Annotated in this window: 51 protein-coding genes (1 of these 51 cut by a window edge); 30 read left to right on the forward strand and 21 right to left on the reverse strand. The window is 72.4% G+C overall.

The features are described 5' to 3' along the window. The 3 genes in view from TU31_RS20060 to TU31_RS20070 are tightly spaced (each overlapping or abutting the next) and all read right to left on the reverse strand, a layout consistent with a single transcriptional unit that may run on beyond the window. On the reverse strand, positions 1-22 hold the beginning of the coding sequence (locus TU31_RS20060; RefSeq protein WP_078885874.1) for an ABC transporter ATP-binding protein. 968 nt of this gene lie to the left of the window's left edge; the window shows 22 of its 990 coding nt (coding positions 1-22); its start codon is at positions 20-22; its stop codon lies off the left edge, out of view. Then, the gene (locus TU31_RS20065; protein ID WP_042156468.1) at positions 19-405 is read right to left on the reverse strand and encodes a transcriptional regulator; all 387 of its coding nucleotides are present in this window, start codon (positions 403-405) and stop codon (positions 19-21) included. The genes TU31_RS20060 and TU31_RS20065 overlap by 4 nt, the downstream gene beginning before the upstream one ends. After that, on the reverse strand, positions 402-908 hold the full coding sequence (locus TU31_RS20070) for a hypothetical protein (protein WP_245698612.1): 507 nt from the start codon (positions 906-908) through the stop codon (positions 402-404). The genes TU31_RS20065 and TU31_RS20070 overlap by 4 nt, the downstream gene beginning before the upstream one ends. Before the next feature lie 219 nt (positions 909-1127). Here TU31_RS20070 and hutU point away from each other — a divergent pair, with 219 nt between their 5' ends. From hutU to hutI, 4 genes are read left to right on the forward strand one after another with little or no spacing between them, the layout of a single operon-like run. After that, a complete protein-coding gene (hutU, locus tag TU31_RS20075) occupies positions 1128-2798 on the forward strand; it encodes a urocanate hydratase (protein WP_042156469.1) in 1671 nt (556 codons plus the stop codon). Positions 2799-2815: 17 nt separating this feature from the next. Continuing rightward, positions 2816-4033 carry an allantoate amidohydrolase gene (locus tag TU31_RS20080; protein WP_245698620.1) on the forward strand — a complete coding sequence of 406 codons (1218 nt, stop codon included), beginning with the start codon at positions 2816-2818 and terminating at the stop codon, positions 4031-4033. Continuing rightward, entirely contained in the window at positions 4024-5376 is a 1353-nt protein-coding gene (locus tag TU31_RS20085; RefSeq protein ID WP_042156473.1) for a formimidoylglutamate deiminase, read from the forward strand. Before TU31_RS20080 ends, TU31_RS20085 begins: the two co-directional genes overlap by 10 nt. A 17-nt stretch (positions 5377-5393) precedes the next feature. Continuing rightward, positions 5394-6575: an imidazolonepropionase gene (gene hutI / locus TU31_RS20090; protein WP_042156475.1), complete on the forward strand. Its 1182-nt coding sequence runs from the start codon at positions 5394-5396 to the stop codon at positions 6573-6575. Positions 6576-6741: 166 nt separating this feature from the next. Here hutI and TU31_RS20095 read toward each other — a convergent pair whose 3' ends face one another. After that, entirely contained in the window at positions 6742-7677 is a 936-nt protein-coding gene (locus TU31_RS20095; RefSeq protein WP_042156478.1) for an RNA polymerase sigma factor SigF, read from the reverse strand. A gap of 260 nt (positions 7678-7937) precedes the next feature. Here TU31_RS20095 and TU31_RS20100 point away from each other — a divergent pair, with 260 nt between their 5' ends. The 6 genes from TU31_RS20100 to TU31_RS20125 all read left to right on the forward strand — a co-directional run bounded on the left by TU31_RS20100 (position 7938) and on the right by TU31_RS20125 (position 13718). After that, positions 7938-8306 (forward strand): STAS domain-containing protein, encoded by a 369-nt coding sequence (locus TU31_RS20100; RefSeq protein ID WP_042156480.1) that lies wholly within the window; start codon positions 7938-7940, stop codon positions 8304-8306. 170 nt (positions 8307-8476) lie between these two features. Beyond that, positions 8477-8977: an ATP-binding protein gene (locus TU31_RS20105; RefSeq protein WP_042156482.1), complete on the forward strand. Its 501-nt coding sequence runs from the start codon at positions 8477-8479 to the stop codon at positions 8975-8977. A gap of 249 nt (positions 8978-9226) precedes the next feature. Continuing rightward, positions 9227-9940, forward strand: a complete 714-nt coding sequence (locus TU31_RS20110; protein ID WP_042156485.1) for an LPXTG cell wall anchor domain-containing protein — start codon at positions 9227-9229, stop codon at positions 9938-9940. 105 nt (positions 9941-10045) lie between these two features. Further along, complete coding sequence (locus tag TU31_RS20115) at positions 10046-11038, forward strand: COG1470 family protein (RefSeq protein WP_042156488.1); 993 nt, start codon at positions 10046-10048, stop codon at positions 11036-11038. Positions 11039-11103: 65 nt separating this feature from the next. Next, positions 11104-12297 (forward strand): hypothetical protein, encoded by a 1194-nt coding sequence (locus TU31_RS20120; protein ID WP_042156708.1) that lies wholly within the window; start codon positions 11104-11106, stop codon positions 12295-12297. Beyond that, complete coding sequence (locus tag TU31_RS20125; protein ID WP_042156490.1) at positions 12297-13718, forward strand: hypothetical protein; 1422 nt, start codon at positions 12297-12299, stop codon at positions 13716-13718. Before TU31_RS20120 ends, TU31_RS20125 begins: the two co-directional genes overlap by 1 nt. Before the next feature lie 82 nt (positions 13719-13800). On the opposite strand, the gene TU31_RS20130 is transcribed toward TU31_RS20125, so the two are convergent. After that, the gene (locus TU31_RS20130) at positions 13801-15306 is read right to left on the reverse strand and encodes a peptide MFS transporter (RefSeq protein WP_042156491.1); all 1506 of its coding nucleotides are present in this window, start codon (positions 15304-15306) and stop codon (positions 13801-13803) included. A 507-nt stretch (positions 15307-15813) separates the two neighbouring features. Here TU31_RS20130 and TU31_RS20135 point away from each other — a divergent pair. Next, positions 15814-16494, forward strand: a complete 681-nt coding sequence (locus TU31_RS20135; RefSeq protein ID WP_033266590.1) for a response regulator transcription factor — start codon at positions 15814-15816, stop codon at positions 16492-16494. A 16-nt stretch (positions 16495-16510) separates the two neighbouring features. After that, on the forward strand, positions 16511-17758 hold the full coding sequence (locus tag TU31_RS20140) for a sensor histidine kinase (protein ID WP_042156495.1): 1248 nt from the start codon (positions 16511-16513) through the stop codon (positions 17756-17758). Positions 17759-17795: 37 nt separating this feature from the next. On the opposite strand, the gene TU31_RS20145 is transcribed toward TU31_RS20140, so the two are convergent. Continuing rightward, positions 17796-18305 (reverse strand): GtrA family protein, encoded by a 510-nt coding sequence (locus TU31_RS20145; protein WP_042156497.1) that lies wholly within the window; start codon positions 18303-18305, stop codon positions 17796-17798. 136 nt (positions 18306-18441) lie between these two features. After that, entirely contained in the window at positions 18442-18867 is a 426-nt protein-coding gene (locus TU31_RS20150; protein ID WP_245698614.1) for a hypothetical protein, read from the reverse strand. Positions 18868-19053: 186 nt separating this feature from the next. Between TU31_RS20150 and TU31_RS20155 the strand changes: the two genes are divergently transcribed. From TU31_RS20155 to TU31_RS20165, 3 genes are all read left to right on the forward strand, one after another. Then, entirely contained in the window at positions 19054-20172 is a 1119-nt protein-coding gene (locus TU31_RS20155) for a 5-(carboxyamino)imidazole ribonucleotide synthase (protein ID WP_042156502.1), read from the forward strand. Between the two features lie 86 nt (positions 20173-20258). Then, positions 20259-20762 (forward strand): 5-(carboxyamino)imidazole ribonucleotide mutase, encoded by a 504-nt coding sequence (purE, locus tag TU31_RS20160; protein WP_042156712.1) that lies wholly within the window; start codon positions 20259-20261, stop codon positions 20760-20762. Continuing rightward, entirely contained in the window at positions 20759-21892 is a 1134-nt protein-coding gene (locus TU31_RS20165) for a dipeptidase (protein WP_042156504.1), read from the forward strand. The genes purE and TU31_RS20165 overlap by 4 nt, the downstream gene beginning before the upstream one ends. 513 nt (positions 21893-22405) lie before the next feature. Here TU31_RS20165 and TU31_RS20170 read toward each other — a convergent pair. Continuing rightward, positions 22406-22780, reverse strand: a complete 375-nt coding sequence (locus tag TU31_RS20170) for a VOC family protein (protein ID WP_042156505.1) — start codon at positions 22778-22780, stop codon at positions 22406-22408. 74 nt (positions 22781-22854) lie between these two features. On the opposite strand from TU31_RS20170, the gene TU31_RS20175 reads away from it, so the two are divergent. Then, positions 22855-23409 carry a CGNR zinc finger domain-containing protein gene (locus TU31_RS20175; protein ID WP_042156507.1) on the forward strand — a complete coding sequence of 185 codons (555 nt, stop codon included), beginning with the start codon at positions 22855-22857 and terminating at the stop codon, positions 23407-23409. An 8-nt stretch (positions 23410-23417) separates the two neighbouring features. On the opposite strand, the gene TU31_RS20180 is transcribed toward TU31_RS20175, so the two are convergent. Continuing rightward, entirely contained in the window at positions 23418-24758 is a 1341-nt protein-coding gene (locus TU31_RS20180; protein ID WP_042156510.1) for a UDP-glucose dehydrogenase family protein, read from the reverse strand. A 211-nt stretch (positions 24759-24969) separates the two neighbouring features. Here TU31_RS20180 and TU31_RS20185 point away from each other — a divergent pair, with 211 nt between their 5' ends. Then, positions 24970-26145: an acyl-CoA dehydrogenase family protein gene (locus tag TU31_RS20185; RefSeq protein WP_018087089.1), complete on the forward strand. Its 1176-nt coding sequence runs from the start codon at positions 24970-24972 to the stop codon at positions 26143-26145. Positions 26146-26208: 63 nt separating this feature from the next. Here TU31_RS20185 and TU31_RS20190 read toward each other — a convergent pair whose 3' ends face one another. Next, on the reverse strand, positions 26209-27510 hold the full coding sequence (locus TU31_RS20190; RefSeq protein WP_042156512.1) for an LCP family protein: 1302 nt from the start codon (positions 27508-27510) through the stop codon (positions 26209-26211). Positions 27511-27784: 274 nt separating this feature from the next. On the opposite strand from TU31_RS20190, the gene TU31_RS20195 reads away from it, so the two are divergent. Continuing rightward, positions 27785-28339, forward strand: a complete 555-nt coding sequence (locus TU31_RS20195; protein WP_042156514.1) for an acyl-CoA thioesterase — start codon at positions 27785-27787, stop codon at positions 28337-28339. Here the strand turns inward: TU31_RS20195 and TU31_RS20200 are convergent. From TU31_RS20200 to TU31_RS20210, 3 genes are all read right to left on the reverse strand, one after another. After that, positions 28290-28871, reverse strand: coding sequence for a VanZ family protein (locus TU31_RS20200; protein WP_042156517.1), 582 nt, complete (start codon positions 28869-28871; stop codon positions 28290-28292). The genes TU31_RS20195 and TU31_RS20200 overlap by 50 nt on opposite strands. Positions 28872-28927: 56 nt before the next feature. After that, entirely contained in the window at positions 28928-29386 is a 459-nt protein-coding gene (locus TU31_RS20205) for a hypothetical protein (protein ID WP_042156519.1), read from the reverse strand. A gap of 82 nt (positions 29387-29468) precedes the next feature. After that, positions 29469-30932, reverse strand: a complete 1464-nt coding sequence (locus tag TU31_RS20210) for an LCP family protein (protein ID WP_042156521.1) — start codon at positions 30930-30932, stop codon at positions 29469-29471. A gap of 209 nt (positions 30933-31141) precedes the next feature. Here TU31_RS20210 and TU31_RS20215 point away from each other — a divergent pair, with 209 nt between their 5' ends. Then, positions 31142-32251 (forward strand): glycosyltransferase family 2 protein, encoded by a 1110-nt coding sequence (locus TU31_RS20215; protein WP_502693976.1) that lies wholly within the window; start codon positions 31142-31144, stop codon positions 32249-32251. 192 nt (positions 32252-32443) lie between these two features. Here the strand turns inward: TU31_RS20215 and TU31_RS20220 are convergent, their stop codons facing one another. The 4 genes from TU31_RS20220 to TU31_RS20235 form a co-directional block, all read right to left on the reverse strand. Then, positions 32444-34141, reverse strand: a complete 1698-nt coding sequence (locus TU31_RS20220) for an LCP family protein (protein WP_042156525.1) — start codon at positions 34139-34141, stop codon at positions 32444-32446. A gap of 66 nt (positions 34142-34207) precedes the next feature. Next, the gene (locus TU31_RS20225; protein WP_042156527.1) at positions 34208-35977 is read right to left on the reverse strand and encodes an LCP family protein; all 1770 of its coding nucleotides are present in this window, start codon (positions 35975-35977) and stop codon (positions 34208-34210) included. A 222-nt stretch (positions 35978-36199) separates the two neighbouring features. Continuing rightward, entirely contained in the window at positions 36200-37438 is a 1239-nt protein-coding gene (locus TU31_RS20230; protein ID WP_042156529.1) for an LCP family protein, read from the reverse strand. Positions 37439-37598: 160 nt separating this feature from the next. Then, positions 37599-38360: a TIGR03089 family protein gene (locus TU31_RS20235; protein ID WP_042156532.1), complete on the reverse strand. Its 762-nt coding sequence runs from the start codon at positions 38358-38360 to the stop codon at positions 37599-37601. 129 nt (positions 38361-38489) lie between these two features. On the opposite strand from TU31_RS20235, the gene TU31_RS20240 reads away from it, so the two are divergent. From TU31_RS20240 to TU31_RS20250, 3 genes are all read left to right on the forward strand, one after another. Then, the gene (locus tag TU31_RS20240) at positions 38490-39836 is read left to right on the forward strand and encodes a peptidoglycan recognition protein family protein (RefSeq protein ID WP_042156534.1); all 1347 of its coding nucleotides are present in this window, start codon (positions 38490-38492) and stop codon (positions 39834-39836) included. A gap of 248 nt (positions 39837-40084) precedes the next feature. Then, a complete protein-coding gene (gene manB, locus TU31_RS20245; protein ID WP_042156535.1) occupies positions 40085-41167 on the forward strand; it encodes a mannose-1-phosphate guanylyltransferase in 1083 nt (360 codons plus the stop codon). Between the two features lie 378 nt (positions 41168-41545). After that, on the forward strand, positions 41546-42451 hold the full coding sequence (locus TU31_RS20250; protein WP_042156537.1) for a DNA-3-methyladenine glycosylase family protein: 906 nt from the start codon (positions 41546-41548) through the stop codon (positions 42449-42451). A 66-nt stretch (positions 42452-42517) separates the two neighbouring features. Here the strand turns inward: TU31_RS20250 and TU31_RS20255 are convergent, their stop codons facing one another. The 3 genes from TU31_RS20255 to TU31_RS20265 form a co-directional block, all read right to left on the reverse strand. Further along, positions 42518-43849, reverse strand: coding sequence for a coenzyme F420-0:L-glutamate ligase (locus tag TU31_RS20255; RefSeq protein ID WP_042156539.1), 1332 nt, complete (start codon positions 43847-43849; stop codon positions 42518-42520). After that, positions 43846-44802 carry a 2-phospho-L-lactate transferase gene (gene cofD, locus TU31_RS20260; RefSeq protein WP_042156542.1) on the reverse strand — a complete coding sequence of 319 codons (957 nt, stop codon included), beginning with the start codon at positions 44800-44802 and terminating at the stop codon, positions 43846-43848. The genes TU31_RS20255 and cofD overlap by 4 nt, the downstream gene beginning before the upstream one ends. 87 nt (positions 44803-44889) lie before the next feature. Next, entirely contained in the window at positions 44890-45399 is a 510-nt protein-coding gene (locus tag TU31_RS20265) for a cysteine dioxygenase (protein WP_042156544.1), read from the reverse strand. A 692-nt stretch (positions 45400-46091) separates the two neighbouring features. On the opposite strand from TU31_RS20265, the gene TU31_RS20270 reads away from it, so the two are divergent. The 3 genes from TU31_RS20270 to TU31_RS20280 all read left to right on the forward strand — a co-directional run bounded on the left by TU31_RS20270 (position 46092) and on the right by TU31_RS20280 (position 52054). Beyond that, complete coding sequence (locus TU31_RS20270; protein ID WP_003983763.1) at positions 46092-46355, forward strand: WhiB family transcriptional regulator; 264 nt, start codon at positions 46092-46094, stop codon at positions 46353-46355. A gap of 315 nt (positions 46356-46670) precedes the next feature. After that, a complete protein-coding gene (locus TU31_RS20275) occupies positions 46671-50480 on the forward strand; it encodes a glycosyltransferase family 2 protein (RefSeq protein ID WP_042156547.1) in 3810 nt (1269 codons plus the stop codon). After that, on the forward strand, positions 50477-52054 hold the full coding sequence (locus TU31_RS20280) for a DUF5719 family protein (protein ID WP_042156548.1): 1578 nt from the start codon (positions 50477-50479) through the stop codon (positions 52052-52054). Before TU31_RS20275 ends, TU31_RS20280 begins: the two co-directional genes overlap by 4 nt. A gap of 34 nt (positions 52055-52088) precedes the next feature. On the opposite strand, the gene TU31_RS20285 is transcribed toward TU31_RS20280, so the two are convergent. Next, the gene (locus TU31_RS20285) at positions 52089-52478 is read right to left on the reverse strand and encodes a metallopeptidase family protein (RefSeq protein WP_042156714.1); all 390 of its coding nucleotides are present in this window, start codon (positions 52476-52478) and stop codon (positions 52089-52091) included. Positions 52479-52806: 328 nt separating this feature from the next. Between TU31_RS20285 and TU31_RS20290 the strand changes: the two genes are divergently transcribed. From TU31_RS20290 to manA, 5 genes are all read left to right on the forward strand, one after another. Then, entirely contained in the window at positions 52807-53247 is a 441-nt protein-coding gene (locus TU31_RS20290; protein WP_078885876.1) for a DUF3499 domain-containing protein, read from the forward strand. A gap of 141 nt (positions 53248-53388) precedes the next feature. Next, on the forward strand, positions 53389-54747 hold the full coding sequence (locus TU31_RS20295) for a phosphomannomutase/phosphoglucomutase (RefSeq protein ID WP_042156552.1): 1359 nt from the start codon (positions 53389-53391) through the stop codon (positions 54745-54747). Between the two features lie 186 nt (positions 54748-54933). Then, positions 54934-55122: a Trm112 family protein gene (locus tag TU31_RS20300; RefSeq protein WP_042156554.1), complete on the forward strand. Its 189-nt coding sequence runs from the start codon at positions 54934-54936 to the stop codon at positions 55120-55122. Between the two features lie 77 nt (positions 55123-55199). Next, positions 55200-56336 (forward strand): SIS domain-containing protein, encoded by a 1137-nt coding sequence (locus TU31_RS20305; protein WP_042156556.1) that lies wholly within the window; start codon positions 55200-55202, stop codon positions 56334-56336. Positions 56337-56413: 77 nt separating this feature from the next. Further along, a complete protein-coding gene (manA, locus tag TU31_RS20310) occupies positions 56414-57637 on the forward strand; it encodes a mannose-6-phosphate isomerase, class I (RefSeq protein ID WP_042156558.1) in 1224 nt (407 codons plus the stop codon). The last annotated feature ends 34 nt before the right edge of the window (positions 57638-57671 follow it).

Raw genomic sequence — 57671 nt, forward strand, 5'->3', positions numbered from 1 at the left:
GCTGGTGGTCGGTCGTCGTCATCGGCCCGCCTTCGCGTGGTGTTGCCGTTGCTGGGTGACTGGAGCCGTCGCGCCGGCGGCCTCCGGCGCCGGTCCGGCCGCCGCGGCGGGCCCCGCGCCCTCGACGATGGCCCGGAGCGCGGCCACATGCCCCTCGAAGGCGGTCCGGCCGCGGCTCGTCAGCCGTACCTTGGTGCGGCGTTTGCGGCCGCCGCCTTCCTTGCGGATCTCCAGATATCCGGCCTCTTCCAGGGTGTGCAGCTGCTTGGAGAGCGCGGAGTCGCTGAGCGAGAGGCTGTCGCGGATGAAGGGAAAGTCGGCCCATTCCGTGGCGGCGAGCAGCGCCACCACGGACAGCCGGGTGGAGGGGTGGATCAGTTCGTCGAAGCCGCTCGGGGTGCTCATCGGACCGCCTTCTCGTGGGTGGCTCTGCCGGCCCGGTCGCGGAGCGTGCTGACCGCCCAGCGGTTCGCCGGGCCGACGAAGAGCAGGAAGGTGGCCGCCGAGAGGGTGGCCTGGATCAGGCTGCCGAACGGCAGCGCCAGCCACTCGACCAGACGGCCGGAGAGCAGGATGGCCACGAGGGTCACCACCATGCCCGCGAAGAAGGTCGCGAACGACCGCCAGCTGTGGCGCGAGCGGTGCAGCCGGATCCGTGTGCGGCGGTTGTAGACCACCGCCAGGGTGCCCAGCACGGCGATATAGGCGGTCAGCGCCAGCCAGAACGCCCACCTGGGCAGATCCAGGCCGGAGACGGCGAGGAACATCCACATGATGGCGGCGGTGGTGTACGTCGCCCCGGTGTCGCCCTGGGCGGTTCTCTCGATTTCGTCGTACACCCGCTCCTGCGGCACCCGGATCCGCTGTAGATCCTGCCAGGCCTTTTCGGCATCCACGGTCGTGGTCATGGTCATCGCCTCCCCAAGGCGGTCGCGCTTTCCCCGTTGACTTGCCCACTAGGAAAGTTAGCGCAGACTTTCCCGGTGGGCAAGTCAAAAATTGCCGCAGGGGTCGGCCGGTTCGCGCGGCTCGCCGCGAGTGGCTCACCGTGCCCTGTTGACTAGCGCTATTCATCAACCTCAATATGTGAATAGCTCAATCCATTCGACGTCAGGGAGGCACGGCCCATGTCGGGACCGCGACCCGTGCGGGCACCGCGCGGTACGGAGCTGAGTGCTCGGGGATGGCAGCAGGAAGCCGCGCTGCGCATGCTTCAGAACAACCTCGATCCGGAGGTGGCCGAACACCCGGACAAGCTCGTCGTCTACGGCGGCACCGGCAAGGCCGCACGTGACTGGCGCTCCTTCGACGCGATGGTGCGCACGCTCACCACGCTCAAGCAGGACGAGACGATGCTCGTCCAGTCCGGCCGGCCGGTCGGCGTGATGCAGACGCACGAATGGGCCCCGCGGGTGCTCATCGCCAACTCCAACCTCGTCGGCGACTGGGCCAACTGGGAGGAGTTCCGCCGCCTGGAGGCCCTCGGCCTGACCATGTACGGGCAGATGACCGCCGGTTCGTGGATCTACATCGGCACCCAGGGCATCCTCCAGGGCACCTACGAGACCTTCGCCGCCGTCGCCGCCAAGAAGTTCCACGGCACGCTGGCCGGGACCATCACCCTCACCGCCGGGCTCGGCGGCATGGGCGGCGCCCAGCCGCTCGCCGTCACCATGAACGACGGCGTCGCCATCTGCATCGACGTCGACCCGCGCGCGATCGAGCGCCGGATCGAGCACCGCTACCTGGACGTGAAGGCGAACAGCCTCAAGCACGCCCTCGAACTCGCCGTCGAGGCCCGTGACCAGCGCAAACCGCTCTCCATCGGTCTGCTCGGCAACGCCGCCGAGCTGCTGCCGCAGATGCTCGCCGAGGGCGCCCCGATCGACATCGTCACCGACCAGACCAGCGCCCACGACCCGCTGGCCTACCTTCCGGTCGGCATCGACTTCGATGACATGGCCGCCTACGCGGCGGAGAAGCCCGCCGACTTCACCCAGCGGGCGCGCGAGTCGATGGCCCGGCACGTCGAGGCCATGGTCGGCTTCATGGACGCCGGCGCCGAGGTCTTCGACTACGGCAACTCGATCCGCGGCGAGGCCCAACTCGCCGGATACGAGCGGGCCTTCGCCTTCCCCGGCTTCGTCCCCGCCTACATCCGGCCACTGTTCGCCGAGGGCAAGGGCCCGTTCCGCTGGGCCGCGCTGTCCGGCGACGCCCGTGACATCGCCGCCACCGACAAGGCGATCCTGGACCTCTTCCCGGAGAACGAGTCGCTGGCCCGCTGGATCAAGATGGCCGGTGAGCGGGTCCACTTCCAGGGCCTGCCCGCCCGGATCTGCTGGCTCGGCTACGGCGAGCGCGACAAGGCCGGTGAGCGCTTCAACGAGATGGTCGCCGACGGCACCCTGCGCGCCCCGCTGGCCATCGGCCGCGATCACCTCGACTGCGGCTCCGTCGCCTCGCCCTACCGCGAGACCGAGGCCATGAAGGACGGCTCGGACGCGATCGCCGACTGGCCGCTCCTCAACGCCATGGTCAACGTCGCCTCCGGCGCCTCCTGGGTCTCGCTGCACCACGGCGGCGGCGTCGGCATGGGCCGCTCGATCCACGCCGGGCAGGTCACCGTCGCCGACGGCACCCCGCTGGCCGGCGAGAAGATCCGCCGGGTGCTCACCAACGACCCCGGCATGGGCGTCATCCGGCATGTCGACGCGGGCTACGAGCGCGCCGACGAGGTGGCCGCCGAGCGCGGTGTCCGCATCCCGATGCGCGAGGGCGAAGGCGAGGGCGCGTGACCTCCTCGTTCCACGAGATGTGGGAGGAGCTGCGGCCCCTGGGCCGCGACTCCTCCTCCGGGGGCTACCGCCGCTACGCCTGGACCGGCGCCGACGCCGACTGCCGCGCGTGGTTCCGGGCCCAGGCCGAGGCCCGTGGCCTCAGCTACGAACTGGACCGCAACGGCAACCAGTGGGCCTGGCTCGGCGCCACCGGCTACCAGGACGTGGCCCCCGGCGACGCCGTCGTCACCGGCTCCCACCTGGACTCCGTACCGGACGGCGGCGCCTACGACGGCCCGCTGGGTGTCGTCTCCTCCTTCGCCGCGCTGGACGAACTGCGCCGGAGGGGAGCGGAGTTCGGCAAGCCGCTGGCGATCGTCAACTTCGGCGACGAGGAAGGCGCCCGCTTCGGCCTGGCCTGCGTCGGCTCCCGGCTCGCCGCCGGTGCGCTGACCGCCGAGGCCGCGCGCCGGCTGCGCGACGGCGACGGCATCACCCTCCCGCAGGCCATGGAGCGCGCCGGATACGACCCCGAGGCCATCGGCCCGGACCCCGAACGGCTCGCCCGGATCGGCGCGTTCGTCGAACTCCACGTCGAGCAGGGCCGCGCCCTGGACCTGTCCGGTGACCCGGTCGGCATCGCGTCCGCCATCTGGCCGCACGGCCGCTGGCGGTTCGACTTCCACGGCGAGGCCAACCACGCCGGCACCACCCGTCTCGACGACCGCCGCGACCCGATGCTCAGCTATGCCGCGACCGTGCTCGCCGCCCGCGAACAGGCCCGGCTGGCCGGGGCCCTGGCCACCTTCGGGAAGATCAGCGTGGAGCCGAACGGCGTCAACGCCATCCCCTCGCTGGTCCGCGGCTGGCTGGACTCCCGCGCCGCCGACCAGGAGACCCTCGACACGGTGATCACCGGGATCGAGCGGGCCGCCGCCGAGCGCGCCGCCCGCGACGGGGTGGACCTGACCGTCGTCCGGGAATCCTTCACCCCCGTCGTGGAGTTCCAGCACGCCCTGCGGGACGAGCTGAGCGCGATCCTCGGCAAGACGGGGGAGCGGGCCGTGCCCGTGCTGGGCACCGGCGCCGGGCACGACGCCGGTATTTTGTCCGGAACCGTCCCCACCGCGATGCTGTTCGTCCGCAACCCCACCGGCGTCTCGCACTCACCCGCCGAGGCGGCCGACGAGGACGACTGCGTCGCCGGGGTCACCGCACTCGCCGACGTACTGGAGGGGCTGGCGTGCCACTGACGCCGCAGGCAACGACTACGTACTGGCTCGAACACGCCTGGCTCGGCACCCATGTCGAGCCGGGCGTGGCCGTGGACACCGCGGACGGGCGGATCACCGCCGTCCGTACCGGGGCGGACACCCCGCCGCCCGGCGCCACCGCGCTGCGCGGCCTGACCCTCCCCGGACTCGCCAACGCCCACTCGCACGCCTTCCACCGCGCCTTGCGCGGCACCGTCCAGGTCGGCACCGGCACCTTCTGGACCTGGCGCGAGATCATGTACAGCGTCGCCGACCGGCTGACCCCCGACACCTATTACGCCCTCGCCTGCGCCGTCTACGCCGAGATGGCGCTGGCGGGTATCACCTGCGTCGGCGAATTCCACTACCTGCACCACGCGCCCGGCGGCACCCGCTACAGCGACCCCAACGCCATGGGCGAGGCGCTGCTCGCCGCCGCAGCCGATGCCGGTATCCGCATCACCCTCCTCGACACCGCCTACCTCTCGGCCGGCTTCGGCGCCGCGCCCAACCACCACCAGCTGCGCTTCTCCGACGGCACCGCCGACCGCTGGGCCCAGCGCGCCGACGCACTCAAGGAGCGCCCGCACGCCCGCATCGGCGCCGCCATCCACTCCGTACGCGCCGTCCCCGCCGGGCAGCTCGGCACCGTCGCGGACTGGGCCCGCGAACGGCAGGCCCCCCTGCACGTCCACCTCTCGGAGCAGACCGCCGAGAACGACGCCTGCCGCGACGCGCACGGCGTCACCCCCACCCAACTGCTGGCCGACCACGGTGCGTTGGGCCCCCGCACCACCGCAGTGCACGCCACCCACCTCACCGACGAGGACATCGCGCTCCTCGGCGGTTCCCACACGGGCGTGTGCATGTGCCCCACCACCGAACGCGACCTCGCCGACGGCATCGGCCCGGCCGCCCGGCTCCAGGGCCGCGGCAGCCCGCTCTCCCTCGGCAGCGACAGCCATGCCGTCATCGACCTGCTCGAAGAGGCCCGCGCCATGGAGCTCGACGAGCGGCTGCGCACCCGCACCCGCGGGCACTGGACGGCCGCCGCCCTGCTGCGCGCCGCGACCGCCGACGGTCACGCCGCCCTGGGCTGGGACGACGCCGGAACCCTCGAAGCCGGGTCGCTCGCCGACCTCACCACGATCGCACTGGACTCCGTACGCACCGCCGGACCACTGCCCCGGCTGGCCGCCGAGACGGCCGTATTCGCCGCCTCCGCGGCGGACGTACGACACACCATCGTCGGCGGGCGGCAGATCGTCCGGGACGGTGTGCACACTCTTGTCCCCGATGTACCCACCGCCCTCGCAGCATCCATCGCCGCCGTACGCGGCTGAAGGAGAACACCCCCGCGATGACGACGACCTCCGCGCCCACCACCGCCATCACCCACATCGCCCAGCTCGTCACCAACGACCCCTCCCTCGGCGAAGGCCCCCTCGGTCTGATCCAGGACGCGGCGGTCGTCATCGACGGCGACCGCATCGCCTGGGTCGGTACCTCCAGCAAAGCATCCGCCACTGACAACGCCGTCGACGCCGGCGGCCGGGCAGCCATCCCCGGCTTTGTCGACTCCCACTCCCACCTGGTCTTCGCCGGTGACCGTACCGCGGAGTTCAACGCCCGGATGTCCGGCCGCCCTTACTCCGCCGGCGGCATCCGCACCACCGTCGCCGCCACCCGCGCCGCCACCGACGAGGCCCTGCACGCGAACATCGCCCGCTACCTCGCCGAGGCGCTCCGCCAGGGCACCACCACCCAGGAGACCAAGTCCGGCTACGGCCTCACCGTCGACGACGAGGCCCGCGCGCTGCGCATCGCCGCCGAGCACACCGACGAGGTCACCTTCCTCGGCGCGCACATCGTCTCGCCCGACTACGCCGACGACCCGGCCGGCTACGTCGACCTCGTCACCGGCCCGATGCTGGACGCCTGCGCCCCGCACGCCCGCTGGGTCGACGTCTTCTGCGAGAAGGGCGCCTTCGACGGCGACCAGGCCCGCGCCGTCCTCACCGCGGGCCGGGCCAAGGGCCTGGTGCCGCGGGTGCACGCCAACCAGCTCGGCCACGGGCCCGGCGTCCAGCTCGCCGTCGAGCTCGGCGCCGCCTCCGCCGACCACTGCACCCACCTCAGCGCGGCCGACATCGACGCCCTCGCGCAGTCCGACACCGTCGCCACCCTGCTGCCGGGCGCCGAGTTCTCCACCCGCGCCCAGTGGCCCGACGCCCGTCCGCTCCTGGATGCCGGCGCCACCGTCGCCCTGTCCACGGACTGCAACCCCGGCTCGTCCTTCACGAGTTCGATGCCGTTCTGCATCGCGCTGGCCGTCCGCGACATGGGAATGACCCCCGACGAGGCCGTGTGGGCGGCGACCGCGGGCGGCGCCCGCGCACTGCGCCGCACGGACGTCGGCCGGATCACCCCCGGCGCCCGCGCCGACCTCGCCCTCCTGGACGCGCCCTCGCACGTCCACCTCGCCTACCGGCCGGGCGTCCCGCTCGTATCGGCCGTGTGGCACAAGGGAGTTCGCGTCTGACAGCGGTCAACCGGACGGTCCGCGCGCGTCGCTCATACGCCGCGCGGACCGCGGCGCCGAGCCGCCCGTACACAGCGAAGGAGGGCCCGTCCCGAGTACCCCGGGGCAGGCCCTCCTTCGCGCGGGCGGCTGCCGGCCGTGGTGGCCGGCAGGGACCGCGGGTCCCTCACTCGTCGATCATCAGCCCCTTGCGGAGCCGGACGAGGGTGCGGGAGAGCAGACGGGAGACGTGCATCTGGGAGATGCCCAGCTCCTCGCCGATCTCGGACTGCGTCATATTGGCGACGAAGCGCAGCGAGAGGATCTTGCGGTCGCGCGACGGGAGTTCGGCGATCAGCGGCTTGAGGGACTCCACGTACTCGATGCCTTCGAGCCCGTGGTCCTCGTAGCCGATGCGGTCCGCCAGCGCGCCTTCGCTGTCGTCCTCCTCGGGCTGGGCGTCCAGCGAGCTCGCGGTGTACGCGTTGCTCGCGGCCATCCCCTCGACGACCTCGTCACGGCTGATGTCGAGGCGTGCGGCGAGTTCGTGCACCGTGGGGGCGCGGTCCAGCTTCTGCGCGAGTTCATCGCCGGCCTTGGCGAGGTCCAGACGCAGTTCCTGAAGCCGCCTCGGTACCCGCACCGACCAGCTGGTGTCGCGGAAGAAGCGCTTGATCTCGCCGACGATGGTCGGCATCGCGAACGTCGGGAACTCGACGCCACGGCTGAGTTCGAAGCGGTCGATCGCCTTGATCAGGCCGATCGTGCCGACCTGGACGATGTCCTCCATGGGCTCACTGCGGGAGCGGAACCGGGAGGCCGCGAACTTCACCAGCGCGAGGTTGAGCTCGACCAGGGTGTTGCGGACGTACGCGAATTCGTGGGTGCCTTCCTCAAGCGTTTCGAGTCGCTCGAAGAGGGTCTTGGACAGAGCCCTCGCGTCCACCGGGCCCACCTCGTCGAACGGCGGGATCTCGGGCAGATCGACCTCAGTCATCTCTGCCAGATCTGATTCGACAGGCAGCGGCTGGGCAGGGATCTGTCCGGTCGGGTCGGACGGGGGTGTCGACGATGCGGGCTGCCGGGTGTCGTCGGTGCGCAATTCGTCGAGCCGGGGTGACATGGTCTCCTCCATCGTTCTCGGCATATGGCTGCCGATGCCTCTACGCGAAGCTGCGGTGTGCGGCGCCTCCAAAGCCGGCCGTTTCGAATGTGTGCTTCTACGCCTACCTGGCTTTGACTGAAGATGGCAAGTGCGTGTTGTCCGTATATTGAGCAATATGCGGATTGTTCGGCTACCGAGAGGCGTCAGGAAGGCGTAGGGTTCGACGAGCGCAGTCGGTAAGCAAACAGTCGTCTAGACAGCAAGAGGGGTGCGCGCGCATGGACCGCGGGACGGTCGGCAGTGCAAGCCGGGGCCGGCTTCACGTCGAGATCCGCCATCACGGCGCCAGCGCGGTGGTGACGGTCTCCGGTGAGCTGGATCACCATACGGCTGATCTGTTGCGTGAGTCACTGGAAGGCTGTGTGGACGACGGCTACGCACGCCTGGTGGTGGACTGCTCACCCCTTGAGTTCATGGACTCCACCGGTCTCAATGTGCTGCTCGGCGCGCGGCTGAAGGCGGAGGCCGAGGGGGGCGGGGTGCATTTGGCGGGGATGCAGCCGGTGGTGGCCCGGGTCTTCGAGATCACGGGCGCGGAGGCGGTCTTCACGGTGCACGACTCGCTCGAAGCGGCGCTGGCCGACTGACGTGACGGCGGAGTCCGGAAGGTTGCATTCCGGGCACGTAGTACGTGTCACAACTTCCGTACCCAAGAAGTGGGTGTTCTCACCGTCCGGTCGGGCAGGAGACATCTGAATCCTTGAATCAGTCAGTATCTGTTTTCCGTGAACAGGCGAATCGGTGAGGTGAAGCGCTGATGAGCACCACCCGGCCGTACCCGCCGGGCGATCTCGGCCCGGAGCCGGGCGGCGCCGGCGCTTCCGCCGCCCCGGCAGCCGCCCTCCCGGCGGGTCAGATCCGTCGGCTGCGCCTGGCGGGCGCCCGAGGAGCCGTGGCGCGCGGCCGTGACTTCGCCCGGGAGGCCCTGCACGACTGGGGCTGGCTGCCGGCGGCCGGCGCGGACCGGCGGGCCGCGGCGGAGGATGTGCTGCTCGTCGTCTCGGAGCTGGTCACCAACGCCTGTCTGCATGCCGAGGGGCCTGAGGAGCTGCGGCTGCGCTGCACCGGCAAAGTGCTGCGCCTGGAGGTCAGCGACCTCGGCGCGGGCCAGCCGGCGCCGCGCAGCCCCCACCGTCCGGGCCGTCCCGGCGGCCACGGCATGTTCATCGTGCAGCGGCTGTGTCTGGACTGGGGCGTGGTGCGCCACGCCGACGGTGCGGGCAAGACCGTATGGGCGGAGCTCGCCGCGCCGTCCTGAAGGGGCGGCTTCGCCGGGGAAGAGTTGAGCGCGGGCCTGTGGGCCCGCGCTTCGTCGTTTGCGGAATCTTCCGTTCGGCGCCTCCGGGCCGCCGTGCTCCGGGCCGGATTTCCCCGCTGCCCCGGGCCCGGGCCGATCGGGGCTGTGCATTGCCTTCCCTCGGCAAGGTCCCCGGCGTACCTTGAGCGGCCAATCTGATGTGCCGTCAGTAACATCCGGCGGTGCGCTCACGGGAGAAGGGGAACCGAGGTGGCCCGCTTCTACGAACAGCACGGCAGGCGCCCGGGGCGGGCGGCCGGCCTGGCCGCGGCCGTGGCGATGGCGGCGGGGTCCGCGGTGATGCTCACCGCACCGGCCGCCCATGCCCAGGTCGTCGACGTCAACTACCAGTGCAAAACGCCGATCGGCAACAAGGGCGCGGTCTCGCCCATCGACATCAAGAGCACCGCCAGCGGGGGCGCGTACAAGCTCGTCATGTCCTTCCAGAAGGGGGTCTCCTCCAGCCCGGTCGAGCTGGGCAAGGGCGCCATGAAGCCGACCGCGCTGATCCAGCTGGGCGGCGCGGAGAGCGGTACGGTGCCGGTCGCCGGGCCGCCGAACGACCAGGCCATTCCGGCCAACACTCCCATCAAGATCAGTGACTTGAGCGGCACCTATACGCCCAAGGGCAGCGGCAAGGTCACCTTCACGGCGTCCACCCTCACCATCAAGGCGCTGGGCACCACCACGACCTGTACGCCCAGCAACCATCCGAAGCCCGCGCTGACCCTGGACGTGAAGGGGGCCGGCGGCGCCTCGGGGGGCACCGGCGGTTCCGCCACGGGCGGCGCCTCCGCCGGCGGGCAGCTGCCGCAGACCGGACCCGCGGACTCCGCCGTCGCGCTGGGCACCCTCGGCGGCACGGTGCTGCTGGCCGGTGCGGCCGGTGCGCTCTGGCTGACCCGCCGTCACCAGCGGGTGTGACCCGCCGCGCGGGAGGCCAGGACCCGCGCGGTGCCCCGCCGTTGCCCGTACGCCCCGCTTCCCCGGCCGGCACGGGGAGGCACCCCCTCGCACCAGGAGCCGCCGATGCCGTTCCGTCCCCGCACAGCGGTCCGCGGTGCGATCCTCGCGACCGCCGCCGTGCTGCTGTGCCCCGCCCCGGCCGCGGCCCGGCCGGCCGCCGCACCGGGCGCGCCGCCGGGCTGGTCCGCCGCGCCCGCGCCCGCCGACGGCGCCGCACCGAGCGACCGGGACCGCCCGTACTTCTACCTGGCGGGCGCGCCGGGCACCGTCATGAACGACCGGCTGTCCCTGCGCAACCCCGCCGGCCGGGCCGTCACGGTACGGCTGCGCGGCTCCGGCGGCTGGCTCGCGTTCGCCGCCAAGGAGGTGACGGTCCCGCCGCGGACCCGGGCGACCGTCCCGTTCACGGTGACCGTGCCGCCGGACGCGGCCCCCGGTGGCCACTCCGCCGCGCTGGTCGCGACCGCGGGCGGCACGGGGCGCGGCGCGGCCGGGCGGGACACCGTACCGGTGCATCTGCGGGTGACCGGGCCGGTGCTGGCCGCGCTGACCGTGGAGAACGTGGCGGTGCGCGGCCGGGGCGGGGCGGCGGTCATCCGGTACACGCTGGTCAACCGCGGCAACACGGTGCTGACCCCGCGGCTCGCGGTGCGCGCCGACGGACTCTTCGGCCCGGTGCTGCGGCGGGCCGCCCGCACTCTGCCGGACCGGCTGGCCCCGGGGCGGAGTGCCGATCTGACGGAGACCTGGGCCGATCCGCCCGAGCTGGACGCGGTGAAGGTGCGGCTCACGGTGACCGCGGACGGCGGTGCGCACGGGTCCGCCACCGCCTCGTACACCGCGCTCCCCTGGGGCGTCGTCGCCGGGCCGGCGTTCCTCCTGGCGGGCGGGGGCGGCCTGGTGGTCGTCCGGCGCCGACGCCGTGCACAGGGGGCGGGCGACGGACGGGGCGGCGAACCCGTGCGCAGCGCGGGCGGCGCGGCGCGGCCGCCTGAAGGGGAAGCGGCGGGCCCGGCAGCGGAGTTGGCGAACAGCGGATCAGGAGCGCGCACGTGAACGGCGAGACGGGTACGGGCAGGTCGGCGGGCAGGTCGGCGGGCATCGGCGGGGGCCGTGCCGGGGTGCTCCGGGCGGCGCGCGCGGCCGAGCGTGCCCCGCGGCGGGGGCGACGGCCGGCCGCGGCCGCGCTCGTACTGTGTCTGGCCCTCGCCCCCGCCCTGCTGCCGGCCGCGGCCGCGCAGGCCGCTCCGTACGCCGCCCCCCAGGCCCCGCATGCCTCCACCCCGTACGCCACCGCCACCGACGGCAAACCCACCGTCCGGCTCTCCGCCAAGGAGGCCGGCAAGGGCGGCACCCTCACCGTCACCGGCCGCGGCTGGCGGCCCAAGGCGCTGCTCACGCTGCTGATCTGCGGACAGAACATGATCGGCGGCACCAACGCCTGCGCCAACGGCGACGGGCGGGCCGTCACCACCGATGCGCACGGCGCGTTCCGCCGCAAGCTGCCGGTCGCCGAGCCGCCCAAGCCCTGCCCCTGTGTGGTGCATGTGGCGACCGTGACCGGTGCGGCGGCCGACGCGGAGGCGCCGTTCACCGTGGCGGGCCACCCGGTGGCGCCGCTGCCCGAGGAGCGCACCGGCGGCCGGCTGGCGGTCGTCGCCCAGCCCCGGCTGACGGGCAGCAGCAACCTGCTGACCTGGTTCGGCGCCCCGGCGCAGCGCGAGTTGCGGGTCACCGTCGGCAATCTCGGCCCGGCGCCGGCCAAGGACCCGGTCTTCCAGGTCGGCACCTCCCACGGCGTCTTCGCGCCCCAATGGGCGGAGCAGCAATGGCGGGGGACCGTCCCCGCCGGGAAGAAGGCCGAGGTCAGGCTGCCGGTCGAGCTGCCGGCCGGCGCGCACGGGGACTATCTGGTCTCCCTCAAATACGGCGGCAAGGTCCTGGTGGAGCAGCCCTGGGGGGTCGGCAGGCCCTGGGGCGTGACGCTGTTCTGGGTGCTGCTCTGCGTGGTGGTCCCGACGGCGGTGTTCCGCATCGGGATGGCCGTCGTGGACCGGGTCCGTCCGCACCTGCCGGGCCGGGACCGCGGGCGCTCCGCGGGCCGCACGCGGCCGGCCGGACGCACCCACGCCGCCGGCCGGCCGCCGGGCGCGGCCGGCACCGGAAAACGCATCAGGAACCGAATCGCGCGCTCACGCGCCGGAGACGGCACCGGTACGCCGGACGACTCCGCCGCGCTGCCGTGGTTCACCCCGGACACCGCACCGTCCACCACCACATCAACCGAACGACCGACGTCGAAAGGTTCTGCGTGATGAGGCAACGGAGGAGAGCCGCGGTGGCCGCGTCGGCCGCGCTGGTGCTCGCGGGTGCGGGCATCATGACCGCGGCCGGCACCGCCCAGGCCGCGGAGGTGTCGTACAAGACGGAGTGTCTGCCGCCGCCGATATCCGGGCTGCCGCCGATCCAGGGCACCACGAAGGTGGCGGTCAGCGCGCCGGCGACGGCGAAGGTCGGCGAGGAGATCGAGGTCGTCTGGAAGACCGTCGAGGGGGCCTCCAAGAACCCCGACATCCTCGATCTGGCGGAGAACACCGTCCAGCCGACCGGCACGATCAAGGTGGCCGGGGCCCAGACCGGCGACCTGGCGATGCAGGGGCCGCGGGAGAATCCGCCGATCCCCAAGGGCGGCGCGATGAAGCTGTCCGACATGAAGGGCAAGCTCAAGCTGGCCAAGCCGGGTGAGGTCACCCTGACGCCCGGCTTCTACAACATCAACGTCAACCAGCCGATCTCGACGGACACCAAGTGCTCGCCCAAGGAGGCGGTGCGGCCCGCGGTCACCATCAAGGTGACCGACGGCGGGGGCGGTACCGGCGGCACGACCGGCGGCAGCACGTCCGGGACCACGTCGGGCACCACCACCGGCGGCAGCACGACGGGGACGACGGGCGGCACCACCACGGGCGGCGGTTCGGCCGGTACGTCCTCCGGGGGCGGCACCGACGGCGGTACGTCCGCCGGCTCGTCCGGCGGTTCGGCCTCCGGAGGCTCCGGCGGCGACCCCGACGGCACCGCGTACCAGGGCAAGGAGGTCGAGGTCCCCTACGCCTGCAAGACGCCGATCGGGGACAAGAAGGCGACCTCACCGGTCCGGATCAACGCCGTGAAGAAGGGCGGCGGTTACGACCTGACGGTCAAGTTCAGCAAGTCCGTCATGGACAGCCCGGCGGACATCCCCAAGGGCTCGGTCAAGCCGTCGATGGCCGTCAAGGTCGGCGGCGCGGACAAGGGGTCGGTGAAGGTCGAGGGGCCGACGAACCCCGGGCCCATCAAGTCGGGCCAGCCGATCGAGATCCCTGATCTGAAGGGCACCTACAAGCCGGGGGCCACCGGCAAGGCCACGCTCACCCCGGGCGTGCTCACCGTCAACGCCCTCGGGACGACGACCACCTGCACCCCGGAGAAGGACCCGGGCGTCTCGCTCGCCCTGGACACCTCGGCGCAGCCGGGCGGTACGTCCGGCGGTGCGGCGGGCGGCGCCGGCGGTGCGGCGGCCTCCGGCGGCAGCGCCGGACCGGCCAGTGTCTCGGGCGGCAGCGGCGGCGGCCTCGCCGAGACCGGTGCGAGCGACCACGGCGCGCTCACCGCGCTCGGCCTCGTCGCCGGCACCGTCATCCTGCTGGGCGGCGCGGTGTTCACGTTCCTGCCGCGGCGCCGGGCACAGGTCCGCTGACGCGGTACGTCCACGGCACGCACGAAGGGGGCGTCGCACCGGCGGTGCGACGCCCCCTTCCGTTGTGCGGGGCCGGCAGGCGTCAGTTGACGCTGCCCATCATCTGCTTGACCCGCTTGCGGGCCGTCCAGATGCCGATGCTGGCGACGACCGCGAGGCAGGCCTCGACGGCGACCGAGAACGAGGTGTTCAGGTCGACGTTCAGCTGCGGCGAGGTCAGCAGACCCGCCACCGAGTCGCCCGCGGTGACCGCGAGGAACCAGACACCCATCATCTGGGAGCCGTACTTGGCGGGCGCCATCTTCGTGGTGACCGACAGGCCGACCGGGGAGAGGCACAGCTCACCGATGGTCTGGATGAAGTAGATCGCCACCAGCCACATCGGGCTGACCTTGCCGCCGTTGGCGGCGGTGTCGAACAGCGGGATGAGGAAGACGCCGAACGAGATGCCGATCAGCGCGAGGCTGGACGCGAACTTGACGGCGGTGCTCGGCTCCTTGCCGCGCTTGTTCAGCCACAGCCACGCCGAGGCGACCAGCGGGGCCAGCGCCATGATGAAGATCGGGTTCAGCGACTGGTACCAGGACGTCGGGAAGTGGAAGCCCAGCAGGTCGTTCGTCGTGGAGTGCTCACCGAAGATCGACAGCGTCGAGCCGTTCTGGTCGTAGATCATCCAGAAGATGGCGGCGAGCACGAAGAACCAGATGTAGCCCGAGAGCTTGGACTGTTCGAGGTCCGTGAGCTCCTTGTCGCGCTTCATACGGGCCAGCACCGCGATCGGGATGACCAGACCGGCGATGGTGATCGGCATCAGCGCCCAGTCGGCGAAGTTCCCGGTCAGCGCGAGCGCGGTGTAGAACACCGTCGCGACGATCAGCCAGATCAGGCCCTTGCGCAGTACGGACGCCCGCTCCTGGGGCGTCGCGGGCTTGGCGACGACGCTGCTCTCCGCGCTGAGGTGGCGGGTGCCGAGCAGGAACTGGGCGAGGCCGAGCGCCATGCCGACCGCGGCAAGCGTGAAGCCGAAGTGCCAGTTGACGTTCTCGCCGACGGTGCCGATGCTCAGCGGGGCGAGGAAGGCGCCGACGTTGATACCGATGTAGAAGAGCGTGAAGCCACCGTCACGGCGCGGGTCCTCCGGGCCGTCATAGAGGTGGCCGACCATCGCGGAGATGTTCGCCTTCAGCAGGCCGGAGCCCAGCGCGACCAGCACGAGACCGGCGAAGAAGCTCACCGAGGTGGGCAGGGCCAGCGTGATGTGGCCCGCGATGACCACACCGGCGCCGATGGCGACCGTCTTGCGCGGTCCCCAGAAGCGGTCGGCCACCCAACCGCCCGGCATGGCGAGCAGATAGACCATCGCCAGGTACACGGAGTAGATCGCGGTGGCCGTGGTGGCCGGCATATGCATGCCGCCGGGCGCGATCAGGTACAGCGGGAGGAGTGCTTTCATGCCGTAGAAGCTGAAGCGCTCCCACATCTCGGTCATGAAGAGAGTGGCCAGTCCGCGGGGGTGGCCGAAGAAGGTTTTGCCGCCGTTGGCAGGGTTCCCCTGCTGGGCAGCGTCCTTCGTCAGGCTGGACGCCATGGATGCTTCCTTGCTGCTACGGGACGCGTTCGCAGGCCGATACGCGCCCGGGTGGGGGGTGACCGGCACCGGGTAGTCCCGCCCGCCTCCACGTCCGGGAGGTTCGGCACCCATGAAGGGCCGGCAGGACGGTCGTACCCCGGATTCCACGCCCCCGTGGGGCAAGCGCGCCGGACCCGGTCGGCAGGTGGATCACTGTGTGACGGGGCCGTTGGTGGCGGTCCCGGACACAACGAGGGACCGATGACGTCAGTTGAGAGTCAAAGGTCCCGGAAGTTGTGCGATGGACGTCCAACCACCATACGACTCGTTCTGTCAGCGAGGGGCTGCGTGAGACAACGGTCACACCGCCACGGGGAACCATCGGCGCCCGCCGTTCGCTCACGCGCTCCCGCGCGCGCCCGAGGCTTGTGCAGCTCAGGGCGCTATCGGTGCAGGAACGGTCCGTCGTCGGCCATCCGCGCTGGTCCGCCCCTCGGCGCCGGTTCATCGGACTACCATCGGGCCATGACCCGTGTACTGCTCGCCGAGGATGACGCGTCCATCTCGGAGCCGCTCGCCCGCGCACTGCGCCGCGAGGGTTACGAAGTCGAGGTGCGCGAGGACGGCCCGACCGCGCTCGACGCCGGTCTCCAGGGGAACATCGACCTCGTCGTCCTGGACCTGGGGCTGCCCGGGATGGACGGCTTGGAGGTCGCCCGCCGGCTGCGCAACGAAGGCCACTCCTTCCCCATCCTGGTGCTGACCGCCCGCGCCGACGAGGTGGACACCGTGGTGGGCCTGGACGCCGGTGCCGACGACTACGTCACCAAGCCCTTCCGGCTCGCCGAACTCCTCGCCCGCGTACGGGCCCTGCTGCGCCGCGGCTCCACCGCCGAGCCCCAGCAGCCGCCGGCCACCCACGGGGTGCGGATCGATGTCGAGTCGCACCGTGCGTGGATGGGTGAGGAGGAACTCCAGCTCACGGCGAAGGAGTTCGATCTGCTGCGGGTCCTGGTGCGGGACGCCGGCCGGGTCGTCACCCGCGACCAGCTGATGCGCGAGGTCTGGGACACCACCTGGTGGTCCTCCACCAAGACGCTCGACATGCATATCTCCTGGCTGCGCAAGAAGCTCGGGGACGACGCCGCCAACCCCCGCTACATCGCCACCGTCCGCGGTGTCGGCTTCCGCTTCGAAAAAAGCTGAAAAGAGCCACTGACCCGTGCGCCGCCGCCTGATCAACTCCACGCTCGCCGTGGTGCTCGTCGTGATCGCCGTCTTCGGTGTCTCGCTCGTCATCGTCGAGACCCGCACCATCGAGGCCGGTGCGCAGGAGAGCGTGGCGTCCGAGGCGATCCGGCTCGTCGGGATAGTGGAGAGCCGGCTGGGCAGCGGCGAGAAGATCACCCCGGACGTCCTCTCCGAGCAGATCACCGCCAAGAGGTACGCGCGGATCTCGGTGCCCGGCAAGACGCCGATCGAGATCGGGAAGCGGCCCTCGGGCGATGTCATCGAGTCCCGGGTGCGCGGCGACCGCGGTGAGTCCGTCACGGTCCAGGAGTCGCGCTCCAGCGTCAGCGCGGAGATCGGCCGGACGCTGCTGGTCATTCTCGCCGTGGCGCTGCTGGCGATCATCGCGGCGGTGATCCTGGCCGTCCGGCAGGGCCGCCGGCTGACCGCGCCGCTCACCGACCTCGCGGAGACCGCCGAGCGGCTGGGCTCCGGCGACCCCCGTCCGCGCCACCGCCGCTACGGCGTCCAGGAACTGGACCGGGTCGCCGATGTGCTGGACGCCAGCGCTGAGCGGATCGCCCGGATGCTGACCGCCGAGCGGCGGCTGGCCGCGGACGCCTCCCACCAGCTGCGGACGCCGCTGACCGCGCTGTCCATGCGGCTGGAGGAGATCACCGTCACCGACGATCCGGACACCGTGAAGGAAGAGGCCACCATCGCGCTGGCGCAGGTGGAGCGGCTGACGGATGTCGTCCAGCGGCTGCTGACCAACTCCCGGGACCCGCGCAGCGGCTCCGCTGTCGCCTTCGACCTGGACGAGGTGGTCAAGCAGCAGATCGAGGAGTGGCGGCCGGCCTACCGCAGCGCGGGACGGGCCATCGTGCGCTCCGGCAAGAAGGGGCTGCGGGCGGTCGGCACCCCCGGCGCGGTCGCCCAGGTGCTGGCCACCCTGATCGAGAACTCCCTGATGCACGGCGACGGCACGGTCGCGCTGCGTACCCGGGTCACCGGCAACCAGGCGGTCGTCGAGGTCACCGACGCCGGGCCCGGGGTGCCGACGGACCTCGGCGCGCGGGTCTTCGAGCGGACCGTGTCCGGCCGCAATTCCACCGGTCTGGGGCTGGCCGTCGCACGGGATCTGGCGGAGGCGGACGGCGGCCGGCTGGAGCTGCTCCAGCAGCAGCCGCCGGTCTTCGCGCTGTTCCTGGCCCGGGAGGCGGAGCCCGCCGAGGAGTGAGCGGCGGGTGTGCGCGGCCGGGCCGGAGCGCGCCGGGCTACTTACGGGAGGGGCTGCGCGGGCGCCGGGAGCCGTCGGCGAGGAAGGACTCGGCCGTCTCTATGGCCTCGCGCGCGGGCAGCGTACGGAAGACCCAGGTGCGGTAGGACCAGAAGCGGAAGAGCGTGGCGATGCCGATGCCGAGGAACTTGAAGAGGTTGTTCTGGAGCGGGCTGTCCCAGTGGAAGCCGTAGGTCGCGACATAGAGCAGGCCGTTCTCGATCACCAGGCCGATCGCGCTGAACAGCAGGAAGAGCGTCAGCTCCTTGGTGCGGCCCCGCTTGTCGCGGTCGCGGTAGGTGAAGTAGCGGTAGCCGAGGTAGTTGGTTCCGGTCGCCACCACCGTCGCGATGATGCTGGCCCGGACGACGGGCACCTCGGTCAGCTGCCGTACGAGGTTGAACACCGCGAAGTTGACCACGACCCCCGCGCCGCCGACCGCGCCGAACTTCACCACTTCACGAGTGAGCGCCTCCAGCCGCGACCGCAGTGCGCTCCGTTCACTCATGGTGATCGTTCAGCTCCCCGTCTTGTGCGGTCTCCGCGGGCCGTCAACCCCGGTCCGCTCCCTCATGCTAACCACGCCCCGAGGCGGGTGCCTGCCACACGACGGGGCCGCGGGCAACCTCGGAGGGCCGTCCGGGTCAGCCGACGGTGACGCGGAAATTGAGGCTCCGGGCGCCCGCTTCGTCGGCCGCGCCGGGGCCGCAGCGCCGGCAGCGCAGCAGCCGTAAGTCCGTACGGCCCGCGCGGAGGGCCTCGAAGGCGAGGTAGCGGGCGGGCCCGGCCGGCGGCGGACCGCCGGTGGCCAGGTGCCCGCCGGTGGCTTTGAGGACGGCCGGGTCGGGGCGCGGCTCGGCGATGATCCAGCGGTAGCCGCCCACGGGGTCGTCGGTGACCCGCACGCTGAAGCGGTCGCCGGGGGAGACCACGATCTCGGTGTCGTCCGCGTCATAGACCTCCGGCGCGGACAACTGGCTGAAAACGGAGTGCAGGGCGATCAGCAGCGCGGTGATCGCGACGACGATCACCGGCGTTCTGGTGCCCCTCGGTATGCCGCTGTGCTCCATCCGGCCTCCCCTTGTGCCGGGCCCGCTCCGGGCGCCGGTCCCGCACCCCGGCCCGGGCGCCGGGGCCGGTGTCGATCTTCCGTCGACGCACTTCGAACGCGCGAACTCAGAGGATCATCCAAGCCGGTATCGGGGCAGCGGAGCCGGGCGGATACCCTGGGGGGCGTGACGTTCCCGGTAGTCGGCATGGTCGGCGGCGGTCAGCTCGCCCGTATGACCCACGAGGCGGGTATCCCCCTCGGCATCAAATTCAAGCTCCTCAGCGACACTCCGCAGGATTCCGCGGCTCAGGTGGTCGGTGATGTCGTCATTGGCGACTACCGCGATCTGGACACGCTGCGCGCCTTCGCCCGTGGCTGCGATGTGATCACTTTCGATCACGAGCACGTTCCCACCGAGCACTTGCGGGCACTGGAGGCCGACGGCATCCCCGTCCGGCCCGGCCCCGACGCGCTCGTGCACGCCCAGGACAAGGGGGTGATGCGGGCGAAGCTGGACGCGATCGACGTGCCCTGCCCACGGCACCGCATCGTCTCCGACCCGGCGGATGTGGAACGCTTCGCGGCCGAGGGCGACGGATTTCCCGTGATCCTCAAGACGGTCCGCGGTGGCTATGACGGCAAGGGGGTCTGGGTCGTACGATCCTCCAAGGACGCCGCCGAGCCGTTCCGCGCCGGGGTGCCCGTCCTCGCGGAGGAAAAGGTCGATTTCGTCCGCGAGCTGGCGGCCAACATCGTCCGCTCCCCGCACGGCCAGGCCGTCGCCTACCCGGTCGTGGAGTCCATCCAGGTCGACGGCGTCTGCGACACCGTGATCGCGCCCGCCCCCGGCCTCGACTCCGAGCTGGCCGGCCAGGCCCAGGAGCTGGCGCTGCGCATCGCCCAGGAGCTGGGGGTCGTCGGCCATCTGGCCGTCGAGCTCTTCGAGACCGCCGACGGCCGGATCCTCGTCAACGAGCTCGCCATGCGCCCGCACAACTCCGGCCACTGGACCCAGGACGGCGCGATCACCTCGCAGTTCGCCAACCACGTCCGGGCCGTTCTCGACCTCCCGCTCGGCGATCCGCGCCCGCGCGCCCGCTGGACGGTCATGGCCAACGTCCTCGGCGGCGACTACCCCGACATGTATTACGCGTACCTCCATTGCATGGCGCGGGACCCGCAGTTGAAGATCCACATGTACGGCAAGGACGTGAAGCCCGGCCGCAAGGTCGGACACGTCAACACCTACGGCGACGACCTGGCCGACGTGCGCGAGCGCGCCGCTCATGCCGCCGGATACCTGCGAGGAACGATCACCGAATGACGTCCAGCCCTCCCCCAGCTACCGCTGGGAGGCACCCCCAGTCCGAAACCCGCCCCTCCGACCCGTCCCCCGTGGTCGGCATCGTCATGGGCTCCGACTCCGACTGGCCCGTCATGGAGGCCGCCGCCCAGGCCCTCGCCGAGTTCGAGATCCCCTACGAGGTCGATGTCGTCTCGGCGCACCGTATGCCGCGCGAGATGATCACGTACGGCGAGCAGGCCGCGGAGCGCGGGCTGAAGGTGATCATCGCCGGTGCCGGAGGCGCGGCCCACCTCCCCGGGATGCTCGCCTCGGTCACCCCGCTGCCGGTCATCGGCGTCCCCGTCCCGCTGAAGTACCTGGACGGCATGGACTCCCTGCTGTCCATCGTGCAGATGCCGGCCGGTGTGCCGGTGGCCACCGTCTCGGTCGGCGGGGCCCGCAACGCCGGGCTGCTGGCCGCCCGGATCCTCGCCACCGAGGACGCCGAACTCATGGGCAAGATGCGGGAGTTCCAGCAGGAGCTGAACGACCAGGCCACCGAGAAGGGCAAGCGGCTGCGCACCAAGGTCGCCACCCCGAACGGCTTCGGCTTCGGCGGCGCCAAGTGAGCTCCTCCCAGGAGGCGGCACGGGACCTGCTCGCCCGCTGGCCCGTCGTCGACGGTCACAACGACCTGCCCTGGGCGCTGCGCGAGCAGGTCAGCTACGACCTCGACCAGCGCGATATCGCCGCCGACCAGTCCGCGCATCTGCACACCGATCTGCCGCGGCTGCGGGCCGGCGGCGTCGGCGCACAGTTCTGGTCGGTCTACGTCCGTTCCGACTACGCGGGCGACAAGGCCGTCACCGCCACCCTCGAACAGATCGACGTGGTCCGGCAGCTGGTCGCCCGCTACCCCGACGTGCTGCGGCTGGCCCGCACCGCCGACGACATGGAGGCGGCCCGCGCGGAGGGCCGGATCGCGTCCCTCATGGGCGCCGAGGGCGGCCACTCCATCAACAACTCGCTGGGCACGCTGCGCGCGCTCTACGAGCTGGGCGTGCGCTACATGACGCTCACCCACAACGACACCATCGACTGGGCGGACTCCGCGACCGACGAGCCGCGCCACCACGGACTGTCGGCCTTCGGCGAAGAGGTCGTCCGGGAGATGAACCGCTGCGGGATGCTGGTCGACCTCTCGCACGTCTCGGCCGACACCATGCGTGACGCGCTGCGCGTCAGCACCGCGCCGGTGATCTTCTCGCACTCCTCCGCCCGTGCCGTCTGCGACCACCCGCGCAACATCCCCGACGACGTGCTCGCCCAGCTGCCCGCCAACGGCGGGGTCGCGATGGCCACCTTCGTGCCGAAGTTCGTGCTGCCCGCCGCCGTCGAGTGGACGCTGCGCGCCGACGAGAACATGCGCGCCCACGGTCTGCACCACCTCGACACCACCGAGGCGGGCATGGCCGTCCAGCGGGCCTTCGAGGCGGCCAACCCGCGCCCGAAGGCCACCGTGGCCACCGTCGCCGACCACCTCGACCACATGCGGGAGGTCGCCGGCGTCGACCACATCGGCATCGGCGGCGACTTCGACGGCACCGCGTTCACGCCTGACGGCCTGGCGGATGTCGCGGGCTACCCGAATCTGATCGCCGAGCTGATGGATCGACGGTGGTCCGAGGGGGATCTGGCGAAGCTGACTTGGCAGAACGCGGTGCGCGCTTTGCGCGCGGCGGAGGACGTTTCCGGGTGACGCTTGGGTTGGCCCTGCGGTTTGTCTGGCCCGCCGTGGTGGTTTCTCGCCGTTGCGCCTGCGGCGGGCCGGGTCCGCTGCGCGGGGCTGTGGGTGCGGTGACGGGCCTCCGGGGCCGGTGTGTGGGACTGCTTCGCTTTACGTCCCACACACCGGCCCCTCCGGCCCGTCCCCTCCCGTTGGGGGAGTGAGTACAGGTGGTGGGGGCTGGCCGCCCGTGCCCGTGACCGTGCCTGTGCCCGCGCCCATTGCGTGTGATCGACAAGCCGCACCGGACCACTACGGGTCCACCCCCCAAGGTTTTTCCCACCCCTCAACGGGAGGGGACGGGTCTGCGCGGGTGGGGGTGTCCGGACGTAAAGCGAAGCAGTCCGGACACCCCCACCCGCGCAGACCCGTCACCGCACCCGACAGCCCCGCGCAGCGGCACCGCCCGCCGCAGGCGCAACGGCGAGCAACCACCACGGCGGGAAAGCCGAAAACGTGGGGGCAAAGGCAAGCGCAGCGAAGGGCCTACTTGAGGCAAAGGCAAAACGGGTGGCCCGCCGGGTCCAGATAGACCCGCCAGTCGCGGCCCTCCGCGTCGCCCTGGACCAGCTTCGCTCCCAGGGCGAGAACCTTGCGCTCGGCCTCGTCGATGTCCGCGCGGCGGACGTCGAAGTCGAGGTGGAGTTGCTGGGGCGTCTCCTGGCCCGGCCACTGCGGCGGGCGGTAGTCCGCCTCCGGCACCTGCTGGAAGGCGAGGGTGCGGCCGGTGGGGCCGGCGATTTCGATCCACTCGTCGTCGCCTCCCGTCACCTGCCAGTCGAGCACCTGGGCGTAGAAGTTGGCGAGTGCCCGGGGGTCGGGGCAGTCCAGTGCGACGACGCCCAGCTTGATCAAACCCATGGCGTTACCTCCTCATCGACTCAACCGGTAACCTCGTTACCGCATGATGGCCGAGTATCGGTAACGTGACAAGGGTGGCATCCCGAACAGCTCCGGAATCCCTGCGGTGGGTGCAGGATCTGGTGAACACCCTCGACATCGAGACCGGGGCGGACGCGCTGAGCGCCGACGGCGGCCCCGGCGCCTTTCTGCGTGCGCACGGGGTGGCCGAACCCGGGGCGGGGGAGCGGGAGTTGGCGGCGCTCCAGGAGCTGCGCGAGGCGCTCCGGGAGGTGTGTCTGGCGCATACCGCCGGCACCGGCGTATCGGAGCGGACGGCCCGGACGCTGGAGCGGCTGTTCGCCGCCGCGCCCCTCGTGCTGGCGGTGGCTCCGGACGGCGGCACCGCGCTGCGCCCGGCTCCGGGACTCGGTGGCGCCGCGCAGTTCACCGCCCGGATCGCGGCGGGCATCGCGACCGCGGTCGCGGACGGCACCTGGACCCGGCTCAAGGCCTGCGAGGCCCATGACTGCCGCTGGGTCTTCTACGACAGGAGCCCGGCCGGCCGCAGCCGCTGGTGCACCATGGCGGTCTGCGGCAGCCGGGCGAAGATGCGGACCTATCGCGCCCGACGCGCGGAGTCCGAATAAGGGGACGCTTACGCCTGGGGGCGGCCCAGTGCGCGGTACGTCCAGCCGGCCTTGCGCCACAGGGCCGGGTCCAGCGCGTTCCGGCCGTCCAGGATGCGGCGCTCGGCGACCGCCTCGCCCAGGGCCGCCGGGTCCAGCTCACGGAACTCGCGCCACTCCGTCAGATGCAGCACCACATCCGCGCCGCGCACCGCCTCCAGTGCGGTGTCCGCGTACGCCAGCGTCGGGAAGAGCCGCCGGGCGTTCTCCATGCCCTTCGGGTCGTACACCGTCACCTGGCCGCCCTGGAGGTGGATCTGGCCGGCGACATTGAGCGCGGGGGAGTCGCGGACATCGTCCGAGTCCGGCTTGAAGGTCGCGCCCAGTACGGCGACCCGCTTGCCGAGGAAGCCGCCGCCGACCGCGTCCCGGGTCAGCTCGACCATGTGGCCGCGGCGCCGCATGTTGATGGAGTCGATCTCGCGGAGGAAGGTCAGTGCCTGGTCGGCGCCCAGCTCACCGGCGCGGGCCATGAACGCCCGCAGGTCCTTGGGGAGACAGCCGCCGCCGAAGCCGATGCCGGCCCGGAGGAACTTCTTGCCGATCCGGTCGTCGTGCCCGATGGCCTCGGCCAGCTTCACCACATCGCCGTCGGCCGCCTCGCAGACCTCCGCCATCGCGTTGATGAAGGAGATCTTGGTCGCCAGGAAGGAGTTGGCGGAGGTCTTCACCAGCTCGGACGTCGGGTAGTCCATGACGATGAACGGCGAGCCCTCGGCGATCGGCTTGGCGTACACCTCACGCAGCAGTTCCTCGGCCCTCTCCCCGGCCACACCGGCGACGATCCGGTCCGGGTGCAGGGTGTCCTTGACGGCGAAGCCCTCGCGCAGGAACTCCGGGTTCCAGGCCAGCTCGGCGGCCTCGCCCGCGGGGGCGGCCGCGACCAGCCGCGCGGCGAGCCGGGCCGCGCTGCCCACCGGCACCGTGGACTTGCCGACCACCAGCGTGGGCCGGGTCAGATGCGGCGCCAGCGCGTCGAAGGCGCTGTCCACGTAACTCATGTCGCAGGCGTACTCACCGTGCTTCTGCGGGGTGTTCACGCAGACGAAGTGCACATCGCCGAAGGCCCCGGCCTCCTCGTAGGAGGTGGTGAAGCGCAGCCGGCCGGTGGACCCCTCGATCCCGGCGACATGGCGGCGCAGCAGATCCTCCAGACCGGGCTCGTACATCGGGACCTCGCCCCGCTGAAGCATCTCGATCTTCTCGGGGACCACATCGAGCCCCAGCACCTCGAAGCCCAGCTCGGCCATGGCCGCGGCGTGGGTGGCGCCGAGGTAGCCGGTGCCGATCACGGTGATCTTGAGGGGCATAAAAGCTCCAGACGGGTCCTGGGGAAAACGGCGCTGGACGAGCATAGTCGGGAGGGGAATGGGCTACTCCAGCCGCTTCCGGGCCGCGTGGGTAACTGTCGGCAACCTCACGTATCCGCAGCCGGGGATCGGCGCCTAGAATCCGGAGAGGTATACGGGTTACTTAACGGTAGTTAGCACTTGCAGTCAGCTCACAGGGGAGTGAGAAACCTTGGCGGGAACCGCTGATTTCGATCTGTACCGGCCATCCGAGGAGCACGACATGCTCCGCGAGTCGGTGCGCTCGCTCGCCGAGGCGAAGATCGCGCCGTTCGCCGCCGCGGTGGACGAGGAGGCCCGCTTCCCGCAGGAGGCGCTCGACGCGCTGGTCGCCAACGACCTGCACGCCGTCCACGTACCGGAGGCCTACGGCGGGGCCGGCGCCGACGCGCTGGCGACCGTCATCGTCATCGAGGAGGTCGCCCGCGTCTGTGCGTCGTCCTCCCTCATCCCGGCGGTCAACAAGCTCGGCTCGCTGCCGGTGATCCTCTCCGGCTCCGAGGAGCTGAAGGCGAAGTACCTGGGCCCGCTGGCCAAGGGCGACGCGATGTTCTCGTACTGCCTGAGCGAGCCGGACGCCGGTTCGGACGCGGCCGGTATGAAGACCAAGGCCGTCCGCGACGGCGACCACTACATCCTCAACGGCGTCAAGCGCTGGATCACCAACGCCGGCGTCAGCGAGTACTACACGGTGATGGCCGTCACCGACCCGGAGAAGCGCTCGAAGGGCATCTCGGCCTTCGTCGTCGAGAAGGGCGACGAGGGGGTCTCCTTCGGCGCCCCGGAGAAGAAGCTCGGCATCAAGGGCTCCCCGACCCGCGAGGTCTACCTGGACAACGTCCGGATCCCCGCCGACCGCATGATCGGCGCGGAGGGCACCGGCTTCGCCACCGCCATGAAGACCCTGGACCACACCCGCATCACCATCGCGGCCCAGGCGCTCGGTATCGCCCAGGGCGCCCTGGACTACGCCAAGGGCTATGTCCAGGAGCGCAAGCAGTTCGGCAAGCCGATCGGTGACTTCCAGGGCGTGCAGTTCATGCTCGCCGACATGGCCATGAAGGTGGAGGCGGCCCGTCAGCTGACCTACGCCGCGGCCGCCCGCTCCGAGCGGATATCGGCCGGCGGCAAGGGCGAGGACCTGACGTTCTTCGGCGCGGCGGCCAAGTGCTACGCCTCGGACGCGGCCATGGAGATCACCACGGACGCCGTCCAGCTGCTCGGCGGCTACGGCTACACACGTGACTACCCGGTCGAGCGGATGATGCGGGACGCCAAGATCACGCAGATCTACGAGGGCACCAACCAGGTCCAGCGGATCGTGATGGCGCGCAACCTGCCGCAGTAGGCACCCGGACGAGCAGAGGGCCCCGGACCGCAGCGGCGGTCCGGGGCCCCTTTGTCACCGCGGTCAGTTGCCGCTGACCGTGACCTTCTCGTCGTTGTTGAGCTGCTGCACCAGCTGGCGGAGCTTGGCCTTGTCCCAGACCAGGTTGCCGCCGTTGCTGCCGGAGACCGGCATGTTCATGGACTTGCCCTCGCCGCCGGTGACGCCCTTCATCGCGAAGAACATCTCGCCCAGGCTCCACAGGCTCATGTCCTTGTCGACGACGAGCGTGTCCAGGCCGGCGCCCATCGTCGGGTAGAGCTTGAAGGGGTTGAGGACCGTGGCGGGGGTGGCGGTCTGGCTCGCCAGCGTCGCCAGGAACTTCTGCTGGTTCTTCGTACGGTCCAGGTCCTGCTGGGCGAAGGCGTGCCGGGTGCGGACGTAGGCGAGCGCCTGCTGGCCGTTGAGGGTCTGCTTGCCGGCCGGGAAGTCGGCGCCGGAGTCCTTGTCCTTGATCGCCTTGGGGAGATCCATCTCGACCCCGCCGATGGCGTCCACGATGTTGGCGAAGCCGGCGAAGCCGATCTCGACGTAGTGGTCGATGTGCAGCTTGGTGTTGTACTCGACGGTCCGCACCAGCAGCTCCGGGCCGTCCTCGGCGTAGGCCGCGTTGAGCTTGGTGTGCCGCCCCGTGCCCGGGTACTTCTTGCCGGAGTCCGAGCCGACGAAGGTGGGTATCTCCACGTCCGAGTCACGCGGCAGGGATATCAGCGTCGGGCCGTTGCTGCCGTCGTGCAGGATCATCATCGAGTCGGTGCGCTTGCCCTCGGCCGAGCCGGTGTGCAGCTTGCGCTTCTGCTCGGCGGTCATGCCCTCGCGGCTGTCCGAGCCGACGATCAGGTAGTTCGTGCCGTCGCCGGTCTCCGGCCGGTCGATGACCTTGCTCAGGTCGACCTTGCGGCGGAGCTTGCCGTCGGCCCAGAAGTAGGTGGCGACCGAGGTGACCGCCAGCACCGCGACCAGGGTGATGACCGTCCACTTGATGCGCTTGCCCCAGCGGGGGCGCGGCCGGCCGCGGCCGGCCGGGCCGTAGTCGTCGTCGTAGCCACCGCCGCCGCGGCCGCGGCCGCCGCCGTAGACCTGGCCGGTGTTGTAGCCGTCGTCGTATGAATCGTCGTAGCCCTGGGACTGCTGCGGCGGTACGGTCGCGCCCCTGCGCGGGGACATCGACGCCGGCATCGGCGGCTCGTGCCGCTGATAGCCGGGGCCTGCGTCACGCCGCACCTGGGGCATGGCGCGCGCACCCTCCGGCTCGGCGCTGCCGCTGCCGTATCCGTACCGGTTGCCGTTCTGGTCGCCGGACCACCCGTTGGGCCACTCATTCATACGGGGAAGTGTGCACGCCGCGGCGGGGTGCTCCATAGAGCGGGTGCGGGATCGGGCCAGTGCTGTTGCAGAGCTGATGCAAAGCTACGGCGCCCTTCCGCCGCATACCGCAAGCGGACATGACCATTCCGACCTGCACGAATGGAAGCAACCATTCCGGATGGTTTCCGGCGGGAGCGGTGAGACCTGTGTCACGGACCTGCGCAAACGGCGAGACCAGTCTCACGATCCGCGCGGGACGGGTGCCGCACGGGCGCGGCTTAGGCTGGACTCCATGACCGAACTCGTCACCGACACCCCCGAGGGCGAGGCGGTGGGCAAGCCCACTTCCGTGTCCCGCATCACGCTCAGCCACATCATGACGGCCGGCGACACGAACCTCCTGGGAACGGTGCACGGCGGCGTGATCATGAAGCTCGTCGACGACGCGGCGGGCGCGGTGGCCGGCCGCCACTCCGGCGGGCCGGCCGTGACCGCCTCCATGGACGAGATGGCCTTCCTCGAACCGGTCCGGATCGGCGACCTCGTGCATGTACGCGCCCAGGTCAACTGGACCGGCCGCTCCTCGATGGAGGTCGGCGTACGGGTCCTGGCCGAGCGCTGGAACGAATCCAGCCCGGCCCAGCAGGTCGGCTCCGCCTACCTCGTCTTCGCCGCCGTCGACGAACAGGGCAAGCCGCGCCGGGTGCCGCCGGTGCTCCCCGAGACCGAGCGTGACAAGCGCCGCTACCAGGAGGCGCAGATCCGCCGGACGCACCGCCTCGCCCGTCGGCGCGCGATCATGGAGCTGCGCGAACGGCGCGCCGCGGAAGGCCTCGACGACGCATAGCGGCGACCCCGAGCTGCCCGGCCAGCGCCAGCCCCGTACCGATGACGGTGCCGGCCGCCGCGCAGATCACATCGTCGATATCGGCGATCCGCCCGGCCCGCATCAGCAGCTGCGCCGTCTCGATGACCAGGCACAGCCCCACGCCCAGCAGGAAGGCCCCGGCGGCCGACGTGCGCGGGGCGGCGAACCGCAGCAGCAGTGGTGCGGGCACGAACAGCGCGGCATTGGCGATCTGCCGCCGCACCAGCATCGCCAGCTCCCCGGGCTCCAGCTGGGCGCCCAGATCGAACAGCCCCTCACCGGGCCGCCACCACACCGTCGCGTCCCCGGAGCCGACCGGCTGGCTCGGCGCGAGCGTCGCCAGCAGGAACAGCAGCAGCCAGCCGGCCAGCAGCGCACGGGCCGTGGTGCGCGGTGCGCCGCTGTCGGGGGCGAGCGCCGTCCACAGGGCGAGCGCCACCGCCGCCGCCAGCGCCAGGACCAGGAAGAGCGCCACCGTGGTGGGGGTGATGCCCAGCACAACCTGCCACACAGTGCGCCCCTTTCAGGAGATCCCGTACATCCCGTGCATCTCGCACCTCACGGGCATCAATCGCAGGTCCATTTTGTGACGTAGAGCGTCTCCCCCCGCTCCATGACGCCCCGGATGCACTCCTCCGCGAGCATCTCCACCCGGCCGCTCAGCCCGACCGCGCCGCCCTGGGTGCGCCGGGTGCCGAACCAGCCGGGGAAGGCGGTGATCCGGTCGTTCTTGCGCTGGTAGCCGAGCCGCACGACGATCTCGTCGAGACCGGCCGCCGACCCGTTCCGCCGGTAGGTCGCGGTGTACATCCCGTCGGCCCCCACCGGCCCCCGGAGACACAGCTGGCCGCGCACCAGCTCCCCGCAACCGGTCGGCGCGGGGGGCGCCGGCGGCGCCGCGGCGGCGGTGGCCGCGACCAGACACAGCGCGGCGGTGGCCACGGTGACCCGGCGGGCGCGGCAGCGGGCGTCCGGGCGGCGCACGGGCGGCCGGGGCGCGGTGCGACGGGGCGCGGGGACACTCATACCGAACCCTCGCTTCGCTCGGCCCCGCATGCGCGAGGCACGCACCCTGTGATCCACCGGCCTCCGGCCGGGTTCCGCTCCCTCATGGGCACACTGCCTCGTCCCCGGTGATCGCCGAGATCCGGCCCGGCTTCTGCGGCGGCTCCTCGGCCCGTACCCGCTGCACCGTCCCCTGGCCCTGGCCCACCGTCACCTGCATCACCGGCCCCCGCCCGGCCGCCGGCCGCAGCTGCGCGCCCGGCAGCGCGGCGGCCAGTGAGCGGGCCGAGCGGTCCCAGCGCGGGTCGTAGACGATGGCCGTCCGGGGCACCTTGCCGTGAGCGGAATTGCCGGGGACGCCGGTGGTGGCGAAGCCGGTGGCGTGCAGCTCCTTCGCCACCGTGGCGGCGAGACCGGCCCGGTCGCTGCCGTTGTCGACCCGCACCTGGACCTGGCCCGGCGGGATGTCCACGACCCTGGCCCGCGGCTCGTCCCGGTCCCGGGGCGCCGTGATCGGCTGGTCCTCGCGGATCGCCCGGAACAGCTTCGGGGCCTGCACCGGGTCCCAGCGCACGGTCGAGCCGACCCCCGGCACCGGCCGGGCCACATCGCCCAGCGGCACGGACGTGAACTCCGACGACGACGGGGTGAAGCCCCGCATCGCCTGCCCGAGGTCCACCAGGTCGCCGGCCCCGAAGCCCGAATCGGCCCGTACGGACCGCAGCATCGTGTCGGCGACGTCCCTGAAGCGGATGGGGTTCATCAGCACTCCGGAGGAGGTGATCTTGTGGATGAGAGCGGCCAGGAAGCGCTGCTGGCGCTGCATCCGGCCGAGGTCGGCGGAGCCGTCGAGATGCCGTGAGCGCACGTACTGAAGTGCCTGGCCACCGTTGAGCCGCGACTTGCCGACCGGCAGATCCAGCCCCGTGAAGCTGTCGTGCAGCGGCCGTACGGTGCAGATCTCCACCCCGCCGACCGCGTCCACGCTGCGCATGAAGCTGGTGAAGTCGACCTCCAGATAGTGGTCGATATGCACCCCCGTCATGTGCTCGACGGTCCGCACGGTGAGGCTGGGGCCGCCCTCGGCATAGGCCGCGTTCAGCTTGATGGGGTGCTGGGCGCGTTGGCGGCCGGTGACGGCGTCCGTGTGCGCGGGGACCTCGGCGTAGGAGTCGCGGGGCAGGCTGATCACGCTGGCGCGGTCCCGGTCGGCGGAGAGATGCACCAGCATCAGGGTGTCGGTGCAGTGACAGGGCGCCCCGCCCAGGTGGTACTTCTGCTTCTCCGCGGCGGTGAGCCGGTCGCGCCCGTCCGTGCCGACGACCAGGAAGTTCAGCCCGTCGCCGCCCCCGGGCCGGTTGCTCATGCCCTGGAAGGCGTCCACCCGGCCGATGCCGCTCTCCACCCCGGTGACCACGGCGTGGCCGACGCCGCTCGCGGCCAGCAGCAGCACGGACACGACGGCGCCGATCCGCAGCCCCCAGCGCGGGCCCGGCGGGCGCCGGCGCGTACCGGGCCGGGCGGCCCGGCGCCGGGCCGGACGGGGGAAGCGGAACGGCGCGGTCACGGGGGACACCTCCGCGGCTGGACGGCGTGAGCGGGGCCCGGCGGGGAGCGGGGCCGCACGGGAACGGGGCAGCAGGGGAGCGGGGCAAGTCGGGATCAATCGGACGAGGACACCGTAGGTCCATATGATCGGCTGCAAAGCGCCACACGCCGGGCATCCGGCATCCGGCCACCCGGCTGCGTCCGAGGGCGTCCCCCATTCGCGGTAACGTGGGCGCGATTCTGCAGTCTCCCGGCGGGCGCTGCCGTCGCTGGCGGCTCCGCCACGGGCCGTACCCCCGAGGAACCATGCCGCAGCAGCAGCCCCCGGCCGTCTCCGTGATCATGCCGGTGCTCAATGAGGAACGTCACCTGCGCAATTCGGTCCGGCACATCCTGGAGCAGGAGTACGCCGGTGAGATGGAGGTGGTGATCGCCCTCGGCCCGTCCACGGACCGTACGGACGAGATCGCCGCCGAGCTCGTCGCCGAGGACGCCCGGGTGCACACGGTGCCCAACCCCACCGGCCGCACGCCCGCCGCGCTGAACGCCGCGATCAAGGCTTCCCGGCACCCGATCGTGGTGCGCGTCGACGGCCACGGCATGCTCTCGCCGAATTACATCGCCACCGCCGTGCGCCTCCTGGAGGAGACCGGCGCCGCGAACGTCGGCGGCATCATGCACGCCGAGGGCGAGAACGCCTGGGAGGACGCGGTCGCCGCGGCGATGACCTCCAAGATCGGTGTGGGCAATGCCGCCTTCCACACGGGCGGGCAGGCCGGCCCCGCCGAGACCGTCTTCCTCGGCGTCTTCCGCCGCGAGGTGCTGGAGCAGCAGGGCGGCTACAACGAGGAGTTCATCCGCGCCCAGGACTGGGAGCTGAACTTCCGCATCCGGGAGGCCGGCGGCGCGATCTGGTTCTCGCCCGAGCTGAAGGTCCAGTACCGCCCGCGGCCGAGCATCAAGGCGCTGGCCAAGCAGTACAAGGACTACGGCAAGTGGCGCCATGTCGTCGCCCGCTACCACGCCGGTTCGATCAATCTGCGCTATCTCGCGCCGCCGACCGCGGTGTGCGCCATCGCGGCGGGCCTGGTGGTCGGTGCGGCCGTCACCCCCTGGGGCCTGGTCGTCCCGGCCGGCTATCTCGCCGCCATCACCGCGGGCTCGGTGCCGGCCGGCAAGGGGCTGTCGCTCAAGGCCCGCGTGCAGATCCCGGTCGCCCTGGCGACCATGCACATGGCCTGGGGCGCGGGCTTCCTGACCAGCCCCCGCTCACTCGCCAGGAAGGTCATCGCCAGCCGCCGCCCGGCGGTCATGACACCGGCGGCGGACGCGGAGTAACGGGGCACCTGCCCTCTACACCCGCCCACCCCCCGAAGGGGGGTGGGCGGCGGGGAAAAAACCAACTGGGCCGCAGCGCAACGCCGACCGGGGCAGACCCGGCCCTCCGCCCTGGAAGCGGCAGACCCGGCCCCCGCCTGGAAGCGGCAACCCGGGCCTCCCCGCCGAGAAGCGGCAACCCCGCCCCTCCGCCTAGAAGGTGTACGACGGATTCACCTTCATACAGGCCTTGGTGTCCTCACCGTTGAGCGCGTCGGCGCTGTCCGGTGCCTTGTCCGCGCCCTTCTCGTCGTCCGACTGCTCCGGGTACGCCGTACCGGTACGCCAGTCGTTGCCGACCACCAGCCGCATCCCGGTGGCCGAACTCGACTCCCGGACCGCGTCCTTGGGCAGTCCGAGCGCCTTCGCCAGCGCCAGGGCGTCGCCCCGCTGGGCCTTGTCCCGGTACGTGATCGTGGTGTCGGCCTGGGTGGTGAGCGCGGAGTCGGTGCCGGCCGAGGTGTAGCCCAGCCCGGACAGCTGCTGCTGGATGGCCGACGCGCGGCCGGAGACCGGGCCGTTCACCGTGCTGTTGGTGCCGTTCTGCACGACAACCTTCAGCTGGTCCTTGGGAGTTGACGGCTTGGGGGCCGGGGTGGCCTTCTTCTTCTTGTCCTTGCCGTCCAGCGCGGTGTCGTTGCGCAGCAGCCCGAAGGTCGCGTCCGCGTCGCCCGGCTTGGGCATGACATACGACTCGCCGGGGCCGTACTGCCAGGGCATGGTGACCATCGTGATGCGCTTGGTCGGCACCCGGCTGAGATCGCCGCCGAGGTCGTAGAGCTTCTTGACGGTGTCGAGCCCGTCGTCGACGGTCAGCGCGTTGGTCGCCGCCTCCGCCAGATCGCGCAGCTCCCCGGGGTTGGTGAGCTTGGCGTCCTTCTTCAGCTGACGGACCATCGAGTTCATGTACATGTGCTGGGCCTTGGCCCGGCCGATGTCGGTGTTGTCCTCGAAGCCGTAACGGGTGCGCAGCCACTGGAGGGCCTGGACGCCCTTGACGGAGTGGGTGCCCTTGGTGAGCTTCAGCCCGCTGCCGTGGCCCTTGCTGTCGTGCGAGTAGACGTTCCCGTCGACGCAGACCGGGACCCCGCCGATGGCGTCCGCCATGTCCACCACGCCGGCGAAGTCGACCATCATGAAGTGGTCGATGTAGATGCCGGTCAGCTCCTGCCAGGTGGCGAGGGTGCAGCCCGGACCGCCGTGCTGGAGCGACTGGTTGATGGCCGCGGAGGTCTGCGGAAAGACCTCATGCGTCTTCGGGTCGGTGCACCGGGGGATCGTCACCCGGGTGTCCCGGGGGATGGAGATCACCGACATGTTGCTGCGGTCCGCCGAGACATGCAGCAGCATCTGCACATCGGCGAGCGGCTTGCGGTCCGCGTCCTGGCGGGCTCCGCCGAGCTCGATGTTCTTGGCGTTGTTCCGGCCGTCGGAGCCCAGCAGCAGGATGTTCAGCGGGCTCTGCCCGAAGGCGTTGGGGTCCGGCTTCTTCAGGCCGCCCCCGCCCAGGGACCTCGGCGCCTTGCGGAGGTTGGCGTTGAGGTGCTCGTAGTACCAGTAGCCGGCACCCGCGCCGCCCACTATCAGGACGGCGAGGGTGAGGGCGGTCCACCGCAGCACCTTGCGGCCCGTGCGGCGCGGCTGCCCCCCTCGGCGGTGCCCGCCGCCGTCGGCGGGCACGTCCCCGTCCCCGTCCGCGGCGGCCACGGCACCGCCTTCGGGAGGCGTCCAGCCGGGTGCGTCCGGGGGCAGCCCCTTGTCCTCGTAGACGCCGTCGTCCCGGCCCGTCTCCGCTGCTTCCGGCCGGCGTCTGCGACGCGACCGGTCCCCACGCACACTGCTCTGCCCCATTCGGCCCTCTCCCCGTTGTCAGTTGTGCGCTCGGCGCCTCGGCAGGGCGGCCGGATCCCGCTCAATTCACTTTGCGCAGATGTTCTTGTCATCTGCATTGACGTTCTGCACCCCGTCCGGGGTTTCGGTCGGCGCCTCGATCGGTGAACCCGGCGCCTTGAAGTCCTTGCCGAGGACCAGCTTCATCGGCTGGCGGTCACCGGCGTTCTGCCCGGACTTCTTCAGCGCGCTCTTGGGCAGCCCCATCCAGTCGGCCAGAGTGGCGGCCTGGTCGGCCTGGTTGGGCGCGTATTCGAGGCGGGTGGCGGCCAGCTTCGCCGGTGCGTTGCCGGCGTTGGTGGAGAGCTTGGCGGCCTTGGTGTTCTGGAGCCAGTCCACGGTCTCCTGGGCCGAGCCGATCGGTCCGCCGCCGTTGGTGACATCGACGCGTACCGCCTCGGGCGGGGCCTTCTTGACCGGGGCGGCCTTCTTGCCCTTGCCCTTCTTGCCCTTGGCCAGGGTGTGGTCCGCCCGCACCATCGCGAACAGCGGGTCCGCCGCCGTCTTGTTGAGAATGACGGTGGCCGGGTCCTTGGGGTTGTCCAGCACCGGCACCGTGGCGAAGGTGATCTTGTCGATGTCGACCTTCTTGAGGTCGTTACCGAAGTCCAGCAGCTTCCCCGCCGTGCCGATACCGGTGTCGACGGTGAGCGCCTTGGTCGCCGCCTGGCTGACGTCGTAGAGCTTGCCCGGGCTGCTGAACGCGCTGGACTTCAGCTTGCGGATCAGCGAGCTGAGGAACTGCTGCTGCATCTTGATCCGGTCCAGGTCGCTGCCGAATCCGATGGCGTGCCGGGTACGGACGAACGCCAGCGCCTGCTCACCCTTGACGGTGTGCCGGCCGGCCTTCAACTTCAGGTGCGACTTGGGGTCGTTGAGGTCCTTGGCCGCGCACACCTCGACGCCGTCCACCGCAGTGGACAGCTCCTTGACGGCGTTGAAGTCGGCCATCATGAAGTGGTTGATCTTCAGCCCGGTCATCTGCTCGACGGTGCGCCAGGTGCAGCCGGGGTCCCGGCCCTCCTGGCCCAGGCTGGTGTTGAAGCGCACCTGGTTCTCGCCCGGGACGGTCTTCGTCGACCCGTCCTTCTGCTTCGTCGGGCAGTTGGGGATGTCGGTGATCATGTCGCGCGGGATGCTCAGCGCGGTGGCGTTCGTCCGGTCCTTGGAGATGTGCATCAGGATCGTGGTGTCCGCGTGCCCCACGCTGCCGACGTCGCCGTAGCCGCCGTTGCCCTTCCCGGAGCGGGAGTCGGTGCCGATGATCAGGAGATTCACCGGGCCGTCGGACACCGCGTCGTTCTCCACGCCGACATCGACCTTGGAGATGTTGCCGTCCAGCTCTTGGTAGATGTAGTACGCGGCGCCGCAGCCGGCGACGAGGACGAAGCCCACCACACCGGCGGTCCAGTGCAGCGCCCGCTTCTTCCCCGACTTCTTCGGCTTGCGCTTACGGCGGCCCGCCGGGCCCGCCTCCGCCGCCGTCGCTGTCGCCGTACGGGCGGCGGCGGCACGGCGCGCCGCCCGGCCGCCGGCCGGGCGCTCGCCGTCGCCGTCCACGGCGCTCTCGTCCCGCCGGCCGCGCTGGGTCGGCAGCGGCCGGGTGTCGGTGTCGCCGACCTCGGCGTCCCGCTTACGGGCGGCGCGTCTGCCGGCCGCAGTGCGGTCGGAGGGCCGAGCGGCGGCTTGACCAGGGTCAAGCCGCAGTTCGTAGTTGCCGGTGTCCGGATCGAACACCCACTGATCGGCGGGATCGACGTTGTTGTCGCCCGCCCGCCCACGGCCTTGCGCGTCCACGGTGCCTTGAGTCCTCCGTCGGTGCCACGCGGCGCCATCCCCTCAAGGCGCTCGGTAGGTCGATCGAGATTGCTGGTTCATCGGTCGGCTTGGTCGAGCGACCGGATCGCTCACACTATCCGCCCAGTTCAGCGCCCCGCGACGCTCGTGACAAATTCCACTTACCTACAACTGGGCAATCCGCCCAATCCATTCGAGTCGTCGGCTTGTTTTGCGGCCTCTTTATTCACAGGCCCCGTGTTCCGCCGTCGTCCCGGGAAACGCCGGACCGGAACTCGGCGCGGGCTCGGACGGGGTGTCCGGCCGGTCGTCCGAAGATCCGTTTCCGGTGCGGACCGGTTCCTCCCCGGCGTCCTGCGGGGGCGTCACGGTCACCCGAAGATCCCTGTGCAGCCGCGCGAAGAGCCGCCCGGCGTCCGGCTGCCGCAGCTCATCGCGATTGGGGTCCAGGTGGTACTCCTGCCGCGGCACGGTCATGAACTGAACCCGCTCGGTAGGAATGCGGCGGGTGCTGCGCACCAATTCGTACAGCCCCCTCAGGGAAGCGAGCCCGCTGTCCGTGGTCAGTGAACTCGTCGCGGCATCCAGCACCGGATACAGCCGCGTCGGATTGAGCAGGACACCATTGCTCTGCACTTTCTTCACGAGTGCGCCAAGAAATCGTTGTTGCCTCTCCATGCGCTGGGTATCGCTGCCGTTGCCCAGACTCTTTCGTGCCCGTACGTAACCGAGCGCGTCCTCACCGTGCAGGGTCTGCCGGCCGGCGGGCAGGGTGAGATGCGCCTCGGGATCACGCACCGGCTGCGGCAGACAGACCTCGACGCCGTCCACCGCGTCCACCATCTTCGTGAAGCCGACGAAGTCGATGATCAAGTAGTGGTCGATACGGATCCCGGTCAGCTTCTCGACCGTGCGGATCGTGCAGGCCGGGCCACCCGCCGCGAACGCCTCGTTGAACGGGGCCGGCCGCGGTGCGGTCTCCGTGCCGTCCGGGCGCTTGCAGTGCGGCAGCTCGACCACCAGATCGCGCGGGATGCTCACCGCGGTGGCGCTCTGCCGGTCCGCCGCTAGATGCAGCAGCATCGTCGTGTCCGAGCGCTGGCCGCGGCTGTGGCCGTACCGGACATTGCCGCCGGTACGGCTGTCGGAGCCGATCAGCAGCACGTTCCCGGCGTTCGGCGGGCCCGCCGGCGGCCGCTCGGACTCCCACTTCCGCAGCTCCCGCTCGGTGGCGCTGTCGGTGTGGATATTGCCGTTGAGCTTGGCGTACACCGCCCAGCCGGTACCGGCCCCGGCCAGTACGAAACCGGCGATCCCGAGCGCGACCCAGCGGCGCAGGTGCCACCGGTGCGGCGGGATGCGCGGCGGCCCCGGCCCGTCCGCTCCCCGGCCCCCGGCCGGGCGCGCGGCCCAGCCGGCGAACCTGGGGGGCTCGGGGGTCTCGGTCACGTGTGCGTCCATCCCTCACGGAGTCGGCGTCGCGCCCGCACGCAGGCTCGGACGGAACAAGAGACGGACGAAACCCGCGCATGGTTGTACGTACTCAAGATCCTGGCCTGAAACGGACGTACCGGCCCGCCCGGGGCGCGTCCGGTCCGCCGGACGGGGGAGCGCCGCTTCCTCAGTGCGGCAGCGGCGCCCGGAACGTGATCTTCTCGCTGTTCTCCCGGTCGGCCATGCCCTCGGCGCCCAGCCGGTCCAGGTGGCGGCACAGCACCACGGAGCCACCGGTCACCAGCGGTGCGTACAGCCCGTACGACAGGCCCTGCCAGGTGTCGTAGCCCAGCCCCGACAGCACCCGGGGCGCCTGTGGGAGTCCGGCCGCTTCCGCGTCCGCCAGCGCACGTGCCACGATCCCGGCCCCGGTCAGCTCCTCGCCGCCGACGGCCAGCGCCGCGGCACCCGCGTCCACCGGTGCGAACGGCGCGAACCGGTCACCCTGGCCCGGCACCTCGACGGCGTAGTCCGCGAAGCCCGCCGGCGGCTGCGGGAAGCGGCCGCCCAGCGGACGCAGCGCCAGCGCCACCCGCTCCCCGGAGCAGGCGAGCGCCGCCTCCAGCCGGTCCGGCCCGGCGACCACGAGATCGGCGGCGGCCGGATCGCCGTCCACCTCCGCCAGCACGCCCACGGACGAACAGGCCAGCAGCCAGACGGCGGTCTGCCAGTGCGCGGGCAGCAGCAGCGCGAGCCGGTCGCCGGGCTCGGCGGCCAGATCGCCCTGGAGGTAGTTGGCGGTCTTGGCCACCCAATTGGCGAAGGTCGCGACGGACAGTTCCACGCGCTCGCCGGTGGCGTCGTCGTAGAAGGTCACCAGCGGGCGGGCCGGGTCCGCGGCGAGCGCGGAACTCAGCAGGTCGGCGGGGGTGCGTTCGGTGGCGTTCATCGCGGCCAGGGTACGCGCGGCGCCGGTTGGCGGCGGGTCGGGCCCGACGGGGCCGCGCCACCGGATCGGCCGATGCCCCGTCAGATCACCGTTGGCGCGTTCGCTCCGGACATGTCCAGGATTTTGACCATGCGCCCCTTCCTTGCGACCTGTCTCGGAGCCGTGTGCACCGCCGTCCTCGCCCTGCCCCTCGTGCCGGTGACCGGTGCGAGCGCCGCCCCCGCCGCCGCGCCGCACCCCGCCCGCTCCGGTGAGCTGCCGGGCAGCACCCAGTCCCTGCCGGTGGCGGCGCTCGGCGCACCCGCCCCGCGCCCCGACGCCCGGGACGCCACCCCGGCGCCCACGCCCCAGTCGCTCGGCCTGCCGGCCCGCACCGTACGGCCGTTCTCACTCCTCGGGGTCGTCTGGGACGACGCCGCCGCCGAGCTGCGGGGCCGGGTCCAGGTCCGCACCCGCGCCACCGGCAGCGGCGACTGGTCCGGCTGGCAGGACGTCCAGGTCCACAACGACGACGCCCCCGACCTCGGTTCCGCCGAGCGGCGCGACAGCGAGGTACGCGGCAGCACCGCACCGCTGTGGGTCGGCGACTCCGACGCCGTCCAACTGCGCATCACCCCCGAGGCCCGCCACCGCGCCCGGGCCACCCTCCCGGTCGGACTTCGGCTGGAACTCGTCGATCCCGGCAGACCGCCGCGCGCCGTCCGCGGCGCACACGCCGACCCCCCGGCCCCGCTCACCCCCGAGGCCACCGCCGCCTCCGCCGCCAACACCAAGCTCGCCCCGCTCGGCGCCACCGAGATCCCGGCCCTCGACCAGGCCGCCTCCCAGGCCGATATCGCCGCGGTGGACGGGGCGCCGCCGGGCCACACCCACATCGGGCCACGCCCCCGGATCGTCACCCGGGCCGGCTGGGGCGCCGACGAGCAGCTGCGCGAAAAGGCCTTCACCTACACCCGTACCGTCCGCGCCGCCTTCGTCCACCACAGCGGCTCGGGCAACAACTACGACTGCGCCGAGGCCCCTTCACTGATCCGCGCCATGTACCGCTTCCACGTCAAGAGCAACCACTGGCGCGACCTCGGCTACAACTTCCTCATCGACAAGTGCGGAACGGTCTACGAGGGCCGCGCCGGCGGCGTCGCCAAACCCGTCATGGGCGCCCACACCCTCGGCTTCAACACCGACAGCACCGGGATCGCCGTCCTCGGCACCTTCACCGACGACGAGCCTCCCCAGCCCGCCGTCGAGGCCATCGCCCGGCTGACGGCCTGGAAGCTCGGCCTCTACAGCGTCGATCCGCGCGCCACCACCCAGCTGCTGTCCGGTGGCGGAAACCGCTTCCCCAAGGGCACCAAGGTCCCGCTGCACGTCATTTCCGGCCACCGGGACGGCTTCACCACCGACTGCCCCGGCGTCCACCTCTACGACAAGCTGGCCGCCACCCGCCTCGCCGCGGCCAACCTCCAGGGCCGCTGAGCCGCTTCTCGGCCGGGGCACGACGGCACCTTCGGCATCTTCCGGGTTTGCGCGGGTCTGTCACGGTGCAGGCTGCGGGGACCACTGAACCGTTCCCGCGGCGGGCTCGTCCTAGCTGCCACGACGTCCGCCTCCCTCCCGTGGCCTGAAACGGCACGGGAGCGCCCCACCAGCGGGCCGCCCGGGAGCCCGTCTGCCTACACTGGTCCGCCGATCGGCCGACCCCAGCAGGAAGCAGAGAAGACAAGGTGACTGAAGCGATCCTCCTGGTCGGCGGCAAGGGCACCCGGCTGCGCCCGCTGACGGTGCATACGCCCAAGCCCATGGTCCCGGCGGCGGGCGTGCCGTTCCTCACCCACCAACTGGCCCGCGCCCGGGCAGCCGGCGTCGAGCACATCGTCCTCGCCACCTCCTACCTCGCCGAGGTCTTCGAGCCGTATTTCGGCGACGGATCGGCACTCGGCCTGCACCTGGAGTACGTCACCGAAGAGGAGCCGCTGGGCACCGGCGGCGCCATCCGCAATGTCGCCTCGCGGCTGCACTCCGCCCCCGACGACCCGGTGCTGATCTTCAACGGCGACATCCTCACCGGCCTGGACATCGCCGCCCTCGTCGGCACCCACCGCACCTCCGGCGCCGATGTCTCCCTGCACCTCACCCGGGTCGAGGACCCGCGCGCCTTCGGCCTGGTGCCCACCGACGACACCGGCCGGGTCACCGCCTTCCTGGAGAAGCCGCAGACCCCCGAGGAGATCGTCACCGACCAGATCAACGCCGGTGCCTATGTCTTCAACCGGTCGGTCATCGACACCATCCCGGCCGGCCGCCCGGTCTCCGTGGAACGCGAGACCTTCCCCGGCCTGCTCGCCGACGGCGCCCACCTCCAGGGCATGGTCGACTCCACGTACTGGCTCGACCTCGGCACCCCGCAGGCCTTCGTCCGCGGCTCCGCCGACCTGGTCCTCGGCCGCGCCCCGTCCCCGGCGGTGCCCGGCCGCTGCGGGGACCGCCTGATCCTGGAGACCGCCGAGGTCGCCACCGACGCCAAGCTCACCGGCGGCACCGTCGTCGGCCCGCGCACCGTCATCGGCGCCGGCGCCGAGATCGACGGCAGCGCCGTCCTCGACGGCGCGGTCATCGAACCGGGCGCCCGCATCCGTGACTCGCTGATCGGCGCCGGCGCGCACATCGGGGCCCGTACGGTCCTGGACGGCGCGGTCATCGGCGACGGCGCCCGGATCGGCGCCGACAACGAGCTGCGCGACGGCCTCCGCGTCTGGTGCGACGCCGACATCCCCGCCGGCTCGGTGCGCTTCTCGTCCGACCAGTAGGCGGCGGCCGACGGCTCCGGGCGGGCTGTCAGGCCTGGCACGCGTCCTGTGGCTCGTGGGGCGCGTCGCGTCGCTTCGGCCAGCCGCTCAGGCCCGCCCGGCTGTTACGGCTCGCCCGGCTGTTCCGGCTGCGCCCGGTCGCTTTGGCCCGCCCGGCTGTTACGGCCGCGCCCCGCCGCTCCGGCCCGCCCGGTCGCTCCGGCCGTCCCCCCGCCGCTCCCGCCGCCCCCGGGAATACCGCCCCACCCCACCCCGTTGTCGGCCCCGAGGGGGCGCTCGCTACCCCTACGGGATGTGTTCGCCCACCCCCTACGGACCCGCCTACGGCCCACCCCCGCGGCCCGCCCCGCTGTCACCCCCATCGCCTAACCTGGCCGCATGCCCGCCCGTACCTGGGACCCGCCCGGCCCGCTCGACCTGCACCGCACGCTCGGGGTGCTCCAGCGCGGCCCCGGCGACCCCGCGTTCGGGGTGCGCGACGGCGAGCTGTGGCGCGCCTGCCGTACGCCCGAGGGGCCCGGCACGCTCCGTATCGCGGCCCGTCCGGCCGCCGGCCAGATCGAGGCCGAGGCGTGGGGACCGGGCGCCGACTGGCTGCTCGACCGCCTCCCCGAGCTGCTGGGGGAGTCCGATGACCCGGCGCGGCTGACCGCCCGCCACCGCATCGTCCATGAGGCCCGCCGTCGCCACCCCGGCGTCCGGCTGGCGCGCACCGGCCTGGTCCTGGAGTCGCTGATCCCCTCGATCCTGGAGCAGAAGGTCACCAGCGACGAGGCCTACCGCGCCTGGCGCCTGCTGCTCCAGCGGCACGGCGAGCCCGCCCCCGGCCCCTGGGAGCGGATGCGGGTGATGCCGGAGCCGCGCGGCTGGGCGCTTATCCCCTCCTGGGAGTGGCACCGCGCGGGCGTCGACGCCAAGCGCTCGTCCGCGATCCTGCGCGCCGTACGGGCCGCCCGCCGGATGGAGGAAGCCGCGCGGATGGACCTCGCGGACGCCACCCGGCGGCTCATGGCGCTGCCCGGCATCGGCCCCTGGACCGCCGCGGAGACGCTTCAGCGCACCCTCGGCGCCCCGGACGCGATCACGGTCGGCGATCTGCATCTGCCGAAGATCATCGGCTACGCCCTCACCGGCCGCCGCGGCACCACCGACGAGGAGATGCTCGAACTCCTCGCGCCCTACGAGGGCCAGCGGCACCGCGCCGCCCGGCTGATCCTGCTCTCCGGCCGCGTCCCGCCGCGCCGCGCCCCGCGCTTCCCCGTGGGGGACATAGCCCGGCTGTGACCGGTGCGCGGGGCCGCGGGGCAGCGCACCACGACGAAGCGCATCAGCGCACCGCGACGAAGCGGGTCAGCGCACCACGACGAAGTCGTCGGCGGCCCGCGCCGGGCGTGCCGGCGGTGCGGTCGCCGCACGCCCGATGGCCACCGCCCCCATCGGCTCCCAGTCGGCCGGCAGCCCGAGCACGTCCCGGACCACCTCCCGGCAGAACATCGTGGACGACACCCAGGCGGAGCCGAGCCGTTCGCCGGCCAGTGCGACCAGGAAGTTCTGTATCCCCGCGCCGTGGGCCACCAGGAACATCTCGCGTTCCGCCGTGCTCCGCCGCGCGTCGGGGTAGGGGTGCGAGCCGTCCGTCACCATGCACGGCACCGCCAGATACGGCGCGGCCCGCAGTACGTCGCCGCGCCGGATCCGCTTGGCGATGGACTCCTCCGACTTGCCGTCCCGGCGCAGATCCGCGATCCAGGCGTCCCGCATCGCGTCCAGCAACCGCGCCCGCGCCCGCGGTGTCTCCAGGAGCACGAACCGCCAGGGCGTGGTGTGGTGCGGTGCCGGGGCGGTGACCGCCGCCGCCACCGCGCGCCGGACCGCCCCCGGATCGACCGGCTCGTCGGTGAAGGCGCGCACCGTACGCCGCCCCGTCACCGCTTCCCGTACGGCCTCCGAGGTGCCCAGCCGGAACATGTCGTCCTCGGGGCTGCGCACCATGACACGCGCCCCGGTGCTCTCGCCGGTCTCCCCGACGAGATGGCCGAGCCCCCGCACCACCGCGACCGGCAGCCCGGCGGCCTTGCCCTTCACCAGGTCGCCCGCGGCGGCCAGTTCGTCGGCGGTGGCCACCACCGTCGCGCTGAGCGGATTGCCGTACGCGTCCGTGCCGCCGCGCAGATCGTCCAGCACCCGCACCCCGGCCGCGCCGATGGCGACATCGGTGAGCCCGTTGCGCCAGGGCCGGCCGAAGGTGTCGCTGATGACGACACCGACGTCGACGCCGAGCGCGGCGCGCAGGCCCGCGCGCAGGGCCCGCGCCGAGGCGTCCGGGTCCTCCGGCAGCAACAGCACCGTCCCCGAGGGGGTGTTGGAGGCATCGACACCGGCCGCGGCCATCACCAGCCCCTGCCGGTTCTGCACGATCCGCAGTGTGCCGCGGCGCGCCACCACCCGCACCGTCTCCTGATCGATCGCCGCCTCCCGGTCGGCGGCCTCGACCACCCGGCCCTCGGCCTTGCTGACGATCTTCGACGTCACCAACAGCACGTCGCCGTCGACGAGTCGGGGCACTCCGTCGGCGGTCGCCGCGGCCACGATCAGCTTGACGAGGTCGTCGCCGGGCCGCACCTCGGGCACCCCCGGCAGCGCCCACACCCGGTAGGCGGGCACCCCGTCGGCGTCGTTCACGCCCGGACCTCCGCGGCCAGCTCCAGCGCCTCACGCACCATCGCGGCCGTGGCGTCCAGGTCCGTCATCATCAGCGGCACGGCCCGGCAGCGGATCCCGGCCGCCTCGACCTCGGCCACCGCATCCGCGTCGACGGAGTCGACCAGCCAGCCGTCCAGCAGCCCGGACCCGTAGTGGCGGGCCACGGCCGCGGCGGTCGCCTCCACCCCTACGGCCGCCAGCACCTTGTCGGCCATACCGCGGACCGGGGCGTCGCCGACGATCGGCGAGAGTCCGACCACCGGCACCCCGGCCTCCGCGATGGCCTCCCGGATACCCGGCACCGCCAGGATCGTGCCGATACTGACCACCGGATTGGACGGCGGGAACAGCACCACATCCGCCGCGGCGATGGCCTCCAGCACGCCCGGGGCGGGCTTGGCCTGATCGGCGCCGACCGGGACCACGGCATGGGCGGGCACCGAGGCCCGCAGCCGCACCCAGTACTCCTGGAAGTGGATCGCCTTGCGCTCGCCCTCTTCGTCGACGGCCACATGGGTCTCGACCCGGTCGTCGGACATCGGCAGCAGCCGCACACCGGGCTTCCAGCGCGCGCACAGCGCCTCGGTGACGGCGCTGAGCGGATATCCGGCGCCGATCATCTGGGTCCGCACGATGTGGGTGGCGAAGTCCCGGTCACCGAGCCCGAACCACTCGGGGCCGACGCCGTAGGCGGCCAACTCCTCCTTCACCCGGAAGGTTTCGTCGGTACGGCCCCAGCCCTGCTCCTCGTTGATGCCGCCGCCGAGCGTGTACATGACGGTGTCGAGGTCGGGACACACCTTGAGCCCGAACAGATGGATGTCGTCACCGGTGTTCCCGATGACGGTGATGTCCGCGTCCGGAGCCGCTGCCTTCAGTCCCCGCAGAAAGCGGGCGCCGCCGATACCGCCGGCCAGAACCACGATTCGCATAGCAACAGTGTGTCAGCCGGAGGCTGTCTCGATGAGGGGCGGTGGCCGGGCGACGGGCGGGCACGGCAGTGCTGAACGCCCGCGGTGTCAGGGGGCCAGTATCCCGGGCGGCGCGGTGGCGGCCCCGGCGTCCGTGGCCTGGCTGGGGTGCATCGGCATATTGGTCAGCCCGGGGAAGTACACATGCAGGCTGACGGCCGGGGTCAGGGCGTCGTTGACGACCTCGTGGACGTAGCCGGGGGCGAACACCCGCTGGGCGCCGGCCGTGAGCGAACGGGGCCCGCCCTCGACGTGCTCGGTCAACTCGCCTTCCAGGACGGTCAGCACACCGGAGGACGCCCCGTGGTCGTGCCGGCCGCTGCCCTGCCCGGGCACCCAGCTGAGCAGCCACACCTCGTAGCCGGGTCCGGTGCGCAGCCGGTGGTACCAGCGGGTGGTGGCGTCGTAGCGGACCAGCGGGGCCCAGGCGGCGCGGTCGGCGGCGATCGAGCGGGCCAGCCCCGCGAAGCCGGCGACGGTGGCCGGGTGGGCGGGGACGGGCGGCAGCAGGTGGGGGATGGCGAGCGGGTCGCCGGCGATCTGGACGTCGCTGTTCATGGCGTTTCGGGTTCCTCGGCAAAAGTGCTGGGGTGACGCGGGGGCTGCGGCGCGGCGCGGGCTCTCCCTGTGGGGGGCGTGGCGCGGCGGCGCGGAGCGGAAGGCGCTGCGGGGTGGTGCGAGCGAAAAGGCTGGAGCTCAGTGGCTACGACAGCTGGAACAGCGACAGCGAGCCTGCGCAGCGCAGAGCGACCCGTAGGCACGGGTCAGTCGGAGCGCGAGGGTCGTTGGCATGGGGTCAAGGAGACCGGGTTCGCGGCGCGATGTCAATTGGATGTCTGGTTTGACGTAAATCTTTCACCTCATCCGGTTACTCCGCCCGGCGAAAGGTTTGTGCAGCTTCCGGCGCGGAGACATCGACCGGCAACCGCGCTTTCAAACGCCGAGGCGGTCCCGTGATCCGTCTGTGATCTCCCCCGCTTCGGCGGCGCGGGGTGCAACGTGAACGCCGCCTGGTCGCGTCTTGGTGAGTGAAGAGGACGTGCCGGGTGGCACGCCCGGGAAAGTGTCCTGGTTTTTACTGATTTGAACACTTTCCGCATCCGCTTGGTTCCGCCGAGTGAATAAGAGGCTCAATAGCAGATCTCGGCTTGACTGGCCCGGATCACCACACTTGTAATTTCACTCGTGTCGTTCAGCCGAAATCGATCACGGCTTGATCACGGGGACGTAAAGACAGACGAGGGGCGCACATGACCGAGCTGTTCCAGGAATTGCTGGTCGAGGAGGCGGATGAGGAGCTCGGCTGGCAGGAGCGCGCACTGTGCGCCCAGACCGACCCCGAGTCCTTCTTCCCGGAGAAGGGTGGCTCCACCCGCGAGGCCAAGAAGGTCTGTCTCGCCTGCGAAGTCCGGTCCGAATGCCTTGAGTACGCGCTCGCCAATGACGAGCGCTTCGGTATTTGGGGCGGTCTGTCCGAGCGCGAGCGGCGCCGGCTGAAGAAGGCCGCCGTCTGACGATGACAGCGCAGCCGGCCGGACCGACGGCGGGCGGCCCCGTGGACCACGCCGCCGCACCCCCTCAACTCCCCATATCCCCCTATAGCGAACACTCCGCCTCCAGCGACCCGGTCGCCGGAGGCGGACTGCTGTATGGACCCGGTCGGGGCACCGGCGCGAACCATTAGTGTGGGGCACCGTCCGAGATGCGCCGCCGCCCCACGGGATGCGCGCGTCGCCTCGTAGTCCGTCGCAGTGTCTTCCGGGGGCGGTGGCCCAGCGCGACTTCGCCGCGGGCCTTCGAACTCCCGGGTCCGGAGGGCCCGTACCTCGATGTCCGTGCACAGCCAGTCGGCGGCCCAGGCCGCCTCACATGCAGCTGCCACCCCAGAGTTCCCGCGGCACGTCGTCACCGCCGTGATCGTCTCCCATGACGGTGCCCGCTGGCTGCCCGACGCGCTCACCGGCCTGCTCGGCCAGGAGCGCCCGGTGCAGAACGTCATCGGCGCCGACACCGGCAGCGCAGACCACTCCGCCCAGCTGCTCGCCGAGGCCATCGGGGACCAGCGGGTGCTGCACCTCGCCCGCCGCTCCGGATTCGGCACCGCCGTCGACGAAGCGGTCCGCACGGCCCCCGTGCTCACCCCCGACGACCTGCCGTATCTGCGCCGGCCCAGCGGCTGGGACCCGGTCACCCGCACCTGGCGCGACGAGGCGTACGAGATGCCGGAGTTGCCGCACGGCGAACCGGTCCAGTGGCTGTGGCTGCTGCACGACGACTGCGCACCCGAGCCGGACGCGCTCGCCGAGCTGCTGCGGGTCGCCGACGCCAGCCCCTCCACCGTCATCGTCGGCGCCAAGCTGCGCAGCTGGTACGACCGCCGGCAACTGCTCGAAGCCGGGGTCAGCATCGCGCGCAGCGGCCGCCGTTGGACCGGCCTGGACCGCCGCGAACAGGACCAGGGCCAGCACGACCAGGTGCGCTCGGTGCTGTCCGTCTCCACCGCCGGCATGCTCATCCGCCGGGACGTCTATGAGGAGTTGGGCGGCTTCGACCGCCGGCTGCCCCTGATGCGGGACGACGTCGACCTGTGCTGGCGCGCCCAGGCCGCCGGCCACCAGGTCCTGATCGCGCCGGAGGCCATCCTGCGGCACGCCGAGGCATCCGCCCGCGAACGCCGCCCCATCGACTGCGTCGGCCGCTCGGTCGCCAACCCGCACCGCGTCGACAAGGCCGGCGCGGTCTACACCCTGCTCGCCAACACCCGCGGCGCGACCCTCCCGTACGTCCTGCTCCGGCTGCTGATCGGCACCTTCCTGCGGGTGCTCGCGTACCTCGTCGGCAAGGTCCCGGGCCAGGCGCTGGACGAACTCGCCGGACTCTTCGGCACGCTGCTGCGGCCCGGCAAGATCCTCGCCGCGCGCAAACGGAGAGGCCGGCCCGCCGTCGACGCGAGCGAGCTGCGGCCGCTCTTTCCGCCACCCGGCGCCACCGTCCGGGCCACCGTCGAACAGGTCGCCGGCAACCTCGCCGGGCGGGCCGCACCGGATGTGGCCTCGGCCGGCCGGCACGGCGCGGTCGAGTCCGGGCCCGGCGGCGATGACGCCGACTTCCTGGAGATCGAGCAGTTCGCCCGGCTCAAGCGGATCGCCCGCAAACCGGCCCCGCTGCTCTTCCTCCTGCTGCTGGTGGTCTCGCTGGTCGCCTGCCGCGGACTGCTCGGCTCCGGCGCGCTGACCGGCGGCGCGATGCTGCCCGCGCCCGGCAGTGTGTCCGACCTGTGGTCGGCATATCTCGACAGCTGGCATGCGGTCGGCGTCGGCGGCAGCGCCTCCGCGCCGCCCTACCTGGCGATCGTCGCCCTGGTGTCGAGCGTCTTCTTCGGCAGCACCGGCTTCGCCGTCACCCTGCTGCTGGTCTGCTCCGTGCCGCTGGCCGGGCTCACCGCCTACTTCGCCTCCCGCCCGCTGGTCGCCTCCCGGCTGCTGCGGGCCTGGGGCAGCATCGCCTACGCCTTCCTGCCCGCGGCCGCCGGCGCGCTGGCGGGCGGCCGGCTGGGCACCGCGGTGCTCGCCGTCCTGCTGCCCCTGATGGCGCGGGCCGCGCTCGCCGCGAGCGGACTGCGGCTGCCCGTGGGCACCCGGCCCAGCTGGCGCGCCACCTGGGCGTACACCCTGCTGATCACCTTCACCATGGCCTTCACCCCGGTCGTCTGGCCGATCGCGGTGCTGCTCGGCATCGGTCTGCTGGTGCTGCGCTTCCTGGATGGCAGCCGTGACCAGATGCTCGCCTACGGGCTGCGCTTCCTGGTCGTGGCCGTGGTGCCGTTCGTGGTGCTCGCGCCCTGGTCGCTGTCGTTGCTGAGCCGGCCGTCCGCCTTCTTCCAGGAGGCCGGGCTCGACTACGGCGCCGGTTCGGCCTCCGTGCTCGACCTCATCGGGCTCAGCCCCGGCGGTCCCAAGGCCGCCGGCGGCGTGTTGTTCTTCGGCATCGTCCTGGCCGCGCTCGCCGCGACGCTGCGCGACGAGCGGCAGCGCGCGATCCGTACCGCCTGGGCGGTGGCGCTGACCGGGCTGCTGCTCGCGGCGCTGGGCAACGGTTCCGGCTGGACCGGGCCCGCGATGCTGGTCTACGGGCTGGCGCTGCTGTGTGCCGCGGCGATCGGCGCGGAGGGCATCCGGACCCGGATGGCCAGCCTCGGCTTCGGCTGGAAGCAGCCGGTCGCCGTGCTGATCGCGCTGGCGTCCGTGCTCGCCCCGCTCTACGCCGCGGTCAGCTGGATGATCACCGGCGCGTCCGGTCCGCTGGAGCGGCGCACCCCGGAGCAGGTCCCGGCGTTCGTCGCCGAGGAGTCCGGCACCGCCGACCGGGCCCGCACCCTGGTCCTCGACGGCTCGCCCGGTCATGTCGACTACACCCTCGTCCGCGGCTCCGGCGCCCGGCTCGGCGATGCCGATCTGGCCGCCGCGGCGGGCGAGGACAAGCGGCTCGGCGGCATCGTCGCCCACCTCGTGGCCGGCTCCGGCGCCGACCAGACCAACCAGCTCGGCGGCTACGCGGTCCGCTACGTCCTGGTCAGGGACGGGGCGCCGCGCGAAATGGGCCGGGTGCTGGACGCGACGCCGGGCCTGACCCGGCTCAGCCAGGACGACGGCAGCGCCCTGTGGCGCGTCGACCGCCGGGTCTCGCGGGTCTCCATCGTCCCGGGCGCCGCCAAGGACGGCACCAGCGCGGGCGAGACCGCCGCACCCGTCGCCGTACCCGCCGGCCCCGTCGAGGCACACACCAAGGTGCCCGGCGGAGACAGCGGCCGGGTGCTGCGCCTCGCGGACGCCGCGGACGAGGGCTGGCAGGCCACCCTCGACGGCACCCCGCTCAAGCCGGTGACCGTCGACGGCTGGGCCCAGGGCTTCGCGCTCCCCGCGGGCGGCGGCACCCTTGACCTCACCCACGAGAACCCGATCGGCCACACCCTCTGGCTGTGGGCCCAGGGCCTGCTCGCCGTCGTCCTGGTGGTGCTGGCGCTGCCGGGCCGCCGCCGGGAGATCGATGACGACCTCCCGGAGGACGCGGCCGCCGCGCAGGCCGCCGCGGTGTCCGGCGACGGCCGGCGGGCGCGGCGCCTGCGGGCCCAGGCCGAGGCGGCCGGCGCCCCCGAGGCGGCCGGGCCCGGCGTCCCCGCCGCGCGCGCCGGCGAGCAGCCGCCCGCCCCGGCCGACGGCCCGGCGGCCGCATCGGCCCCCGGCCAGGACGCGGTCCAGGCCGCCGCCCCCACCGCTCCCGGCGACCCGTATGCGGCGGTGCCGCAGCAGCCGTCCTACGAGGAGTGGCAGGCCGCCCAGCAGGGCGTGCCGGACGGCACCGTGCCCCCGGGCGACCCCGGCGGACAGCAGCCCTACGCCCCCGACCCGTTCCAGGCCGGGCAGTACGGCCAGCCGTACCCGCCGGCCGATCCCTACCAGGCCCCCGGCCCGTACGCGGACCCCTACCAGGCGGGCGCCTACGACCCGTACGGCTACGGGCAGCAGCAGTACGGCGACGGCGGGCCGCAGCACCAGCAGCCCTACGACGACGGCACCGAGTACCCGGGGTACTCCGGCTCCTACCCCGAGCCGCGCCGTGACGGGAGCGACCAGCAGTGAAGCGCACCATGATGTCCCTGATCGGCGTGGCCGTCGCGCTGGCCGCGGTCACCGGCGTCGCCGCCGTGGCCGCCCCGGACGGCGACGGCCGGGACGCCCCGCGCGGTGGCAGCCGGCTGCCCGTCCAGCGCTCCGCGCTCCTCTGCCCGGCCCCGACCTCCTCCGAGGTCGGCGAGACCGCCTACACCGCCTTCGCCCCCAAGGGCGCCGCGGCCGGTGCGGACGGCAAGAAGGGCACCGCCGAGCTGCGGCCCGCCGGGACCGTGCGGGATGCCGGCGACGGGGCCGGCGGCAAGGGCGGGAAGAAGGGCAAGGACAAGGGCGCCGCGGACGCCGCGGCCGGGCAGACCGTCGCCCCCCGCGACACCAAGCCCGTCGTGCCCCTCCAGGAGGCCGGCAAGCCGGTCATCGCGACCACCGACAAGCCCGACGCTCCCGCCCTCGTGGGCTCCGCGGACGGCATGTTCGCGCCCGGCTGGACCGTGCAGCAGACCACCTCCGTCGCCGCCGGCGCGGGCCGCGGCCTCCTCGGGCTGAGCTGCACCACCCCCGACACCACGTTCTGGTTCCCCGGCGTCAGCACCGCCACCGACCGCCAGGACTACGTCCACCTCACCAACCCCGACGCGGTCCCGGCCGTCGTCGACCTCGAACTCCACGGCAAGGACGGCTCGTTGGCGGGCTCGGCGGGGGAGGACATCTCCGTACCGCCGCACACCACGGTCCCGGTGCTGCTCTCCACGCTGACCGCCACGCCCACCACCAACGCCTCGCTGCATGTCGTCGCGCGGGAGGGCCGGGTGGGCGCCGCGGTCCAGGCGAGCGACGGCAAGCTCGGCAGCGACTGGCTGCCGCCCGCCGCCGATCCGGCGCCGAGCGTGGTGCTGCCCGGCATCCCGAAGGACGCCACCTCCGTGCGGCTGGTCGCCCTCGCGCCCGGTGAGTCCGACGCCGATCTGAAGGTCCAACTGGCCACCCCGACCGGGCTGATCACGCCCGCCGGGCTGGAGTCCCTGCACCTCAAGAGCGGGATGACCACCGCCGTGGACCTCAAGGACCTCACCAAGGGCGAGGCCGGTTCGCTGGTGCTCACGCCCTCCGACAGTGACTCCAAGGCCCCGGTCACGGCCGCGCTGCGGGTCACCCGCGGCAAGGGCGCCAAGCAGGAGATGGCGTTCATCCCCGCGACCCGGCCGGTCGAGAAGCGCGCCACGGCCGCCGACAACCGCGACCGCGGCAGCACCCTGTCGCTGGTCGCGCCGGAGAAGGGCAAGGACGCCAAGGTGAAGGTCACCGCGTCGGCGGGCAGCGGCGGCGGCACCCCGGTCACCAAGACCTACACGGTCAAGGGCGGCAGCAGCCTTGATGTCGAGCCGCCCCGCCCGCAGGGGCTGAAGGGGACCTACGCCCTGACGGTGGAGCCGGAGCCCGGCAGCGGTCCCGTCTACGCGGCCCGGATGCTCGCCCGCCCCCAGGGCGGCCTACCCGCGTTCACCGTCCAGCCGCTGCCCGACGACCGCGGTTCGGTCCTCGTCCCGGCCGCGGGCCAGGACCTGTCGGTCCTCACGAACTGAACCGCGCACCCGTCCCCGGACCCGCGCGGCGGCCTCACTCCTGGCCGTAGCGCGGGTCCACCGACTCCGGGGCCAGCCCCAGGAGTTCGGCGACCTGCTCGACCACGACCTCATGGACGAGCAGCGCCCGCTCGTCGCGGCCCTTCGTACGGATCTCCACCGGCCTCCGGTAGATCACGATCCGGTCGCGATGTCCGCCCGCAGCCGGCAGCATCCGCCCCAGTGGCACGGTCTCCGCTTCGGCGGCCGCGTCCGGCCCGTCGTCCGGGCCGAAACCGGGCACCTCCAGGACCAGGAAGTCGACCTGGGAGAGCTGTGGCCAGCGGCGCTCCAGCCGGTCCCGGGAGTCATACACAAGATCCACGAAGGCCTCGGCACGGGTCACCGACAGCGGCACCTGGGGCGGCGCGATCGGGCCGCGCATGCCGCGGCCGTGGCGGTCGCGGCGGCGGAGCCGCGGCTCCGACGGTCGGGGAGGTACAGGGCTGTCCATCAGCATCGAGCGTAGCCGTCAAGGACCCCCGGACACCGGGGAGCGCGGCAAGACGTGGCATGTCGTCGGCTGACCGGACCTGTCCGCGATGTGTTCGTTTGCATCCCTGCATGAGATCGCAGATCGACGCCGGAATGGCAGGAAATGCATCGACTCGTGACGGGTTTCCGCGCCCCAGGCGGTCCGTCCCGGACCGGCCGGTCCAGGTCAGGTCGAGCGGGTGCAGGTCAGACGCATCGGACGAAGCGGGACGACACGGTTGGGTGAGCCGGGGGAGAGTCGTCGCGGCCCGCTCAAGAGTGCGGTACCGTCCAACGTCGTGAGCCCTGTACGTCGCTGTTCGCGCACTGCGTGCGGCCGCCCCGCCGTCGCAACGCTGACGTACGTCTATGCGGATTCGACCGCCGTGCTCGGACCGCTCGCCACCTACGCCGAACCGCACTGCTACGACCTGTGCGCCGAGCACTCCGAGCGCCTGACCGCGCCCCGCGGCTGGGAGGTCGTCCGCCTCGCCCTCGACTCCGGCCCGGCCCGCCCCAGCGGCGACGATCTCGAAGCCCTGGCGAACGCCGTGCGGGAAGCCGCCCGCCCCCAGGAACGCGCCGCCGGCGGCACCCACGCCCCCGGCGACCGCGACACCCACCCCATGGAGGTCGCCCGCCGCGGCCACCTCCGGGTGCTGCGCTCACCGGATTCCTGAACCCGCGCCGACGGCCCCGGCCCGTCCGCCGCATCCGGCCAACTACGGCGCCGCGGCGGCATGCACACGGGGACAGCGGGCCACCGCACAGGGCCGCCCGGTAGGTTGGGAGGACATAGAGACTCTCCAGGAGGGCTGGCTGTGACTGATCTGTCGCAGATCGTGAAGGCGTACGACGTACGCGGCGTCGTCCCCGCCCAGTGGGACGAACCCCTGGCCGAGCTGTTCGGGGCGGCCTTCGTCGAGGTCACCGCCGCGGACGCGATCGTGATCGGCCACGACATGCGGCCCTCCTCGCCCGGCCTGTCGGGCGCCTTCGCGCGCGGTGCGGCGGCCCGCGGCGCGGACGTCACCCAGATCGGTCTCTGCTCGACCGACGAGCTGTACTTCGCCAGCGGCTCTCTCGGCCTGCCCGGCGCCATGTTCACCGCCTCGCACAACCCGGCCCAGTACAACGGCATCAAGATGTGCCGGGCCGGCGCGGCCCCGGTCGGCCAGGACACCGGCCTCGCCGACATCCGCGCACTGGTCGAGCGGTGGTCGGACGAGGGCGCCCCGGAACCGGTCGCCGGGCCCGGCACCGTCACCCGGCACGACGTCCTGGGCGACTACGCCGCCCATCTGCGCGGCCTGGTGGACCTCAGCGGCATCCGCCCGCTGAAGGTCGTGGTCGACGCGGGCAACGGCATGGGCGGCCACACCGTACCGACCGTCTTCGCGGGGCTGCCGCTCGAACTCGACGCGATGTACTTCGAGTTGGACGGCTCCTTCCCCAACCACGAGGCCAACCCGCTCGATCCCAAGAACATCGTCGACCTCCAGGCCCGGGTCCGCGAGACCGGCGCCGACCTCGGCCTCGCCTTCGACGGCGACGCCGACCGCTGCTTCGTCGTCGACGAGAACGGCGACCCGGTCTCCCCGTCCGCGATCACCGCCCTGGTCGCCGCCCGCGAGCTGGCCAAGCACCCCGGCGGCACGGTCATCCACAACCTGATCACCTCCTGGTCGGTGCCGGAGGTCGTCAGGGAGAGCGGCGGCGAGCCCGTCCGGACCCGCGTCGGGCACTCCTTCATCAAGGAGGAGATGGCCACCACCGGCGCCATCTTCGGCGGCGAACACTCCGCGCACTACTACTTCCGCGACTTCTGGAACGCCGACACCGGCATGCTCGCCGCGATGCACGTCCTCGCGGCCCTCGGCGGCCAGCAGGGCCCGCTGTCGCAGCTGGTCGCGCAGTACGACCGGTACGCGGCCTCCGGCGAGATCAACAGCACCGTCGACGACCAGACCGGCCGGCTCGCCGCGATCAAGACCGCCTACCAGGGCCGCGACGGCGTCACCCTCGACGAGCTGGACGGGCTGACCGTCACCGCCGACGACTGGTGGTTCAACGTCCGCGCCTCCAACACCGAGCCGCTGCTCCGGCTGAACGTCGAGGCCCGCGACACCGCCACCGCCGACCGGATCCGCGACGAGGCCCTGGCGATCATCCGCGGCTGAGCCCCCGCGCCCCGCCGCACGAGCCACGCGGCGGCCATCGGAGCACGTCGCCGAGGGGGCGGGCGGCAGCGGTCTCCCCGCCGCCCGCACCCCCGCGCACCACCCGGAATCACCGCCGAGCACGCCTCCCGCCCCCGCCCGGCGGTACGCTGGCCACGCCGCAACCGCCCCGAAGGAGCAGCCTCCATGCCGGTCGAAGCCAGCTTGATCCAGATCCTTGCCTGCCCGGCATGCCATGCCCCCCTCCAGGACCGGACCGCGGACTCCGCGTCCGACCCCGAGCTGATCTGCACCTCCGGCGACTGCGGCCTCGCCTACCCCGTCCGGGACGGCATCCCCGTACTCCTCGTCGACGAAGCCCGCCGCCCCGCCTGACCGGCCGCCGCCGGGCCCGCCCCGGCGCCAACCGGCATACCCCCGCCCGATCCGGCGATTCGGAGGCCGCGCCCACCATGCTCGACGAGTCACTCCTCGACACCCCTGACGCGCTGGCCGGAGCCGACCGCTTCGGTCTGCTGCGCGGCGTCGCCGAATCCGGCGCCCGGGTCCGCACAGCCGCCCGCAGCGCCGCCGAATCCGGCATCCCCGAGCTGACCCCCGACGGGCGGCCGCGCGCCGTCCTCGTCGCCGGCCCCGGCCCCGCCGCGCCCGGTGTGGCGGACCTCCTCAGGGCGCTCGGCGGCGGCAGCTGCCCGGTCACCCTCATCCAGCCCACCGGCGTCGCCCCGCTGCCCGGTGCGCTGCGCTGGGCGCTGCCCGGCTGGGCCGGACCCCTGGACCTGCTGCTGCTCCCCGGCCCCGATGCCGCCGACCCCGGCCTCGCCGAGCTGGTCGAGCAGGCCTCCCGCCGCGGCTGCGCCGTCGTCGCCGTCACCCCCGCCGGCGGCCCGCTCGCCGACGCCGTCACCCAGGCCCGCGGCCTCGCCGTCCCCCTGGCGACCACCCCCTACGACGCCGAATTCGACGTCGAGGGCGCCCCGCCGGCCGCCCCCGGCACCCTCTGGTCGGTGCTCATCCCGCTGCTCTCGCTCGCCGACCGGATCGGCCTGCTCAGCGCCCCGCCGGAGGCCCTGGGCAAGCTCGCCGACCGCCTCGACCAGCTCGCCGAACGCTGCGGCCCGGCCATCCCCACGTACACCAACCCCGGCAAGACCCTGGCCGCCGACCTCGCCGACGCGCTCCCGCTGATCTGGACCGAAGGCACCATCGCCGGCGCCGTCGGCCGGCACTTCGCCACCGAACTGGCCGGGCTGGCCGGCCGCCCCGCGCTCGCCGCCGAACTGCCCGAGGCGCTCGCCACCCACCGCACCCTGCTGGCCGGCGCCCTGGCCGCCGGCGCCGACCCGGACGACTTCTTCCGCGACCGGGTCGAGCAGCCCGCCGCGATGCACGCCAGGGTCGTGCTGCTGCGCGAGACCGAGCCGGGACCGCTGTCCGCCACCCGCGCCGCCCAGGCGCTCGCCGAGGAGCGCGACACCGCCGTCAGCGAGCTGGAGGCCGACACCGGCAGCGACCTGGAGAAGGCCGCTGAGCTACTCGCCATCGTGGATTTCGCCGCCGTTTACCTGGCGCTCGCCGGGACCGAGTGATCTTTGACGGCCGGCCCGCATCCGCAGGCCCGTAGCGCACCCCGCAGCACGTACCACTGTCAGGAAGCAGCCGCCCCATGGACCGCCTCGCCAATACCGTGCGCCCCTACGCCTGGGGCTCCACCACCGCCCTCCCGGAGCTCCTGGGCACCGCGCCGACCGGCGAACCCCAGGCCGAGATGTGGCTGGGCGCCCACCCCGGCGCCCCCTCCCGTATCGACCGCGGTGCCGGCCCGGTCTCCCTGGCCGAGGTGATCGACGCCGCCCCCGAGGCCGAACTGGGCGCCGACACCGTCCGCGCCTTCGGCCCCCGGCTGCCCTTCCTCCTCAAGCTGCTCGCGGCCGGCTCCCCGCTCTCCCTCCAGGTCCACCCCGACCGGGCGCAGGCCGCCGAAGGCTTCGCCGACGAGGAGCGGCGCGGCATCCCGATCGACGCCGGCCACCGCAACTACAAGGACACCAACCACAAGCCCGAGCTGATCGTCGCGCTCACCCCGTTCGACGGTCTGTGCGGCTTCCGGCACCCGGCACAGGCCGCGGACCTCCTGGAGGGCCTGGGCGTCGACGACCTCAAGCCGTACGTCGACATCCTGCGCGCCAGCCCCGAGGAGGACGCACTGCGCGAGGTGCTCACCGCCGTACTCGGCGCCGAACACCACGCGATCGCCGGCACCGTCGAGCGCGCCTCCGTCGCCGCCGACCGGCTGGCCGCCGAGGGCGGACCGCACGCCGACGCCTACGCCGCCTACGCCGTCCTCGCACACCACTACCCGGGCGACCCCGGCGTCCTCGCCGCCATGCTGCTCAACCACGTCCAACTCCAGCCCGGCGAGGCGCTGTTCCTCGGCGCCGGCATCCCGCACGCCTACCTCGGCGGGCTCGGGGTCGAGCTGATGGCCAACTCCGACAACGTGCTGCGCTGCGGACTGACCCCCAAGCACGTGGACGTCCCGGAGCTGCTGCGGGTGGTGCGCTTCGAGGCCGGTGACGCGGGCGTGCTGCGCCCCGAGGACGTCAACGGCGAGGAGGTCTACGAGACCCCCATCGACGAGTTCCGGCTCTCCCGCTTCGTGGCGGCCCCCGGCGCCGCACCGCACGCGCTCCCCTCCCGGACGCCGCAGATCCTGCTGTGCACGGCGGGCACCGTGCGGCTGCGGGAGGCCGATGCGGAGGCGGGGGCCGGGGCCGGTGAGGGTGCCGGGCTGGCCCTGGCGCCCGGCGAGTCCGTGTTCGTACCTGCCGGCGAGCGGATCACGCTCTCCGGAGACGGCACGCTGTTCCGCGCGACGGTGGTGGCGTAGCGGTCTCGGCGCCATCCCGTCCGGCCCGCGTCCG

It is taken from the genome of Streptomyces lydicamycinicus, from assembly GCF_000829715.2.
Taxonomy (GTDB): domain Bacteria; phylum Actinomycetota; class Actinomycetes; order Streptomycetales; family Streptomycetaceae; genus Streptomyces; species Streptomyces lydicamycinicus.

What these genes read in the sequence shown, in the direction of transcription:
- TU31_RS20155 (WP_042156502.1), top strand. Translation starts at nt 19,054, where the DNA reads ATGGTCGGCGGCGGTCAGCTCGCCCGTATGACCCACGAGGCGGGTATC.
- hutU (WP_042156469.1), top strand. Translation starts at nt 1,128, where the DNA reads ATGTCGGGACCGCGACCCGTGCGGGCACCGCGCGGTACGGAGCTGAGT.
- TU31_RS20100 (WP_042156480.1), top strand. Translation starts at nt 7,938, where the DNA reads ATGGACCGCGGGACGGTCGGCAGTGCAAGCCGGGGCCGGCTTCACGTC.
- TU31_RS20285 (WP_042156714.1), bottom strand. Translation starts at nt 52,478, where the DNA reads ATGCGCGGCCCGATCGCGCCGCCCCAGGTGCCGCTGTCGGTGACCCGT.
- TU31_RS20235 (WP_042156532.1), bottom strand. Translation starts at nt 38,360, where the DNA reads ATGAACGCCACCGAACGCACCCCCGCCGACCTGCTGAGTTCCGCGCTC.
- hutI (WP_042156475.1), top strand. Translation starts at nt 5,394, where the DNA reads ATGACGACGACCTCCGCGCCCACCACCGCCATCACCCACATCGCCCAG.
- TU31_RS20080 (WP_245698620.1), top strand. Translation starts at nt 2,816, where the DNA reads ATGTGGGAGGAGCTGCGGCCCCTGGGCCGCGACTCCTCCTCCGGGGGC.
- TU31_RS20275 (WP_042156547.1), top strand. Translation starts at nt 46,671, where the DNA reads ATGTCCGTGCACAGCCAGTCGGCGGCCCAGGCCGCCTCACATGCAGCT.
- TU31_RS20195 (WP_042156514.1), top strand. Translation starts at nt 27,785, where the DNA reads ATGACCGAACTCGTCACCGACACCCCCGAGGGCGAGGCGGTGGGCAAG.
- TU31_RS20070 (WP_245698612.1), bottom strand. Translation starts at nt 908, where the DNA reads ATGACCACGACCGTGGATGCCGAAAAGGCCTGGCAGGATCTACAGCGG.
- TU31_RS20230 (WP_042156529.1), bottom strand. Translation starts at nt 37,438, where the DNA reads ATGGACGCACACGTGACCGAGACCCCCGAGCCCCCCAGGTTCGCCGGC.
- TU31_RS20205 (WP_042156519.1), bottom strand. Translation starts at nt 29,386, where the DNA reads ATGAGTGTCCCCGCGCCCCGTCGCACCGCGCCCCGGCCGCCCGTGCGC.
- cofD (WP_042156542.1), bottom strand. Translation starts at nt 44,802, where the DNA reads ATGCGAATCGTGGTTCTGGCCGGCGGTATCGGCGGCGCCCGCTTTCTG.
- TU31_RS20130 (WP_042156491.1), bottom strand. Translation starts at nt 15,306, where the DNA reads ATGGCGTCCAGCCTGACGAAGGACGCTGCCCAGCAGGGGAACCCTGCC.
- TU31_RS20170 (WP_042156505.1), bottom strand. Translation starts at nt 22,780, where the DNA reads ATGGGTTTGATCAAGCTGGGCGTCGTCGCACTGGACTGCCCCGACCCC.
- TU31_RS20300 (WP_042156554.1), top strand. Translation starts at nt 54,934, where the DNA reads ATGCCGGTCGAAGCCAGCTTGATCCAGATCCTTGCCTGCCCGGCATGC.
- TU31_RS20065 (WP_042156468.1), bottom strand. Translation starts at nt 405, where the DNA reads ATGAGCACCCCGAGCGGCTTCGACGAACTGATCCACCCCTCCACCCGG.
- TU31_RS20240 (WP_042156534.1), top strand. Translation starts at nt 38,490, where the DNA reads ATGCGCCCCTTCCTTGCGACCTGTCTCGGAGCCGTGTGCACCGCCGTC.
- TU31_RS20125 (WP_042156490.1), top strand. Translation starts at nt 12,297, where the DNA reads ATGAGGCAACGGAGGAGAGCCGCGGTGGCCGCGTCGGCCGCGCTGGTG.
- manA (WP_042156558.1), top strand. Translation starts at nt 56,414, where the DNA reads ATGGACCGCCTCGCCAATACCGTGCGCCCCTACGCCTGGGGCTCCACC.
- TU31_RS20180 (WP_042156510.1), bottom strand. Translation starts at nt 24,758, where the DNA reads ATGCCCCTCAAGATCACCGTGATCGGCACCGGCTACCTCGGCGCCACC.
- TU31_RS20305 (WP_042156556.1), top strand. Translation starts at nt 55,200, where the DNA reads ATGCTCGACGAGTCACTCCTCGACACCCCTGACGCGCTGGCCGGAGCC.
- TU31_RS20150 (WP_245698614.1), bottom strand. Translation starts at nt 18,867, where the DNA reads ATGGAGCACAGCGGCATACCGAGGGGCACCAGAACGCCGGTGATCGTC.
- TU31_RS20135 (WP_033266590.1), top strand. Translation starts at nt 15,814, where the DNA reads ATGACCCGTGTACTGCTCGCCGAGGATGACGCGTCCATCTCGGAGCCG.
- TU31_RS20105 (WP_042156482.1), top strand. Translation starts at nt 8,477, where the DNA reads ATGAGCACCACCCGGCCGTACCCGCCGGGCGATCTCGGCCCGGAGCCG.
- TU31_RS20095 (WP_042156478.1), bottom strand. Translation starts at nt 7,677, where the DNA reads ATGTCACCCCGGCTCGACGAATTGCGCACCGACGACACCCGGCAGCCC.
- TU31_RS20220 (WP_042156525.1), bottom strand. Translation starts at nt 34,141, where the DNA reads ATGGGGCAGAGCAGTGTGCGTGGGGACCGGTCGCGTCGCAGACGCCGG.
- TU31_RS20145 (WP_042156497.1), bottom strand. Translation starts at nt 18,305, where the DNA reads ATGAGTGAACGGAGCGCACTGCGGTCGCGGCTGGAGGCGCTCACTCGT.
- TU31_RS20115 (WP_042156488.1), top strand. Translation starts at nt 10,046, where the DNA reads ATGCCGTTCCGTCCCCGCACAGCGGTCCGCGGTGCGATCCTCGCGACC.
- TU31_RS20265 (WP_042156544.1), bottom strand. Translation starts at nt 45,399, where the DNA reads ATGAACAGCGACGTCCAGATCGCCGGCGACCCGCTCGCCATCCCCCAC.
- TU31_RS20190 (WP_042156512.1), bottom strand. Translation starts at nt 27,510, where the DNA reads ATGAATGAGTGGCCCAACGGGTGGTCCGGCGACCAGAACGGCAACCGG.
- TU31_RS20270 (WP_003983763.1), top strand. Translation starts at nt 46,092, where the DNA reads ATGACCGAGCTGTTCCAGGAATTGCTGGTCGAGGAGGCGGATGAGGAG.
- TU31_RS20250 (WP_042156537.1), top strand. Translation starts at nt 41,546, where the DNA reads ATGCCCGCCCGTACCTGGGACCCGCCCGGCCCGCTCGACCTGCACCGC.
- purE (WP_042156712.1), top strand. Translation starts at nt 20,259, where the DNA reads ATGGGCTCCGACTCCGACTGGCCCGTCATGGAGGCCGCCGCCCAGGCC.